This is a genomic window from Haloarcula amylolytica JCM 13557, from assembly GCF_000336615.1.
Taxonomy (GTDB): Archaea; Halobacteriota; Halobacteria; order Halobacteriales; family Haloarculaceae; genus Haloarcula; species Haloarcula amylolytica.
The window spans coordinates 165,980-220,533 of the sequence record NZ_AOLW01000047.1 but is presented as its reverse complement, the minus strand read 5'-3'; the positions used below and the strand labels follow the sequence as shown (position 1 = coordinate 220,533).

Here is a 54,554-nt window from a genome sequence, read left to right as displayed (position 1 = left end):
CCAGCGACTCTCCGACGTCGAGGAGCGACTGCAAGAGCAGGGCGACCAGATCCAGATGGTGAGAGTTGACGGTGGGGGTAGTCCCGACGATCCCGACAGCCGGGCCCAGCGGATCCGGCAGACACTGTACAACAAGGCGAAGCAGCACTCCGAAGGGATGGCCGAGATGGACCGGGACGACGTCGACTCCCGACTCGGCGGCGGCCTGCACCGTGACACCGTCCTCGGCGCGATGAAGCGGGCCGCGGATGGCTACGAAGCAGAGGACGACGAACGGTCCTACACCTCTATCAACGGGAGCAGTGACCTGCAGCCGGTCGACTCGATCACGTTCTCCGTCGGAGAAGGGCGCGGGAACGCTTCGAAGGTCGTGATGAATCTGTCCGATGCGACGGGTGCAGAGATTCGTCACAATCTGACGACGAAAGATACCGAGGAGGCCACCTGAAGATGTCCCCGACCACCAACTGGATTCCACCGCCGTTGCAGTCGCTGTAAGTTTAGTTGCGCTAGTCGCTGTAAGCATTGTATCGCTACTCGTGAGTAAACTCGCTCAAATCTCGCTCATCTCTCTAGAGCGAGTTTGGTCACAGTGCGACGGGCGATATCGTTCGTCGTCAGATTGTGACGCAAATCAGACCACCATCCGATGCACATCCATTCCGACGATTCCAACGAGGTTGACCCTGAACGTCGATACAACCGTGTCCTCACGACGATCTACCAGCAGACCAGTCCGATGCAGCGGCCGGGCGTCACTCCCGGGAAGATCTACCTCTCGCTCGTGGCGCACGGATCGTACGATCGGGCCGGCGTCAAAGCGTCACTGCAGGCGACCCTCGACAACGACGACGCGATCGCATATGAGGACGAAGACGGTCAGCTGCGATTCGCACTGCTCACCGAAGATAGCGTCAACCGACTTGTAGCTGAGTATCCAGAGGTAGCGGACCACGAAACCATTCGCGAGTTCCGGGGAGATACATGACGCACGTCTGGAGTGTGTCCGACGAGACGATCCTCAAGGCCGTCCAGATGGCACTCGACAATGACGACTGTCTCGCCTTCGGCGGCGGAGTCCGTCCCAAACACGTCGCGATGCACTGCGAGCTCCAACCGGGCTCGCTGCGGGACCGGCTGCTGACACTCACCGCTGACGGACACCTTGTCAAGGTCTGGGGCGTCGATGTCGATCAACCAGGCTACCCTGCACGGCGAGGATACCTGCCAGCAGGGCATCCTGAGGCAACCCCTCCGTACACTCTGTCTGTATGACCGGTGACCTCGAACCGTGGGGTCGGCAGAACGACGCGGTCGTGGATGCCCTCGATGCGATGTCGCGTACAGCCCCACGGGAGGACATCACTGGCCGTTTCACGACAACAGAGTTGCGTTTATATCGCTGGAGAATCGTATCAAAGATAGCGTATTTCACACCGGCGTCGGGGCGAGTTACCGCGGTGACCCTCGGCGACGAGCCACTAGTCCTGCGACTCTTCTAATCCATGCCTCAATCAATTGACACAGCAACAGCGACGGCAGCGCCACTTCCACGCAACCCGACCCGGTCTGGGGCCCACGCGTTGCGGTGGTTCGAGACGATGATCTGGCACGACCATGCCGTCTGCAGTGAGTGTTTCGCCCGACTCAAGCGGTCAGACATCGCCGAGCGCGACCACTGGGGCAACGAGGACTCCATGTCCTGGCGGACCGAGTCGGCCGTACTCGGTGAGGACCTCATCGAGCCGCCGGCGTCGGTCGCTAACTGTGCGCCCATGCCCGAGTCCAAAACCACCTGTGCCGAGTGTGGCTCGGTCCGAGGCCTATCCCAGTCAGAGACGCTGTCGACGAGCGAGGCCATCGACCGCGTGCCAGCCCTCGCCGCCCGCCTTCAGGAGGCCGGCTACCACGTCGACACGCGTCGCATCTACACCGCCGTCGAGCATCTCAAAGGGCTCGACGACTACACGGCCGACGACAAGCAGATTTTCGCGACGGCCGCAGCGCTGGGAGTCCAACGATGAGCGTCCGCCAATCGACGCCGGACCGCGTCGCAGTCGAGACGCTCCAGGGCGACATCCGTGCTGGGTCCGTCGTCGACGAGCTGGTCGAGGCCGACGTCCACGAGATCCAGCGCGTGTTCCGCGTCGAACTCGATGGCACCGTCATCCGTGTCCCGGAGGACGACGCCGGCATCCCCGATGACGCAGCGACTGCCACGCGGCAGTAGACGAGGGGATGCATCGTTCGTCAACCGGCCGGCACTTCTCCAACTCAAGCTTGTCCGGCATACGTCGGCCGCCCTGCCCGGTTCTGGTGCGCTTCCACAAGCGCGGGGTTCGACTCCCCGTCCGGGCCTACGATGAGTTCCAGTTGCATAGGAGGCGCGTGATGGTCTCACTTTCATTTCTCGTCGAAAATGCATCAGCAGCCGTTCTGGTGATCCTGTATCTCTTTTACGAGATACATCACGGCCGGCTTGAGCGCGTCGCCGACAAGGTCGATGAGGTCATCATCGCCGTGATCGCCCTCGCCCAAGAGAACGACGACATCGACGAGGACGAGGTTGCGGACCGACTGAATGGCTCGTCGCCGGACGATCTCCGTCTTGACAATGACTAAGCACAAGCGCAAGGCCCGGGATGCTATCGTCGGGCTCCTGATCGCACTCGCACCGTTTGCATACAAGCAGATCACGCTCGGGAACCGCGTTGTCGGTGGGACCACCATCATCGTAATGTGCTCGCTCATTCTCGTGTATCGCTACGCCGACGCACAGCTCATCGAAGCTGCTCGCGAGGTCGCCGACGCGGATGACGACGACGCTGTCGCGGACGACCTCAAACCAGTCCTTCGCAGAGTCGGCCGGTTCTTCCGCCGGCGTCTCAACTCCCGCAAACAGTGAGTCGTACCAACATTCCCGTTTCTGACGCCGTCTACGAGCGCCTCAGCGAGCACAAGGCCGAGGGCGACACTGTCGTCGACCTGTCGCTTCCGACGCCGTCGGACGGCGATGATGTTCCGTGGGACGATGCCCGCCGACGTGCGTTTATCACCGGCTACACACCCTCAAACAGGGCCCAGCGCGTCCTCACAGCACTGGGTCTGGCGGACTAGAAACAAACAACCCCATGGACCAGACTGAAGACGACCTCGTTGGACAGCCCATTGGCGACGTCCCGAAGCGCCAGCCAGACGACGAGTGCAACGCTCGACGGACCGATGACAGTCGATTCGTCGGCTACTGCAACCGGACGGCTGGCTGGGGGACCAACAGCAGTGACGGTCGTTGCTCAACGCATGGCGGGTCCGACGACGCTGGTGCTCCTGAAGGCAACAACAACGCCGAGGGCGATGGCGCTCCCGAAGGCAACACCAACGCTGTGACTCATGCGCTGTACGTAGAGCACAACCGGTTTTATCAACAGGTCATCGACGACGGTCTTCGAGATCTGTGCGACGACATCTTCGAGGGATACGTCAAGAAGTACCGCGAGGTCAACGGCGAGCCGGTCGCCGGCGAAAAGGTCCGTCTCTCGGAGATCGCCATCAACCAGATCAAGATCATCCACTCGGACAACTGGGCCGTCGACAAACCTGAGGACCTCGAGTCTGGGAATGCGTTCGTTGACAAGGAAACGCGAATCAAGACGACCGAACACGACGCTCGTGAAGAGCACCGGTACACCGAATCGGTCGTCGTGAAGACACAGCAGCGCCTCCGGAAAGAAGACCGGAAGTGGCTCAAGGACATGGGGCTGCTCGGGCCGGATATCGACGTCGCCGTCGACGGTGAGGTCGACCACAACCACGACCACGGCCTCGACGAGAACACGCAGGAGATCATCGAAGACCTCGCGGAGGACCTGCGAGCATGAATCCACTCGGCTATCACATCCTGGCACGCCTGATGTCGGCGGCGTCGCCGGACCAGAAAGCCGAGTTCGGCCGCTACGAGAACAAGGCGCCGGACTACGCCCGGTCGCAGTACATGCCGGACTTGGTCACGGAGAACCTGTCCGAAATCGTCCGTCGCGAATTCGCCCTTGACCCACCGGCAACACCAGACGACGTCGACCGGATCACCGGAGATGACTACCGGGCGTTCTGGCTGACCCACGTCGAGCACGAGCCGTGGGACATCTACACCATCGCAGAGGACATGGCTGAGCGGTTCGAGATCAATCGGGGCTGGGCGTTCAAGACTGCCCGCCAGCACCTGAACCAGCTCGTCCTGCAGGCCCGGATGCGTGGCTACCGTCAGGAACGGCTCGCCGGCCGGCGCTTCCGCTGGGGCGGGCCTGACGCTGACCATCCGGCCTGTCAGTGGATCCGGGCCCAGATCCCCGACGAGGGCACGCCGTATCATGAGCTGGTCGACCTGATGCAGACGGCCAAGCATCGCTTCGTCGAGGATCCACCGTCCAGTCCGCACGTCGTCCACGACTGGTGCCGTCACGAGATTCGGGAGGTGCAGTGAATGTCAACCGGTGCTACCGCTAACAGTTCGACTGACAGATGGACAGAGGTCCTGTCGGACCCGGCGGCGCGGAAGCAGTGGCTGCCGGCCTTCTCGATCGACCACCTTGGCACTGAGGGTATCCTCGCACCGCCAAAGCATCTCCAGGACTGGTACCAGTCAGTCCATGACGCCGTCACGGATGCGGAGACGCCGAAGAACCAGGCGCTGTTCGCGCCGCGCAACTATGGGAAGACCGTCTCGACGATCGAGGTCGTGCCGGCGTGGCTGGCGGTCAACTGGCCGGATATCCGGATGGCGATAGTCTCCCACAAGAAAAAGCACGCCAATAAGCGGGCGAAGACGGCGGTCGCGGCCATCGAGGAGGCGTGCGAACGTTACGATGTCCCGGTGTACGACGAGTCGAAGACGACGATCCAGCTCGAGGCCGGCCGGACCAACATCGAGCCGACGCTGGAGCCGCTGTCGATCCGGACCTCGGATACGGGATCACACTTCGACGTCATCATCTACGACGACATCGCGACGCTGACCAACCAGACGACGGCACTCCGTGAGACGATTTCGGAGAACTTCGAGGAGTTCGTCGACAACGTCGCCGCCAAGCGTGGTGCGACCTGCCTCCCACACAAGAGCGTCAACATCGTCATCGGGACGCGCAAGACACCCGAGGACGTCTACCGCGAGCAGATCCTCGCGACGAACACGCCCGAGTGGGACGGCCACATCGCCCGTGGTGTCTCGCAACCGGGCTGGTCGGCCCGTGTCTGGCGAGCCACGCCGGATTGGCACGTCATCGAGAACGAGGAGTACGTCGTTCACGGGACTGACGGCGCCGTCTACGACACGCTTCGGGACGTTCCCGATGATGTCGATATTATTGACGATGGCATTCGGCCGGCTGATGACACGCAGTTCCGGACACTCTGGCCCGACTTCGAGCGGCCCGAGACGCTCCTGACGAAGGTTGTCTCGAAGGCCGGCGATACGGGGCTGTGGCAGGCGGAGAACCAGCAGAACCCCGAGGCTGCCGTCGGGCGAGTGCTGGATCTGGACTGGCTGCGCTTCGTCGACCCGATCCCACGCAACGACTGGGATGCCTACGAGTGGTACGCCGGCCTCGACTTCGCGAACCCTGACAACCTTGCGGCGAGCGAGCGCGGTGAGTCGGACTACTGGGCGCTGGCAGTCTATGCGTACGACCGCGATCTCGATCAGGAGTACGCCGTCGATGTCTGGCGCGACCGGGGTTACATGTGGGAAGAGGCGGCGACGGAGTTCGTCGACGTCCACCTCGCGGACTACCCGGTCGGCGAGTTGCTAGTTGAGTCCAACTTCGACGGCAACGAGATCGCCGACGTCGTCGCTGACAACGTCGACATCCACGTAACGCCGACGGCTTCGGATGGCGACAAGGAGCAGCGGCTCAACGCACTGGCCAATCGCTTCCAGCAGGGTCAGGTCAAGGTCGCGAGCGAGGAGAACGAGCGCTGGGAGTCGTTCATCCGCGAGGAGTGGCTGCCGTTCCCCGACGCCAGTCACGATGACCGCTTCGACGCGCTCGAGATCGCGTCTCGGGGCCCAGATGGCTCGGTTGATCACGTCACTGACGACGAGTTCGAACATCTCGACTGGTAAGTACACATGGCTGATAGCACCCCACGCACGACGAAGCTCGGCGAGGACGAGGACGGAGAGTTGGTCGCGATCGACTGGCCCGACGGCAACATCGACCAGTCGCTTGCGGCCCAGATCGCATCGACGCCCCAGACCGATGAGTCACACTCTGGCGATCACGCCGGCGAGGCGGGTCCGATCCCGCGGGCAGCCTCACACGCTGGCGTGTTCGGGAGTATCGACCTGCGGAGCTTCTCGCTCAACTCAACGGAGCTGGCGACGACGATCAAGCGGTTCCGCGACGAGATGTACCGGAACCAGTTCCCGGTGCTGGTGCCATCGTTCACCGACCGCTGTCTCGAGTGCGGGACCGAATTCGATGAGGAGCGTGACACCTGCTCGGTCTGTGGCTACACGGAGTTCGAGGGCCCCTCACGCGAGCAAAAACACTGGCTGGCGTCGTTCGTCGAGTCAGTCAACGCCGAGGGTCAATCCCTCGCCAGCCTGCTGAAGTACGAAGAGGACTTCCAGAGCTATCGCGGCGTCTCGACGATTTTAGCCCGACTCAAGTACCAGCAGGTCACCAAGGACGTCGCCGTCGCCGGTCGGCCGATCCAGTCGATGACGTGCTGGGAGCCGACAGCGCTGAAAGAGCTCGTCCACGCCGATCCGACACGGATCCTCCCGGTCCTCGATGAACACAACCGTCACGGTGGCTGGTGGACGTGTCCCGCCCATCGCGAAGAGTACTGGGAAGCTGAGGATCTCACGTTTGAGGGCGACGCCGACAGGCCGACTGAGGTCTGCCCGCACTGTGGCTCCCAACTCGCCGAAGTCGGCTACGTCGAGACGAAGCCAGGGTCGACGCGGGACATCCGGACGCTGTACCTCACTCACGAGGTCATCGACTGGGCCCGACACTTCCCGATCCGCAACGGCCTCGACGGCCAGTCTCCGATACGGCCGCTAATCAAGCTACAGGCGATTCTCCAGTGGTCGCGCAACTACGACCTGCAGTACCTCTCGCCACAGAACGACCAGCAGCTGCCGGATAAATTCCTCGTCGCGTACGGCAAGAATGTCCGATCCAGCCTCCGGGCCTCCCTCAAGGAAGAGGAGAGCAACAACCCGTGGGAGCAGGGCCGGTTGATGTACGAGGGTAACCCGGACGACGTCGACATCGAACTGCTGGACCTCTCGGCGTCGTCGGGGCTGAACGGCCGCGAGCCGATGGTCGAGCGGCTCATGTCCCAGATCCGGGCGATGTTCGGGCTGACGGATGCCTTCGAGAACGAATTGTCGGACGCCGGCGGACTCAACGCCGAGGGCACACAGGTCGAGATAACCAACTCGGCGGTCGCCGCTGCCCATCAGGATACGAAGGACAAGGCGCTGGACAAGCTCTGTCGGATCGTTGCAATGGTTGACGGCCACTGCGACTGGGAATTGGCCTACGTTGATCCCAAGAGCGAGGACTCGGCACTCTCCCCGCTGGAAGTCCTGCAGGGTGTCGAACTGGCACACAAGACCGGCACGCGTGTAACTGTCGAGGACGGCCAACTCCAGATTCCGGATCAAGATATCGATCCAACCGAAGCCGGCGCCGCGACACCGGACAGCCCGGCGGCCGAACCCCCTCCCGATGGATGTCCTCCTGAACCGGCCAGCAACGAGCAAACGACCGACACTACAACCACACCCTCATCGCCCAACAGATGATCCAGCTACAGGGCCAGCAGTGCCCGTTCTGCATGGCGTGATTCACGATGTCTATTCAAGTACTCAACCAGCAAGTCAGTAGCCAGCCGACCGCCAACGTCGGCGACACAGTCGACGCCAGCGGCCCGATCAAAGACCGCCGACTCACTCGTGAGGATGTCCCCGAGGAGTGGGAAGAGCCGATCTTCGACGCTGAGAACTTCATCATCGAGGGGCCGGCGTCGGTCGAGATCGTCGACCGGACGGGGCAGCAGGTCCAGATGGAAGCCGTCGAGGACGCGCTCGGCCGGTACATGGAATCCGAACGCGAGCCGGGAATCATCTCCGACAAGCATGACGACGTCCCGATCGGCGTCCCACTGTGGGAGTGGGTGACCGACAACGGCACGATGTACGAGACTGCCGTCACCGGTGGTGAGTTCACCCTCGTTGCGAATCTCGGCAACGAGACCACGATGAGCAAGAAGGCTCGGGCGCGCTGTCTGACCGGTGACTATGGCGGCTACTCAGTGACGGTGTACTCCAACCGAGAGCATCAGAAACCCGACGGGACGCGTGTCACCGTCGACTGTGACCTCCATGCGGTGACGCTCGGCGACGAGGAGCTCGTGATGAACCCCGCGGCAGATTTCGACGTTGTCGACTTCAAGTACGGCGCGCATCTGGAGGCCGCGATCCAGCGGCGACTGCGCCGGCGCCGAAGCCTGGTCGGGCAGGTTGAGCAGAAGCTCGGTACTGGCGACGGCACTGGCGAGTCACTCCCAGACTCTGTGCTCGCAAAGCTGCAGACTGACTGAACAGCTCCCCGATGACGGGACGGTCGGCCACCGTCCGAGAGGGACCATGGCCAGGTTCACAATGGCGTTTTTCGGCTCGACTGACACGGTCGACCAGAAAGCCCAGACTGTGCTGGACGACCTTTCTGAGGATCCCTCTCCGTTTGAGATCCTTCAGACGGCCGACCAGCAGACGGGCGATGACGTCGACCCCGAGACGGTAGTAACGAGAATGCGCAATCTGGACGATGCGGTCGACGCCAAACTCGGCGCCGTCGAAGGCTCCGATGTCGACCAGAAGGCGATGCGAGATGCGGCCGGCGCGGTCGCGGATCGGACGCCACTACAGGAGGCTGATGCCCTGGATCTGCTTTCGGCGGCCGCCGATAGCGCCGAGCAGCAGGACCCATCGACGTTTCTTGAGGCGTTCAGCGATGTCGCCGGCGTCGACCAGAACGCGCTGACAGACACCCTTTCGACTGATATGACTGATCCAACTAACTCCGACAGTACCGACTCCGACGCCACGCCTGACGGCGGCGTCGACCAGAAACAAGACGGCGGCGATGACGACGCAATGGACCCGATCGACCTCGTCGAAGAGATCGGTGGCTCCGATGCTGCCGACACCGTCGAGAGCTACGCCGACTCCGTCGGCAAGGATATCCAGGAGGCCGCCGCCGAATGGGTCTCTGAGAACGTCCCTGGCGTCACCGTCGAAGGACACGGCGACAGCAGCGGAAGCCCGAACACCAGTGCGCCAGCACCGGCCCAGCCGGATATGAACGGCGACGACTACGACCGCGATCCCGAGCCCGACCAGATGCTCGACGACGCCAGCATCAACGAGCGTGTTGCTGACGCCGTCACCAGTGATGAAGTCCTAGATGAGATGGCGGGCGCGGTTGCTCAGAAGCTCGCGACCGATGACGACCTCGCAGACGAACTGGTCGGCACGGTCGAGCAGAAGGGCGACTTCGCGACGACGGATGAGACGGTCACAACTGCACCCGAGGGCAGTACGAAGACGGTCGGCGAAGCCGGCGCGGTCACCGGAGGTGGCAACGAATGAGTATGAGTGCCCACCCGATGCACTCCTACGCTGCTGGGAACAGTCCCGGCCGCTTCCTCGAATCGAACAAGCTCAATGACGTCCCGATGGACTGGGATGAGGGGCTGCTCCAGCGGGCGCAGTACGACTCCTCGACCGCAGCGCACGTCAACGCTATCTACACGGCGACGTTGTACGCGCAGTACAACCAAGAACACTCGTGGTACAACGCACTCTCGCAGGTCGACCGGTTCAGCGCCTCACTGGAAGGGCCGGTTACCGCGAAGGCGTTCCGTGCTGCGACGAACCCAGTCGACCTACAGACCCACAGTGAGGGTGGCAGCGTCTCCTCGGGGACAACGTTCGGCGTCGAAGAGGTTGAGTTCGATCCCAAGCGCTCGGAGACGGTCGCCGAGGTGTCGGACCTGCAGGAGATCTACGCTGCTATCGAGGACGCCGTCGGGTTCGAAGAGTTCTGGCAACTCCAGCAGGAGCAACTCGACCTCGCGATCGACCGCGACGGCATCGCCGACGCCGTCGTGCAGGGCGACACGGCCTACGACAGCACAGACACGATCACGTCACTGGACCGCGCGATCGCCTCAAGCGATGAAGAGGCCAACGCCACGGACCCAAACGGGAACGCCTACAACGCCGGTGATCTCGACTACGGCAGTGTCGAGCGAGCGACGGACACGTGGGCAGACTCGTTCGTCGATCATAACGGGGCGTCCGGGCCTCGCCAGCTCACCAACGACCTGTTCAGTTCGTTCCTGAACTCGATGAACGAGTTCGCCGATGTCGACGTCTACTCGGACGCGGCGATCCTCACGGGCCATGACACTGCTGGCATCCTCTCGGATCTGGCTGCGGAGCGCAACAACGTCCGGAACGTGATCTCGATGGACCAGAACCGGACCGAAAGCGTCGGCGATGCGTCGACGATCCGCGGCGTTTCCGGAACGGCTCGCCATCGCGACTACGACGGCATCCCGATCATCGGCAACCAGCACGCGATCAAGCACGGCGATATCTCGTCGATCTTCATCGTCCCGACGGACACGATCCGTGGCCAGCCGCGTCTCTCCATCGAGCAGTTCACCGAGCCCTACACCGAGACGGCCGGTCGCGGCCAGACGCAGGGTTACCTCGCAACTGGTGAATACCGCGAACAGGCGCTCATGCTGATGCACCACGAGGTCGTCAATCGCGACTTCGCCTCTGCCGGGCTGCTGCGCGATCTCGCAGAGTAACGCTCCATGACTGAGACTACTACCATCACTATCACTGTCGAAATCGGCGGCCGTGTGTTCGTGCGACAGGTCCAAGGCACCCACTGGGCCCGTGACGACGACGGCCGGCTGTACGTCTACGACGATGAGACAACCGTCCTCGATGTCGGCACCGACAGCGTCGTTGAGGTGCTTCGCGAGGACGACGTCGAGACCGTCGCGACAATCGACTCCGACACCATCACCGATACCACCACACCCACTGACTCATGCCAGTAATCACGCTCAACAGCGCTGAAGAGTTCGAAGAGAAAGGCCACGCCGATGTCGAGTTCGTCGGGTTCCGCTACACCGGCGACCGCTCGGTCAAGACCGACCAGGACCTCCGCCAGCGGGCCGGCTACGACGGCCCGCCAAAGTTCCAGCGGGGGCGGGTCTACTTCGCGATCCTGCCGACGAACCTCGACGAGGACTACGTCGAGAATGCCTCGATGGGCGTCCACGCTCTCGAAGCGCGGTCTGACTTCGAGGTCCTGTACGACGCCGAACGGCTATCTGAGGCACTGCTCGACCGAAACTACCTGCCGACAGATGTCTTCTACGAGGGGTTCGACCGTTGGAAGCGCGCCAAGGTCATGGAGAAACTCACCCTCGATGACGCCGGTCGCGTCTACGACACGGACGACGAAGCGCCGTATCGCGAGCAACTCCGTACCATCGCCGGCGTCGAGCCCGACGACGAGGCCTCGGTCTCCCAGCAGCGCACTGACGAGTATGTCGGCCGCTTCTCGCGGGCAGAGGCATCGGATGTCGTCAAGGTCGTCCGGCAGGACCCCGACGAGATCGACCTTCGGACGGCCGGGCTCACCGATATGGCAGCGTACCTGACGCGGTTCGCCCCCGACACCGTTGAGCAGGCCGTCGACGCCGCCCTCGGCGAGGCCGATCCCGAAGATGTGACGATCACCCGCGTCGACGATCCGGGAGCTGATGGCGACACCAGTGACAACGGCGAGGACTGATCCATGGCTGACGTCCGCTATGCGCCCACCGATGACGTTCTTCGGGCGCTGGACCTCGACCCGAATACGGTGCAGGATTCGCTCAAGACTCGGGCGAAGTCGCGTGTTGCGTCTGCCACGCAGAAGTGGATCAATCGGACCAACCGGCCGTTCCATCCTAAACGGGTCGGTGATCCGTCTGAGCCGCGAACGTGGGAAGTCTACGACGTCCAGGACGCGGTGTCGTGGCACCCGGCGACAATCAGCCTCGACAACGCCAACCCACTGCCAATTGACCCGGCGCAGGGCGACGTCATCGAGGTCCGTACCGGTCGCGACGAGTGGGAGAATATCACCGATCAAGAGGGTGAGGCCTTCACGCTGGACTATCGCCGCCGGCGGCTCCGTGTCTTCGAGCGCCGGTTCACGAACACGCCGTGGGACGATCCCAACACACGGTTCTGCCGACTCACGTACCGCCATGGCCCGCTTGGCGAGGACGTGACAGTCACCGACGACGGTCTTGTCGAGGGCGTGCCAGCAGACGTTGTTGAAGCCGTCGCTGCGAAGGCGGCGACGATGCTGGCTCTCGACGACGACCAGATGACGAGCGCTCCCGACAGTGGCCAGCTGACAAACCGGTCGACGAAAGAACAAGCACTCGAAGAAACCTGGCAAGACACGACCGCCAGCTACAGCGGCTTCTCGACGCTATGACATGGCTGTCAGCATACCTGTCCCGCTGGAGATTGCCGTCGAACTCCAGACTGATCCACTCGGTGGGAGTGTCACCGTGACTGTCGTGGATGCACCTGCCGACAGCGCTCGCGAAGCGCTGCTTGACGATATCGAACGGAAGTTGGTCGGTGAGCGGGACAACCTCGTGTTCAAGACGGTTAACCGAGCCCACCAGCAGCTGCGGAACTACGCGACCCGGAACGGCTACACCGAGGGCCCGCTCATCGACAGCTTCGCCGGCGTCGAGGCGTCGCGAAGCCGGCGCTCGATGCAGGCTGCGTGGTCGTGGGAGCACAAGGTGATGCAGTTCTGGGAGTTCGGCGTCGAACCGCATACGATATCCGGGAATCCGTTGCTGCACTTCTACTGGGACGCCGCTGACCAGTGGGTACAGACTGAGTCGGTCAATTGGGGCAGTGAGACTGGCGGTATTCCGCCGTCGCGATCGGTGCGTGACTCGCTCAACTGGCTCCGGAGGGAACTATCATGACACATCCTCCCGTCGAGTGGGCGCTGGAGCAAGTCACTACCGTCGTCGACAGCGTCGCCGCGGACTACTCGCAGGCTGACGGCAGCGATGTCGTTGTCCGGCGCGTCGACCGAACTAACAACCGTCTCTACGACGGCAGCGGAACGCTCGACATGTCGACGCCGATCCATCAGCGCGCCGGCGCCCTCGAACGCGGTGTCTACATCGGCGCCGCCTATGCCGACCGCAACAGCGAGCCGATCGGCACCGAATACGATCTCGACGTCGACGAAGTCGTCGGCGTGCAACTCGAAGGGCTGACGGCTCGCGATGGACACGGCGGCCACGTCGATCCCGACGGCGACTGGGGCATCCCGTGGAGTGAGTTCGTCCGCCGGGTGCGAACGGCAATCTACGACGGGCGGACGTACCCCGGCGCCGGCGGCCCCAACGTTTCGTTCACGCACCTGTCGATCACCAACGAAGCGCCGCGCTCAGACGATTTCTCGCAATACTACGTCCATAGCTTCGACGTCGTCTTCGACGGCTTCGAAGAGCTTGGCTAACGCCTGCAGGTAGCAATCATGAGTGATCCGTATCCAATCGATCCGAACACAGACAGTAGCATCGACCTTGCAACAGTAATCGAGGTGCTCGCCGACGATCCGAAGATAGTCGGCGACCGGAGTGACTACCACCCAACCCGTGGTCGGGTGGTGAAGGAGACGCCCAGCGGGGACCGCTGGCTAGGGAACGGGGACCAGTGGATCAGCCTAGAGAGTGATGTTGGCCTGTCGTCACCTTCGGTCAGTACAGAGAAGCTCTATACCGTTACGGGCGACACCCTCGCAGACATCAATCAGGCAATATCTGACCACCAGTACATCAAGCTCGACCCGACGAAAACCTACAGCGGGGACACGACGATTACTATCGACCCCAAAGGTCCGAGAGACATCCTCGTGATGGCCTACGGCGCTGAAATCGAATATACGGGCAGTGGTGTCGCCGTCGACATCCTGCCCAACGCAGGAGCGGGGTCTGACGACCGTGTCGAGTGGCGTGGCGGCTACATCCGCGGCCCTGGTCCGAGCACCACGGGTTCCCGTGGGATTCGGTTGATAGACGCCTTCCGCCATCAAATTACGCCCTCTGTTGTTGACGGGTTCGAATACGGCGTCTACCTCAAAAACGAGGACCTCTACACGGAGGACAACGACATTGTTATCAAACGGATTAAGGACTGCAAGAGCGGTATCCGTCTCGAAGGAGCCACGTTCACAGGCGGGGCTGGGACAGACTCGTTTAAATCCCTCAAGTTTCATTCGTCGATAGCCCAGTGCGAGATTGGGTTCGACATGCGCGATGCCTACATCATGGCCAACGCTCGGCTTGATTTCGTCACATTCGTCAACACGGGCAAGATTGGTTGGCGCGTCGACGGAAGCCTCCGAGGGGCCGAGGTCGTCGCCAACTTCGATAGTGCTGGTAGCGACGGTGGACTCGGTGTCGAACTCATCTCGCTGGATAAGCACGCAGGGCATACAATTTGTACGTTCGCAGGCGTCGACGCCAAATTCGAAGACCCCAACGACACGCCATTTATCCACAGCCGCGCCGAAGTCGGAGATGTTGTCTACGACCGCAATACCAAGCTCCACGAGCGGACTGCGGACTCCTACTATGGCACGCGGAAGATGCAGCGGGACCGCTATCGCATTGGGCTGGCCGACGAACGGACTGATTACCTCCAATTCCAAGACGCAGACGGGACGAACCGTGCCTTCTTTGCGAAAAACCAGTTTAACCACCCCGCACTGTTCATCTCAGAATCGGGGCGGCGATTTGAAGTCTGGAACGAGGCTGACAACGAGAACGCGAACATCCGTGGCGGGGACATCCAGGCCCGTGGCGGCAAAGTCGAGTTTGGCTCTAACGGCGCACACATCTATATCAACGGCAGTGGCGAACTGGTCGCTGTCGACGACGACGGAAACGAGACGACTATTTCGTAAGGAACGGACCCTAACATCCCCTGACAAAGACATGGTGATTCCGGGGCGATCGCGGTATTCGGGGCTTACGACTCTAATATCTAAATTAGCAGCAGTAGTAAACGTTAACTCACAAATAGGATTAATACAGTTGTGACTCGTCAACGCCATCAGATGCTGTCTGCGTTTTTGTTGCTTGGGGCTGCCGTTGGCTATCTTGCAGCGGTCGAACCAACTGGCAAGCCGTGGGAAAGCGTTTTTCAGTTGTTTTGGCCATTCTGGCTCCTGCTACTCGCCGCTGTCGGTGCATTTTGTCTCACAGTTGTCGAGTCCCCGGTTCGGGACGTGACGGCAGTCCTGTTTAGCTCAATCTCTGGGGTCGCAGCCACACTCGTTTCTCTTGAGTGGGGGACAATTTATGGCCCACATGACGGGTGGGTCGCGCTTGGCATTCTTAATACAGGTAACCTGTTGAGTGTCCCGTACCCAGGACTTCACCACGCAATCCCGGTTGTTACTCCAGTACTAGGGATTTCGAATCAAACAGCCGTACAATTTCTCCCGCTGCTTATAGCGGCAGGTGGGCCACTGCTTGCATATCCCGCAATTCGGATCGTTGTTTCGGCCCCCCAGAACCGCCAATTGGCGCTAGTGGCATTTTTCCCGGCGTTTTTTCTGCGGTTCGTTCCCCGACCGTTCTCACTTGCGATGGTATTTTTACCCCTTGTCTATTGGTTATCAGTTAGGCAGCGGCGGTTGGCTGTCAATGGACTCACCGTCGGAGCCGCGGCAGTGGTCACATTCATCCACCCGCTTGTGGCAATCTTCGCAGCTGTCATCTTCGGTGTGGCCCGTTACACAAATGATGACAAACCCTCACCCCTTATCCTCTTCCTCATAGGAGTCTTTATTATCGGCCAATTGTTCGTCTGGGGCGGGTTCGGACTATATGCAACACGTTCGACAGTAGTCGCGCTTTTGTTCGAAACCTCTGCGGGCGAGCAAAGCGCTGTCGGCGGCGGCAGTCTAATTGTGGAAGCACTCACCACATTTCAGGGATTCCGAGAATTTCTTGCGCGGACGAGTTTTGTCATCGCGATCGGCATTGCAGCGACAGTTGGTGCTATCACATACGCTCGCCGCAGCGGACCGTCGCTCACGGCTGTCTCCTATATTTCAAGCCTCCTGATTGGAGGATTCTTTATCGTAGTGGCGTTCGTCGTGCCCGTCGGAGTCGGCATCTACCGAGCGTTGCTTGTCGCGCCCATTGTCCTCCTCCCTGCTGCTGCACGCGCTCTATCGCTCACACGGCGGCAAGCAACAACTGTGTCCCTCGCGCTACTCATCGTGACAAGTGGTCTTGGTGTCGCATATCTCACGCCGGAATTCACTGGCGGGCGGGTCTATAGCGCGACACCACAACAAGCAGCCTCCGTTGAGTGGACACAGCAACATCGGGGAGAGTCTACTGTTCTTGGTGGGTATGTGACAGCATGGATGGTCGAAGGGATGTACGGCCAGGCAGCATCAGAGCAGTGGTCGCCGACGCCGCGACGCGCGTCGGTCGAGTATCTATCTCGTGAATATGGGCCGCCATGGCTTACAGAGCGGATGAGTCCGGCAGGGCTCGCGATTGTGAGTGAGTTGGATCTAACCCGCGAAGACTACTGCTATCCGGAGTTTGAGACGGGAGCGAATCGGGTCTATTCGAACGCCGAATCCAGTGTGTTCCAACCACGTTCGTTCCAGTGTGATGGGAGGATTTGGGGTAGCTCCAACTGATTTGAGTGATGTTGTTTAACCGTCTTTTCCACTAAACTTATCAGAACTGAATTATTTAAAAGATGTTATGGGCGAGTCGGGTCGGTTGTACATTCGAGTTGGGTGGCAAATGTTGTTTGCAGGTGCTGTCACTGCACTTATCGTTATAAGCCCAGTGTTTGGGCCAAGACACGCACCAAATTATCAATCAGCATTGTTTGAAGCTGCTGTATTCATCTTATTTTTCCTTATTTGGATGATGATAATTTTAATCCACAAGTCTGCTGCCGAAAGGCTGTCCAAGCAGTCTTGACTGCTCAATAGCACCCGTTCCATAGCTTGGGAACTGTAACAAAGGTCTGATGACGCGCCGGTGGCCGCGGCCGGCGCCGAGGATCCACGCGGCAGTTTTCGAGGACTCATTCATGATCATGAGAGACACGATTAGCGGAGGTATCGAGTAATGCCGGGCGCAGGCAGCGGCTCGCTGGCGTTCGGGAAAGAGCAGTCGTTCAAGGGCTCGCTGGAGACCGACGCCAACAGCGACCCGCAGTACTGGCAGTTCGGCCGCGACGAGACACTGACCGACCTCTCGCTGGACAACCAGCTCCAGCGCCTCGACGAGGCCGGCGCTGTCGAAAGCGTCGAATCGGTCAAACAGAACTTCGAGGGCGCGGTCGAGGTCGAGGCAGCCATTTCGTCGGACACGTTCAACGACGTCGAGGACCTCGTGTTCAACGACGGCGGCACCCAGTTCACGACCGGCCGACCGAACTCGGCGAAGATCTACGCCGGCGTCGACTACTTGGACGGCGTCGCCGAGCGCGAACTGGTCGGCTGCATCCCTGTGGACTTCACACCCGTCAGCTACGAGCAGGGCGGGATGACGACGTTCTCCATCTCGTTCCTGTACGCGACGGAGAATCTCGACACGTCGATCACGCCGTCGAACGTGACCGCTGTATCCACTGGAGCGTCGGCGCCGTCGCACGCGATCACCGTCGACATCGACGGCACGACGATCACGAAGCTGCAGTCGGCCGAAGTCTCGATCAGCAACATCGCTCGCTTCCAGTACGGCTCGGTATCGCCAGAGCCTATCGACGCAGTCATTGAGAAGCCAGAGACTGAGGTCACGACGGAGGCGATCTTCAGTGGTCCGTCGCGGCTAGAGTACGCCCTCGGCGCTGCCGACGCGACGTCGCCACAGGACCGGCTCGTCTCTGTGCCGGGGACCATCGACATCACTGTCGACGGCACCCAAGTCTCGACGTACAACTTCAGCGCGCTCAAGGTTGCGACGGAGGCCTGGAACAACGTCATCTCGAGTGACGACACGACGGAATCGATCAGCTGGAACGCCGACGGCGACCCGGGGGTGAGTATCACATGACGTTTAACGAGACATACATCAGCTTCGACGACTCAATCGAGGCGCTCGAGGAACAGATCGAAGAGATCGCCGAGCAGCTGGACGACCTGGACGACGACAACCCAGTCGTACCTGGCCTGCAGAGCCAGCGATCACAGCTCGCGACGCAACGAAAGGGTGCGATTTGGGCCCGAGACCGTGCACATGAGAGCGACGACTTTCCGATGTGGGACGAGGACGTCGACGGTGTCACTCTCAGCGGTGTTCGGGCCGGCACGTTCGCCGGCATCGAAAAGGAGTCCGCCCAACGCGATGGCGAGGGGACGGACCTCCTGCTCATCGCCGACGGCACGGTCGACGCACCGTACGTCGACGACGATGGCGACGACGACATGACCGCTGCGGCAGTCGGGCAACTGCATCCGTACTACCGCGACTGGGCCAGCTCGCGGATAGATGAGCTGATGGATCCCGAGGGAAACGTGATCGGCTCCAGCGACTCGCCCGAGGAGACCTGACTGACGATGAGCTGGACCAGCAGACTGTCTATCGGTACGCTCGTGCGGTCTACATCGACAGGGGCGGCGATCCGTCGGCGTTTGACAAGATGGACTGGACTGCGGTGCTGGACTGGCTCGCGATCCATGATATCCTCGACGTCCGCGGGACGCTGGGGTGGACAGGTGACTGACTTATGACCGGATTCGACGCGACAGGCACGCTCGTCATCGACAGTATCGAAGGCGCACAAGCCGAAATCGAGGATGCATTTGAAGTCAGTGCGTCCTCGGCGGCAAGCGGCTCGAGCCGCTCCGGCGGTCGAGCAGTCCAGCAGGCCGTCGACCACCTCGACCGCAATCTCGACCTCAACGAGACACGCAACGACCTCTTGCGTGAACTCTTGGACTCGTCTGAGTCACAGCGCTTCTCGAGGGCCCAAGGGAGCGGCCGGACACTGGGGCTACTCGGAGCCGGGTTCGGCACTGTCGGAGGGGCGATCGCCGGCCTCTCCGGCGCACTGACCGGCCTGCTCGACAACCTGCCTAGTAGTGGCCAAGAAGACGAGGGACCGCCTCCGCAAAGTCCGGGGGCGTCGCCATCACCGTCACCCTCGCCTTCCCCATCCCCGGCGCCACAGCCAGCACCGAATCCCGCAACGCTCACATCATCGGACGTCGTTGAGCAGCCGGCGACCATCACAGCGACCGATGTCATCACAGACCCTGCATCGATCCTGTCCGAGGACGTCGTCAACTCTCCGGCGAGCGTCTCTGCCTCAACGGTCGTTGCTCAGGCCGCCACACTGGGCCCGGCGGCTGTGATCGGCACTAAGGCCGCCATCGCTGCGAGCGACGTAATCGGCTCGCCAGCGTCACCGAGCATCGGCGATATCATTAATCCAGTGACGGATATCTCTGCCTCCGATGTTCTCAAGGCCCTCGGGCTTGGCGGTGTCGCTGCCAGCGGTGCGGCCGCCGCTCGGTCGATAGGCCTTGGAGGTGGCGGCGGGCTTCCATCTGGCGCTCCAGGTGGCATCATCCCGCCGACGAGCGTCCTCCCGCAGCTGCTGAAGACGGCCAACGACTTCACGAGTGACGACCTTCCCGGATTCGGGGCGGGTCGGCAGGATCGCCAGGCTGCACAGCGAGAGACCACCATCAACAGCGAGACCTCCGTCACGGTTAAGCAGGATACCAGTCTCGGCCGGCGAGAAAAGCAGGACATCATCGACCAGGCTGTCGAGGAGGTCCGTAACAACCTCGAAAGCACCATCTAACCCATGCCGGCTCAGCCATATCCGATTCTTGAGATCGACGCAACGATCGACGGGACCTTTCGCACTGGCCGGTTCGAGATGCGCAAAGCCAGCGTCGACGAAGCCATTCGGACAGGTCCACTCGTTGACAACGGCTTCAGTCAGGTGCTGTCCGCGATCTCTGAGATCGTCGACGACGTTGAACTCGATGGCATCACGGTCAACAACGGCGCCGGGCAGCGTATCTGGGATATCGACTTCGAAATCAACACCGGACCCAATGACGGCCAGTGGGGATACACGAGTGATGATACGGTCCTCAACGCCGCCAGTGCGACCGGTGGTGATCGATACCAGAAAACACAGGTCCTCCTCAACTACCTCGAAAAGGGACAACCGGACTCGATGACGCCAGCGCGCCTCATCTACGGCGGCTACGCGCCGGGTGGCATCTTCGAAGCAGATCACGCCGACGTCTACATCGAGGATCCAGGCGGGGAAGTGCGTCGCGATCAGAGCAGCAGCGTCCCTGGCAGTCTGACGTGTGTGCGGACGCTGGACCTGAGCCAACCAGTGAGTGCAACGGAGCGGACGGGGTAAGCCCATGACTAGGACACTCTACGCGCTGAGGGTACCAGACGCAGCGCTCGAACAACCCAGTTCGACACAGTCTCTGCAGGTCGCGAGCAATTCACCGCTCAACAGTGACTCGCCGGCGGTTGACTCACTGGCCGCCGAGCCGGGATCGCGCCCTCTCGCCGGCGTTGTGGCCGGTCAGTATGCTGACATCATCGCCTGTGAGTTCGAGGAACTGTTCTCGGCAACGGGCATCGAGGTCGTACCGTGGTTCGGTGATACCAACAACCAGCGAGACGCCTACGTCGCCCTCGAGGACGTCACCGTCGACCAAGCAACCGCTCAAGAGCCGCGGCTGCAACGCTTCGATGGGCAACTCTCACAAGCCGGGACGCAAGAGGATCACCAGCGAGCGCTGTACTGCAACCCGCAACCGGTCGACAACCCGTTTGGTTCGACCTCGACGGCGGAGGTAGGCCTCTCGGCACAGGCATCCAACGTCCAGTGGTGGGACCATGTTACCGGCGCCACGGCAGCGGCGACCGTCCAGCGGACGATGGCCGGAGAGCACGACGACGTAGAGATATACGACGCGACCGAGCCGGGGTTCGACAACCCGGTCCTGTTGCACGAAATCGCCTACGACGCCGAGTGGCCGACGGACGTCCGGGTCTGGGATGACTACAACCGGAGCAAGTCCGCCCAGACGACGGTCAACGGCGAGACGCGGACGGTCGACCCGACGTGGCAGCGGTGCTTCGTCACTAGCCACGAATTCGTCGGCACGCCCATTCTGGAGAGCGACAAGCTCCGCCTCGAGGCCGACACAGACAACCAGTTGCTCTCGGCGTCGCGATGGACCGGGTCGTCCTACGACGGCGTCTCACTGGGGGCCTCGGACTGGCGGCTCCGGACGCTGGATCTCTCGCGGATCGGCATCGAGCGCATTGACGCCCAGACCGTTTGGATCGACACCAGCAACGGAGGCACACACCGGTTGGACCTGACGCTCAAGCGCGGCCGGGAAGACGCGCTGTGGACAGTTCCCGACAACGGATCCACGCCGCCGCAGGGGCTCATCGACCGCCTATCGCCTATCGCCAGCCCGGCTGATCAGGCCGCCGGCGAGGTGCTGGATATCGTCGCGAAGTCGGAGGTGCGCGAGTGACGACGACAGTGCCCGGCCGTGGCTGGTACGTCGAGGTCGACCATCCCAACGGCACCGTCTGGCGCCCGGACGTCGTCGGCGAGCCCACGCCACAGCCGACGATCAATGGCCTGCCGCGGCTGTCGGTGCCTGTCCGGGCGAGTGACCGCTACGCCCGGGGCGACTTCGACGGCCAGCCGATGCGTGTCTGGTACAACGGCGTCCGGTTACCCGTCGATCAGGTCGACACGCCGCGGGCCACCGAGCGGGGCTGGGTCCTGGAGGGACGCGGGGCTGTCGAGCTCGACGAGCGCGTCCGGATGGAGGTCGACACCAGAGCTGCCCATCTTGTCGCCGATGATATCATCGGACAGACACCATACACGGCTGATGTCGACGCGCCACCCAGTGCCTCAACAGAGGAGCTCATCCAGTCAGCAAGCACACAGAGCGAGTGGGAGCAGCTACTGCCTGATATTCCGAGCACATCGCCGTTGCAGCTGGACAACGGCACGCTCGAAGTCGCGCAAACATCGTGGCTTCGAGAAGCTGAAGCAGAGACGTTCTTCGGCGGCGTCCGGTCTGATAGTAATGCAAGTGCTGGTGAGATGGTCGCGATGAGTAGTACAGTGCACGAACTGGAATACTCGTGGACGCCACAGTACGACATCCCGGCCGGCGAGCTTGGTGCCTCTATCAGGCTTCGAGCGCCGAGTGGTTCTGGGCCCGGATTCGAGGTGACGATCGACGGCAACAGTGTTTACTTGATCCCTGCCGGTGGATACGGCAGTGATCGGTTTACCTTCCTGCAAACGTACGGAGCCAATGACGCCCCGAGTGTTTCTGCAGGGAGTTCGGTTAGTGTCAAAATCGCCGTCACCGAAGAGAACGGCAACGTCATCGAGGTCGACACGCTCGGCCTGACTGACGCCAGATTCAGCTACACGTTTCCAGACAATGTCAACAGTGATGGCTACTTACCCGGCCCGGAATCCCATCCACAGCTGCTACTACAGGATACCGACGACGCCGTCACGTCGCTCTCGGCGGAAGGTGCTCGGGTCAACGCGGCGTTCGACAGCGTCTCGAACAACCAGCAACTACAGGTCTCGAACGATCAGGGCGGCAGTTACGTCCCGTCGGACGGGTCCGAACAGAACACTGAAACAGTCGACGTGACATTCGACCAGGCGTCGAGTGCAGTCCGTGCTCGGTTCGGCCTGAGCCGATACGGGAGTGGCCGACAGCAATCTCCCGCGAATGGGTACAACGCTCAGTCCGTCAGTTCGTACGAACTGTATGCAGACCTCAACGAGCAACCACTCGTCATCAACCAGACGTTCGATGACGACGCCGCGACGGTCCTGAACCGGATCGCGCCGCCGGGCACGGTCTGGCAAGCAGTCCGTGATGGGAACTCTTACAGCGTGATCTGGACGGAGGCCGGCCAGCGGACGACCGACGCCGAGGACGACGTCTCCAGCTGGGAGTACGAACGTCGCGTCGAGCAGGCCGTCGACAAGGTCGTGATCAAGGGCTCGGTGCTGCGGCGTCGCGATGAGCGCGTGACTGCCCAGCACGACACCGCTGTTCCGCTGGACGAGACCGATCTCGTGCATGGTCGTGAGACCGTTTACGACCCCGGCACGTCGACCGAGTACGTCGAGGGCCAGGACTACACCCTGAACGCCCAGCCCGGTGAACTGGTCGCGCTGTCATCGGGCAACATCAGCGACGGCCAGGAGGTGGCCATCGACTACGGCTATCGGCCCGTTGGCGAGTCCTCAACAACCGTGTCGGATCCGCATACCATCGTCCGATCGATCACTGGACTGACGACGGATCGTGAGTGCACGCTCGTCGCGAAGCAACTCGCCAGCACACTCGACACGCCGGTCACCGAAGGGACGGTAACACTCTCCGCCGATCGGACAGACTGGTCGCTCGTCGAGTCGCGGGCGTTCGAGGCGCTCCCGACGCCGGAGCAGGTCGACATCCACGACGCCCAGCCGTCGGCCTCCGGGACTGACCTGCGGATCGGCTCCCGCCAGCCCCTCGAGGAGATTATCGAGGACATCCGGAATCGTGTCTCGCAGAACGCCGAGCGGTCGTGACTGGCCCTCGACGGCTGCGAATTGGGCTTACTAGTGGTGGTGAATACGGCTTGCGAATCAATCAGTACGATGGCACAAATAACGGAACAGAACATATGTTCCGACTGCCGGAAGAATTGACACAGCAAGTCCAAGGGAGACGACAAACTGGGTATTAGAAGAAATTGAATACAAATCGACGGCGAAAGTTCCCCAGAGAAGACTTATACCGACCAGTACGGCGAGTGGGAGGGCGGTCTGTTCACGGCGAAGCCCTCTGATTCCAATTGTGATGAGGATACAAGACGAAAGGAGGAAACCCAGAAGAATGAACTCTACCAAGAGGCCAAGTTTATGACTAGGAGGATCCGAAATATACTGAGCGTACGAGAGAATCTCCCTAAGTCCAAGATAGAGTCCAATTAGGATGATAGCAACGGATGGAAATTGGTTTTTGCTAACTCTTATCATCAGAGATCAAGTTGTAATCTATAGAGAGTTAAGTGCCTTCTCTATACTGACCGCTGTCTTGGTGTCTGTCTGGCGAGCTATGGATCTGTATTTGCGATGTTGATCGCGGCATTCACGTCCGCATGGACCTCGTATCCACATTCCCAACACTCGAAGTCATCGCCATCCCGCATGGCTGGATTGGTTTCCCCACACTTGCGGCACGTAACACTCGTGTTGCGTGGGTCGATTACCTGGACTGGAATGCCAGCCTCGTGGGCCTTGTACGCGATCTTCTCTTGGATCTCGGCGAAGGGCCAGTCGTGAATTGGGTCCTCGGCAGTCTCGCGATAGTGGGTGAGATCTTCCAAATGGATTACTGCCGGAGCATGCTCTTCAGCGACGTCAACCACACGTTTGCTGGCGACGTTGGTGATGTGATCGGTGTAGCGCTTGTACTGGAGTCGAGCGTCCTTGATGGCTTTCAGGTCGTTGCGCTCCATCGCCTCGCTCCGGCGACGCTTCACCCGCTCGCGATGGTGGCGATACTCCGCACCCGACTCCAACTCGACAGCCACGACATCACCGTCGTCGACGACAGCTGCACAGACTAGTGGATCATCGTTGAGGTCAACGCCAACGACGGTACTTACCTCGGCGGGCTGGTAGACCTCAACTGGCCATGTGATCGTCTGGTGGAGGTACAGCGTCCCGTCGTCGTGGAGATGGAGTTCGGCAGACCCGGCGCTTGCCGGATCATCGTCATCAGTCACGCGTTCGAGAAACTGCCGCTGATAGTCTCCAGCGTGAATGTGGAACCACACTGGATTGTAGCTGATAAAGCTCGTCTTGACACCCCAGCCCTTGTCGTTCGCGTGAATCTCGCAGTCGTCATGCCGGAGGCTGAGGTAGTCAGCGTCACCGTACTGGCCACGAGGCAACGTCCCGTCTTCACCACGTTCGCGCCAGCTGGTGAACGACTCGACGACATCGTTCTTGGCCATCTGTGCGAGCGTGGTTTTATACCGCACATCATCATCTGGGAGCGCTCGCTTGGCCTGATGATACATCTGCGTGTTCTGGAGGTTCCACTCATATGCGGGGTAGGACGGCAGCACATCAGCCATGTGGCTGGCGACCTGCTGGTAGGCCTCGATCCCACGACGGACAGTCTCGTTTTTCTCGTTGCTGGTGGCGAGCTTACACCGGATCGTCCGGGTAATGTCGAGTTCGTCAGTGCCAGCAGTGAACTCACTGATGCTGGTCTGCATCTACCGCTGTGCTGACGGGCGTAATCGTTATCATACTTTGGCCGAAACGAGGATGTAACCAGACGGTGGCTATATGTCGCGTTCTGGGACGCGGGTGCTTCACCGCGTGCGCGTCGTCGACGATACGACGCGTTATGCCTGCCCGCCGGCACGCTCGGCACGAAGCGTGGAACCCTGTACAAAGGCCACGTATCGGCCGGGATAGCGGTCGCGCACCACACCGACCCCCGGGGAGAACACCAGCATTGAGAGCTGGGGCTGCACGGATAGTACGACACGAACAGCGGTTGGCCCTCCCGAGGATACGGGAACTTGTGGCCGGAAATCACATACCGCGAGGCCGCCTTGCGCGGACGGACGGAACCCCCGAGACGCACGAGCGGGTACCCCGCCGTATACAGAGGGTGGCTCTCCGGCCGCCCGTGAAAACGGAAAAAGAGACATCACACTCATTACGCATACTGTCGAATTGCAGCGACCTCGCATCACGCCTATTTCATCGACCCCCCGGGGGTTCAGGGGGTATTGCCGGTCGACGAAAGTACTGCTATGGAAGTGCCTGAGAGAGTGGCTGTACTGCCCAAACCCGACATGGTTTCAGACGAACCCTTGTGGGGTTGAAGCGTCGGCGACGCCGATGAGCTGTGGGCCAACAGCCCAGTTTCAGACGAACCCTTGTGGGGTTGAAGCACTTGGTTGTTTAGTCGCCACTGGAACCACCCGCCGGTTTCAGACGAACCCTTGTGGGGTTGAAGCCTCTGGTGGTCGCTATGAGCGAACTGCCGCTCCCCGTGTTTCAGACGAACCCTTGTGGGGTTGAAGCGGACCGAGGATATGTTCTACAACCAGGCCGTGATTGGAGTTTCAGACGAACCCTTGTGGGGTTGAAGCCCCGAGTCGGAGCTACCGGAGACGCTGGAGGTCTCATGTTTCAGACGAACCCTTGTGGGGTTGAAGCTCGAAACCGAGGAGGAGTATTGGCGAGAAATCGAATCAGTTTCAGACGAACCCTTGTGGGGTTGAAGCAAGAGTCAGGACTTGTGGTCGCTCGTTTTCGTCGCCGTTTCAGACGAACCCTTGTGGGGTTGAAGCCCAATGCTCCGCTCGCTCAAAATCCTCAAGTCGATCGTTTCAGACGAACCCTTGTGGGGTTGAAGCGGCCCAGTCCTTACTCGTCTGCAGCGGACTCGGCGGGTTTCAGACGAACCCTTGTGGGGTTGAAGCTGACAAACAAAGACGACTACACAGACTATAATCAAGTTTCAGACGAACCCTTGTGGGGTTGAAGCGTCCAACGCACTCATGCCTTTCCGCTATGCAATGCGGTTTCAGACGAACCCTTGTGGGGTTGAAGCGTCTAACCAGTCCTCTGACCGGAGCCGGTCAATCTGAGTTTCAGACGAACCCTTGTGGGGTTGAAGCTGCGGAGAGCGCAGTGCCGAAGGTACTTGAATCTCGTTTCAGACGAACCCTTGTGGGGTTGAAGCATCCATATGCAGCTCGCCTGGAGCGGGCTCGAAGGCGGTTTCAGACGAACCCTTGTGGGGTTGAAGCCCGGGTTCGTCGCGCTGACCGGCCCAACGGAGCTGTTTCAGACGAACCCTTGTGGGGTTGAAGCACGAGCAGAGGATGGGGCGTCAGGGTCTGCCGGAAGTTTCAGACGAACCCTTGTGGGGTTGAAGCTTCCATCAGCCGCACCCCGGCGTGTTCGATTTCGACGGTTTCAGACGAACCCTTGTGGGGTTGAAGCGAGGTCAAGCCCTCGGACGCGGATGGTCGGCGCTTGTTGTTTCAGACGAACCCTTGTGGGGTTGAAGCTTTGCCCGTGAGCGGCGGCGTTGGGGGCAGTATCCCGTTTCAGACGAGCCCTTGTGGGGTTGAAGCTGCTACATCCCGGTGATAGTCAGCATCTCGGTCTGGTTTCAGACGAACCCTTGTGGGGTTGAAGCACGGAGATTAGTGTTTGTGGCCCGCGAGTATGCAGTGTTTCAGACGAACCCTTGTGGGGTTGAAGCCTTCTCTGGGGGTAACACAGATGAGTGACGACGAGTTTCAGACGAACCCTTGTGGGGTTGAAGCATCGCGACGGATCCCCGATGACGCGGTGACTGCCACGAGTTTCAGACGAATCTTTTGTGGGGTTGAAGCTTGCACCACCCTGCGAGTGTTCCCCGATACCGTCTAAGTTTACTCCGGAAACGGTGGTGTGCTTGCCACAGCAGTCAGTGCTAAACAGAAATTGATAACTGATTTGTCGACATCTGCACTGTAGCCGTGCTCTAGCGGTTGGAGCCAACAGAAAGTTATTCACATCTGGATGTTCTATGTCAAATGTAACGATGGCTCCATACATCCAGAAGGAGGTGGCGCATCTAAGAGACGATGCTACCTCTGGAAGTACTGTGACGTTGGTTCTCGGCGTCGCAGATGGAGCTATGGCTGACGTGAAAGAACAAGTTCACGAGGCGGGGGCTACTTCCATTGAAGAACTCCCGTTCAACAGCCTTCAAGCCACACTCCCGGAGACAAGCGTTGATCGAGTGTGTGACATTCCGGGCATCGAGAGCGTAGAACTCGATAGTGGTATGGAAGTTCTCGCGGGAAACTGAATTATCCTGCACGGTTGCAGTCTGTAAGTCAGCTTAGAGAAGAAATCAGAAGAGTCCAAGCGACTGATATCAACTACTCCGAGAAGTTTGGCGCAGGCGAAACAATCACGATTGCAGTAGTTGATTCGATTTTAGATGTCAGCTTCCTAGATGATTCTGAACTTACAACCGGAAAACAGCAGAATTACATAGCTAGTGACGATCCATTCACGACCCCCCACGGAGCCAATGTTCTGGGAGCCATTAGCTGGTACGCCCCTGACGCAATTTATGACCTGCACCGAATCGTGATTGACTCCGGTGACATAAAGCCAAGCAATTGTCTCAAAGCGATGGCAGAAATCCGAGATGGTAGTGTTGATATTGCGAACATCTCCGCTGGGGTGCATCACGCCGACTGTCAACAGCAATGTCGTATGTGCCAAGCTGCTCAAGAGGTAGCCGATTCCGGGACTATCATCGTCGCAGGTGCTGGGAATGATCTTCATGGGCAAGAAAAAACAATGTACTGCCCAGCACTCTCGGACCATACTATCTCAGTTGGATCCTTTGAAGCGGTGTGTACATGCAGTGTATCTAATTCACGCAGCAGATACAGACAAACACCAGAAATCTTTCCACCCGGTGCGTATTGGATACGCGAGACTGCGAACGAACACCCTGGCGAACCCGTAAATCAGACTTTCTGTTCGCGGCGGAATTGTGCACCGGGGCACACTTGTGACACATACCGAAAAGAGCGTATATCTGACCAGAGTGTTGACTTTCGGTTAGGAGAGCCAGACGTGTTTGCACCAGATCATTTGGCCTACGAGCGACCGACTGGAGCGGCAGGAATAGAGAGAGGGTCAAGCTACGCTACGGCAATCGTCTCTGGGGCATTAGGCGGGATTCTATCAAAACTGTCTGAGGAGAGGGTGCTACCAACACCAGATGAAATAAACCACGCACTCAATCGTCTGAACGAGACTGTTGGTAACACTCCGTACCGACGATTTGATTCTGAATCGCTGTATCACGAATTGGTCTGAGGTGTCCAGTCCTATTGGTCGGGTGAATGGATAGTGCTAATCTACACCGACCAGTAATATCCCGTTGTGTTGATTAGACGCTCGCGACCGTGCTCCCAACCCAGACACCAAGCGCTGCGCAGGCGATCCCCAGTCCTAGCAGCGCGTAGTTCGCGAGTGGGTTCTTTGCCCTGACGACATCAAGCGAGTAGTGCGTGTCATCAACCGGACTCAGTGGTCGGACGCCAGCCGGTGTGAGTGCGTCGGCGGCGATATGCGATGCGATAGTCCCAGACCCGACGACGAACCCTGTCACAACCCCTACCAGGGAGGGTGCGACCGTCACGAGCGTCCCGACCGCAGCGAGCAGGAGACCAACAGCCAGCCCAAACCAGACCGTGTGAGTGGGGCCTCGGTGCGTGACACCCGGCACGCGCTGGTCGAGATCGGGTACCATCGCGAGGGCGACTGCCGTGACTCCGGCCATGAGGGCGAGCTCGACGAAGCCGGCGGCAATGAGGAGCGCGCCGATCGGGGCGACGAACAATAGCGCTGCGCCGTAGTGGCCGTTCTGGTACATCAGTCACGCAGCAGCGGCATCAGTATCGGCAGTATCGAGTGAGACTTCGATATCGATCTCATCGAATCGAACAACAGGGCGCTTCGACCGTCCCGACTGCTCGAACTCGATCACGTTCAGTGTCTCCAGCTCGGTCAGGTTTCGATGCACTTCCTTGAAATCTCGCCCAACGAGGGTAGCCGTTTCGCGCATGCTCTCGGGCTCGTGTTCTCGGATGGCTCGCAGCAGGGCGAGATTCGCTGGACTGAACAACCGCTGCAAATCGGACTCGTCTTCCAGCACGAGGACATGTCGGACCTCGATGTCCTCGCCGCGCTCCATCGCACGGATGCGTTCACACGTCTGTTCTTTGGTCGTCGTCCCGTCGCCCACACGGACGGTGAGAGTCGTGGTGTCTGTCATGGTTTTGTCTCCGCACTGGATGGCACCCAGTCACGGCCGGTCCGAGAAGTTTACGAAGCATTCGGTGTGTGTCATAGAAAGCCTCTCAAGAGAGGCTGCAAGGTGTGGAGGTTGTGTCCAGCAGTACCAGCACCCGCGTTCCTTGCGCCGTGTCTCCGACTCGTTATTGCAACCACCAACCACGAGCGAGGAGGCGAACCGGGCTGTGAGAGTGAGTAACGCCTTTTGATATTGAAGTTGAATATAGATTCGTTAGAGTGAAGCGGGCGCCCTTTGCTCCTCACTTTCTGCGATGATGAGCAGTGTCGTAAGTACGAGGATCGCTTTTTTGTTACTCGTTTGTCTCTGGTTCACTGTTGGAATCGGACGCGCCATTGAAGCGATGGCCGTCAATATAGAACACATCGGGGCCCGGATACGAGCCACCAGTTCGACAGGGCCGATATCCTATCGGCCGGTGTTCTGTAGCGAGACCTGCTGGGCGGCGTTGGTGATGGCCACCGAAGAGCCCGCTCAAGTAATCGAGTTGAGCTGACTACTGTATCGCGGGGTACGCCACTACCGGGAGTGACCGCTGCACGCCCACAGCAGAATTGTTGTGTTGAGCAAGGTGACTGCGCCACCGACACCGAGTAAAATTGCTTCGGCGGTACTAATAGCGAAACTCGTCTGTGTCGCCGCCAGCGGGTTACCAGCTGCAATTGTGATCGTCGAGAGCGACAAAAGTGTACTAAACAGGAGTATTGCGACCGCAGCGATCAATCCAGTCAGCGTGAGTGTAATGGTTCCGTTTGCTGCTGCATTATGAGGCATGCTCCCATATTCCTCAACCAAACATAAAATACCAAAGGCCGGTGCTATCCTGTCTCTGATCGCACTCTCAATCAGACTCTCGCAGTGGTCCCGATCAACGTATCGTGGGGCCGAACACCTTGTATTAGTGTGGGAAAATATCTTTATTCTGTAAAGAATAGCCGAATTATGAAAGAACTCACCGATGTCAGGCAGCGAGACCTCCAGGCCGTTCTCAAAATGATTGGCTGGGGTATCACGAGTATCGGCTGTTTGATGATTTCGTCATGGATGCCCTTGGGGATGGCAGTCATGTGGATTAGTGTTGGGATTATGTGGCAATTATCAGCCCGCCGGTTTGACCCAGACCGGATGGTCATCCGATACGATTTTGACGTCTTTTCTTGAGGGTTGCTCAGTACCGTCTGCAGACTGCTGTCCTATCAAATTCTACGGATACTGCCACCCACTTGATCTCACTTAGCCATCAGCTGACCACTCCGTTTTTGAGATATCGATGCCCTTCTCAGCGAGGTACTGCGTGCTTTCACGACCCCAGTCCTCCTCTCCAGAGCCGCGAGTCAGCAGGACGTACACCCGGGAATCGCCCATCGGCCGCATCGTCCGCCCGGCTCGCTGTCCGGTCTGGGACCGCGACGAACCCATCGTCGACGCAAGGATCGCGACCTCGGCGTCGGGGAGGTCGATGCCTTCGTCGCCAACGCGAGAGATGATGAGCGCCTCGAGGCCGCCGTCACGGAACTGCTGGTACAACTCGTCGCGACGGTCGTGGCTCGTCTCGCCGTAGATGAAGGGCAGATCCAGCGCCTCGGCTAGCTGCTGGCCCTGCTTGATCCAGTCGACGAAGATGATATTCTTCGCATCACCGTGGCGATCCAGCAGCGATCGGACGACATCCGTCTTGGCTGAGTTCCGCGCCGCTTCGATCAGCTGGCGGTTCCCTGACGTGCGCTGGTAGCTTTCGCGCTCGTCGTCTGACCCCCACGGGACCGTGATAATTTCGACGTCGGGCTTCTCGACCCAGCCGTCGGCGAACAACGAGCCCCAGTCAGTTCCGACAGGCGGCCCGATCAGGGTGTAGATCTCCTGGGCGTCGCCGCTCTCGCGGACCGGTGTTGCGGACAAGCCGAGTCGGGCGACAGACTGGATCTCGCGGAACCGCTTCCAGGTGTCGGCGACTGCATGGTGGCACTCGTCAGCGATAACAAGGCCCCACTCGCGCTCGTTGAACAGCTCTCGGTGACGGCTCATCGCCGCCGTGTCGTAGGTCGCTATCGTGACTGGTCGGATACGCTTCTCGCCACCGTGGTACTGGCCGATTTTGCTACGACGCAGATTCGTCTTCTCAAGCAATTCGTCCTCCCACTGACTGGCCAGCTCACGATTCGGGACGAGGATGAGCGTCTCGCCGCCGATGCCTTCCAGCGCTCCGATGGCGCCGATCGTCTTCCCAGACCCAGACGGGCCAACGAAGACACCGTTCTTTCTCGCCTCGAAGTGGTCAACCCAGTCCTGCTGGTAGTCCCGCAGTTCGATGTCGTCGACGAGCTGGACGTCCAGGGTCGCACCCTCGTCCAGGCGACGCTCGTCGATGACCGGATATCCCTCTTCGTAGAGACGCTGTTTGACATCGGCCTCGGCTCCCGCTTTGAGTCGCATCCCAGTGTCGCCGAAGTACTGGGTGTAGTGGTCGTTGTGTTCGAGCTTGCGCTTCGCGACGTTCTCGAAGACATCGACATCCGCGGCCTGGAGGACAGTGTAGCTGTCCTCGTGTGTGCGCAGACGGAACTGGTGGGCGCGGTCCCAGTCGTCCTGGAGCCGGCTCTCGAAGCCACCGTCCCACTCATCATCTCCGACAACAGACTTGAGGTCCTCGACCAGCGTCTCGAACTCGTCGTAGGGTGCGTTCCAGACATCAGCCTCGCTCACTTTGTGCAGGTAGCCATCGCCAGTTGAGTCGATAAGGTGCGACGTCTTCGACAAGATGCTACGGGTCGCTGCAGTAGGGTTATCGACGACGATCTCTCGGCGGCCGGGGAAGAACATGACACGCTCGTCGTCTGATTGCTCCGGCGCAGACTGGTCTTGTGCCGGCACAACGTCACCCGTGCTGTCTTGCGATTGTGCCGGCGCAACATCCGATTGTGCCGACGCAGACCGGTACTGTCGAACATCATCGAGTTCGTGGCTTGGTGGGAGGTACACAACGGCCCCGCCGCCGACGCGGTCGCGGTCGAGGTTGTCCTGTTCGTGCTGACTGACCAGGTACTGTCGGGCCCGCTCTCGCGAGCAACCGACACGGTCAGCCACACGCCGGGACGTGACGAGCTTCCCGGCAGCGATGACCTCCTCGATGGCGGCCTCGAAGTCTTCGTCGACGTAGTCTGGTTCCACAGTGATATCAGGCATCACCGTCCTCCCTGTTCGGAATCTCTTCTGGATTGATTGCGTACATGCCGTGACCCAGCGGTTCCACGATATCGTCTTGCTTGAGCCGGCCGAGCCGTTCTCGAACGTACTGGGCCGAGTATCCCGCCTGCTCAGCGATGAGCGGGGCGTTCGCTCGACCTTCGCGAAGTACTTCGAGGATGGCCCAATCTGCGTCACGCATGTCGTCTGCGTCCATGATTGGTTCAGCTGTACTCATCTCCGTTGTAAAAGTGGTAGGCTACCGCCATAAACCTATTGCCACTAACCTACAACCCATAGGTTTATAGTGGTGGCAGAATAACGTGTAGATATGAAGCGCGGGAGCTCGCCGGAGCAAATCGAGAATTCGGACGGTGCTTCAGACACCGCCCGCGCTTCGACCAACCGAAGCATGTCAATCAACACGCGCACCGGACAAAAGTCGTCCGGCACGGACCGAGTTTGGAAGTGGATCGATCAGTCAGACAACCCAGAGACCGTCCCGGAGACGTGGGCCGACAACGGCACTCGCGAAGACGCCGCCGCTGACGAAGAGCGGTACTTCGCCGTCGAGACGCGACCCGGCCTCCAGCTGGAGTTCGACACGAACGGTCGCGGGCAGGCAACCGGCGTCGCCAACCGCGAACGGCCGGCTATCCAGACGATGTATGTTACGGCCGACGGTGGCCGAGCTGTCGTGATCGAGTCACAGGCCGCCGGCAATGGTGACACGGTGCGGCCGCTCTCGGACTGGAAGGCTGTCATCTCGCGGCCGGAGGGCCACGGCAACACCGTCGACGCCGACGCTCGCGATGCGTACCGCGCCGTCATTCGAGACCTCTATCCCGAGGAGGCCGAGGCCTGATGAGCGAGCTTGTTGACGCGCTGGCCGACCGCGGCTTCGAAGAGATCGAGGACGCCGGCCTGCCCGGCGGCTGGGCGACCGACGGCGAGTGGACGGTCGCCATTCGCAGCCGGATGACGGGCGTCGGTGGTATCGACCACGAGGTCCGCGTCTACGACCGCGAAGCGGGCCTCATTTCCATCGGGACGACACCCGTCGGTCGTGGCTACGGGTCAGGTCATGCCCTCGCAGTGAGGGAAGCGCTCGAGGACGGCGGCTACATGGAGGGTGAGGACTGATGGCGGCAGCTGTCGACATCGACGCCCTCGCCCAGATGGACCAGCGCGATGTGGCGGCACTGACCGAGCACATGGACGTCTACCCAGACGACCCCGCCACCCGTGACGAGCAGGTCGCGGTCTACAATCGTGGCCAGCGCTACATCGTCACGCCTCACGTTCCCTGCTGTGACTGTCCGGACATGATCCACCGGCGACCCTCCGGTGGCTGCAAGCACATCCGACGCGTCGAGTTCGCACGCGGCGAGCGCGCAATCCCCGCCGGCGTTGATTACGACGCTATCGACGACGGCCTACACATCGATACCGGGGTGTCCCGATGAGTCCGGACCAGACCGACGCGGTCGTCGTGCGACGCGAGCCACTCCGGGGGCCAGCCCAGCGGGATCGCTACGAACCGCGTGACGAGGGCGGCTGGCGTCGCGTCGAGGAGCGCTGGAACGGTTGTCAGTGGGTCTACGTTGGATCGGAGATCGTCGATAGCATCGACATCGAAGGTGCGGAGGTCCTGGCATGACCGAGATGCAGTACGGGCAGGGCCGCATCAACTGGGCCCATGTCGAGCTGACGCCGCTTTCGTCGCTGCGGCTGGGCGTGTACGTGCCGCTCCCACGCGACCGACTCGCGTTGTTGGCGTACCGACGGTCGAGTGGCTTGGAGGTCGATCTCAAATGAAGTCCTTCGCTGACCCGTCAACGACGTTCAAACTCGTCTTCGAGGAGGCCTCGGTCGGGCAGGGCGGGCTGACCGCACGCCGGCCGACCGGCGAGATTCGATGTACCGAGTGTAGGGCTGTGGCGACGAACATCGACGACTTCCCACACGAGCAGTGGTGTCCACAGCGGTTCGTTCACTCGCAGTGGTACGCTGAGCAGCTGCTTGACTGATCCCACCGCTTCGGGTATTGGAGTAGACTTTTATCCGACCTATCGTCACAGTCGCGGATATGGTAGCCAACCGGGAGATATTTGATTCCAATTGTCCTTACAGGGGAGACACCATCTCGACGCCGAAGCCAACTGTGTGTACTCGCGCGCGAGGCAATTACTCCTGATACCAAGACGTAACATGGCTATCACATGGTCCAACCATTGGTACGCATAGACTTCAACGAGGAGTAAACCGAATATAACTAAAAGACAAGATTATCGTTTTCCGACCACCATATAAAGCTATTATCGAAGATAGTACCCACGGAGCAGGTTTTATATAATCGGGGCTGTTGGAATCATATGTACATGACAGAAATGACTGACCGTGGTGATGGACATCCCGACAACAAAGACGGGCCACCACTTGAGCATTTCAGGAAAAAACTTTCCGCCAGTGGTAGCGGCGGCGGCGTATCGCTCCACTTTGATGCACACTTTGCCTCTGAATACCAGCTCGATCCAGAGACAGAGGTTGATGTCCAAGTTGTGGAAGAGAACGGGGATGTCAAGCTTGAGATCAGAAATATCCCCGCAGGCTTCACGTACAACGACTTGGAGGAGTTCGCCGATGCACGAGGCTGGCTCAAGACAGATGAGTACGCCTCTGAAGACACGGATGAGTGGTACCTCACCTACCGAAGTGAGAGCGAAGCGGTCCGGATCGAAATCGACTCCGAGTCACAAATCAACGGGAGTGTGGTAAACAATGTGATCATCCAAAGCGATCCCATCGATGTCACCGGGGACAAAGAATTGTACAACCGGCTGTGTGCACAGGCAGTCCGAAAGGACCTCCGTGTCCAAGTAGATGATACCAAAGGACTCTGGAACCAACTCCGTGGGTCGCCAGATTACGAAACTGACGACGCCCCCAGTGAAGAGACGTTTGAACAGTTGAGCAACGCTGCAGAACAGGTCCGCGCGCAGTTGGTCTGTCAACGCACATCGCTGAAGACCACCGTTGACGATCTCGAAGAGATTGTCAGCGAAATGGAATCCGCATACAGCGAGTTGGCAGATAACTAATCCTCTGCCTCACATTCCTTGAGCAAATCCGTTACAAGCTGTTTGACTACGCGGCGCGTTGGGTCCTCCAGAGCATCGATCTGTCGCTGTTCAAACTCGGCTCTCTCGATACTTCGGAGTACTCCTTGACGCTCTTGTCGATCAAGCCAGCCAGCCCCAATATCATCTTCTAGTACTGTTGTTAGTTCTGCAAAAATATCTAAGCCGCATTCTTTCGCGGCTAGTTTCCAGTCTTCGACCATGTCCTCTTTTTCACGACTGGCAAGTACGATTACCGCGTCAGCTGGTTGAATGACTGTCTGCAGCTCGTCCGTTATTTTACCTGGTGCATCGGCCAAGACAAGTCGCTCGTCTCGCCCCTCAAACATAGCTTGCCGTTCCTCAGCACGCTCTTGAGACCACTCTACATCCCGCTTTTGTTCAACCTCGTCGTCGGTGTCGACAAGCGCCGCCAGTGAATTATCTGTGACATCCAATGGCATCCATGTGAATGAGATATTGTATGAGCGGTTTCGTTTACGTTCTCGGATAACCTGAATCATGCAGGCAGTGAATGTACTCTTGCCAGAATGAGGGGGCCCACAGACCACTACTTTCATACAACATAATCATGATATCCAAAGGTAATATCATTTGGGACGAACAAAAATACGTTTCCGGACATCACGCACCCATTTATATACCACGCTATCATCAGTCGCTGACATGATTGCGGACCGGTCGGTCTTTGACGACAAGTACGCCCCGCAACGCCTCCTCCATCGCGACGCTGCCGTCGATCGGCTTGCCACCGCGCTCGCACCCACAAAATGCGGTCAGCAAGGCGACGACCTCCTCATTGAAGGGTCGCCCGGCGTTGGGAAGACTGTCCTGGCGCAACACACACTCAGCCAGCTGTCCGAGCGCCACGATCTCGACTACACCCACGTCGAGTGTATGGGAGCGTCGACGGCGAGCATCATCCGAGAAGTACTGGCGGCGGTCGGGCCCAAACCCGCTACCAACACGCCGCTCGAAGACCTGTGTCTCTCCTTGCGCGAGCGAGTTGAGGACCCGCTGGTGGTTATCCTCGACGAGGCCTCTGACATCCACGACACCAAGGCGCTCGAACGGCTGGCTGATGTCACCGGCATCTCGCTGGTGATCATCTGCTACGACGCTACCGAGTGGCTGACCCACGCCCCCAGACGGATCACCCATCGGTTGCACGGACAGACGCTGGCGCTGGATCGCTACGGCACCGATGAGCTGGCCGACATTCTCGAACCCCGCGCGGAAAAGGGACTGGACCATGGCGTCGTCGCTCGACGCCAGCTCGAAATGATCGCCGACGAGGTCGCCGGCGTCGCCCGCTTCGGGATCTACTCGCTGCTGGCCGCGGCGACACTGGCACAGGATCGGGACCACCACACTGTTCGCGATGAAGACGTCGCCGGCGCATATCCATTGGCCCGGGAGTGGATGCGGCAGGCAGCGCTGGACTCGCTGTCGTTCCATCACCACCTGCTCTACGCTCTGGTACGGGACGCCGGGGAGATCGACGGTGAGACATTGCATGACCGCTACGACGCTGTCGCGGATCGAGCGTACGACGGCCGCTCGCGAACGCCGCTGGCGGAGCGGTCACAGCGCCGGAAGCTCCGAAAGCTCGATGAGTATGACCTTGTTGAGCGGCTGGGCTCAACGCGGGACCGGCGGTATGCGGTTATCGACCAGAGTGTCCGGCCCGGCTACGATATCGACCTGAGTAGAGCACTCCAATCTGGCCTGCAAGATTAATTGCTGTGCGGGGGTTTTCTCAGACCGCTGGGTGAGAGGAGTTCTTCGTAGTAGTCTTTGCCAGCGTGTTGTGGAAGCGGTCTGATGGTCGGGTCGGCTCGTGGGGCCAAGACGGTTGACCGTAGTCGAGAGTGAAATTAGTCGTCTTCGCCAGCGTCCGGAAATAGTTCTCGGATAATCCGGAGACGCTGAAGTTTCTTGAGTTCGTTCCAGATTCGAGGCCGTTTCTCGTCTGGAATATCGTATAGGTCTAACGCCGCACGCTCAATTTCCCAATCCAAGTCCTCGTCTATTTGTTCATCGTCACTGGTGGCATTTTTGACCAAGTTTACGAACTTGTCATAGGCTTCTCTCTCATCAGGGTCGTCAAAATCAACAACCGGGATAGGGAGCGACATAATATCTGTCTGCGTGTGGCGTGGATACGATTGCCACTCTACGATACCTTGAGTCTTCGAGTAGTAGTAGAGCATAGCCCGTGAGTTCAGGAAGCCAAGGAAGTATTCAATGTCGTAGTTACTGAACGGTTCCTCTCGGTCGTCCTTGGGCCGGAACGAGAAGACTGCCTGAAGACACCGAGCGTCAGAGTAATCGACGGTAGTGAAGAAGCCAACGCTCGCCTGCCGAATAAGCAGTTTCGGCGGCTCATATCGCCAATTATCTTTCAATCCTACACCATCAACACCTTCGTCGATATATGCGCGGTCACTCATCCGGTAGCGATTGACGTGTTCGCCAAAGTAGACTGGAGTATCACAGTCCTCTGTCGGCTCTTCTTGGATGATTTTTCGAGTGCTAATTGCTTCCTCAAACTCGTATTCTTCTCCGCAATGTGAACAGGTCTTGTCGTAGTAGCCACCCCCTTTGCTTTCTGCCCGTTTGCGTGGGAATGTATCCCACTCCATACAATAAGGACATTTCATGACATTCCCTTCTCGACCGATCTCGTCGCCCCGACCGTTGTCGATTACATCATCCCATGCAACGGTGTTCGCTTCCATTATATCCAGAATTTCATAGTCTTCTTCGCCTGCCCAGACAGCGATTTGATATTCGTCATCTTCCGCAAACCGCCGTTGCTTCGTGACATTCTTTCTATTTTCTAAAATACTTGAAAGAGCCTCACCACCGCTACCCATCATCCGTTGCCGGTCGGATTTTTGTATCAGCCCAACCCTCGCCTCGTGTTCATCTGTAGGGGATTCATTTGTGTACTGAACGATAGCAGTTCCAGCATAGACATTATCAAATATACCCTCACCAAGTTTGAAAACCTGATTTACTCGCTGGTTTTCAACCAACCACTGACGGAGAGGCAATGTATTCTTGTTTAGCAGGCTGTCAGGAACTATGAAACCGAGTGTCCCACCCTCTGCTAACACATCTTCTCCTAATTCTAAAAAGAGCTCATACGAGTCGTATTGGCCCTCAGCCAGTTCGTATCCCCTCTCACTTTCCAACCACGCGTCGTATCCGCCCATTTCTGCACCCCACGGCGGATTGCCGACAATCACGTCGAAGCCCCCTCGTTCCTCAAAGATGTGGTCGAACTCTTTTTCCCATTCAAACGCACCCATCTCTTCGGCTTCCTCTACGGTAATATCGAGAATATCCGCCACTTCCTCGGGCGACCCGTTCAGCAGGCTGTTTCCGGTGCGAATGTTGTCTTCGAGTATCGCTGGTAGTTTTTCGTTCTTTTCCAGTGCTTTCAATAACAGATTTACCGTGGCAATTTCGGTCGCCTGATAGTCCAAGTCCACTCCGAAAATATTGTTCCGAAGGATGTGTCGCTTGTAGTCGGACGGTACTGTTTGGGCGGCTGAATACTCATGTATGCCCATATCTCCGTTTACCGACCGAACCAGTGACCGGAACTCCTCGTAAGCGTCTACCAGTAGGTCGAATGACTTAATCAGGAAACTGCCACTCCCACATGACACGTCCAAGACAGTAATGCCCTCGATAGCGTTGAACTCGTCACGGGCGGCTTCAAAATCTGGCTCGTTGCCTTCCAACTCTCTTCGAACGTTTGCCATTATAGCGTCAAGTCGGTCGCCCAATACGCTCTCAACGATGTATTCAACCACCGGAACTGGCGTATAGTAGATGCCTTCTTCTTGACGTTCATCCGGATGTTCGACCAGTTCCAAGTCCTCGGATTTATCATCAATAGCGTGACCGAGATAGTCCTCGTAGATGTTCCCGAGTACGTCAGCATCTATATACGAGAAGTTGTAGTCGTACAGCGAGTCGATAGTATCTAACAGTACGTCGTTTGAGATTTCGTAATCTTCGCATGGGTGTTCCGCAAACAACTCGGAGTTGTAGACTGAATCGAAATCACGGAACGCGTTTTTCAGGTCACGAACCAGTGTCCGCACGTCTGGATTAATCGTGGTCTGTTCCCACGACTCGGCCATATTCAGTAACGTATCTGCGGGTATCACACCACGGTCTTCCGCGACACGCATGACTACTACCCGGTCTAAAATTCTCTGTACGCTGTCTCGAAGTTCGTCCATCGACAGGTCAGGGTGAGAGTTGTGTACGTCCTGTGTGAGGCGACGACGTGCTTCTGATAGGACGTTCAGAATCTCTTCGGTGACTGTATCACGCTCTCGTGTTCTTTCCAGTCGGTCAAGTGACCCGTCCGCAACAGCGGCTTTAGAGAGATTTGCCAGTCGTTCGAACCCGTCTTCAGATGTGTACTCATCCGCTGAAAGAGTGAATACCAGACCAGTTTCAAGGTTGTCCTTGCTGACGTGCGTAAAGTAGAGTCGGAGTTCATCGAAGTTGGTCAGGACAGCCCAATCACACCCTTGGTGCCATGCGTAGTCTATCGCTTGTTCGGCATAGGGCTGTGTTTCGTCACTGCTCACCCGACGACTCCCGTCGAGGTCTTCCGAGAACGACTTTGCCTCAATGAAGAACTGTTCACGTCCATTGAGACTCAATGCGTAGTCGGCTTCTCCGACAAGTGTCCGCTGTTCAGGTTTCACTTGGTCTGTCGTCGTATCCCATCCGAGCGCTCGAAGAAGGGGATTGATGAACTGCTGTCGGACGGTGGCTTCCTTCATTTGCTTCCGCTCGTGGGGAGAATGAGATTGGTAGCCGTCTACCAACTCCTGTATGGCGTCCTTGTCAATGTCTTCAGTTTCCTGAACGCTCATATACGAAGTTGCTTCAACTCTACCGTCTCGTCTTATCAAACCATCGTAAAAGAAGTAGGCTGGCTGAATTACGCAACCATTCTTATCGTGTGTCGTTCTACAGCATAGTATGGCTGGTCAGAAAGGGCCAATTGGATGGAGCCTGTCATAGAATCTGTCTCATAGCGTGAGTTTCTCACGGACCGGATTATCTCCCCGCGCGAAATTGTCGATTGCAACGACAATCCGGAGACACAGCGCAAGGAGCACGGCCCGGTTATTCTGCTGTGTTGAATAGCGGTGCTGGTTAGGACAGTAGAAATTTGAGTCGACTTGTCAGGGGCTAGTGCCAGCAATCTCAGAACCGGCGCTGCCTCACCGTGGCTTAGGAGGCGCTATTCAACACAACACAGCGTATCATAGAATACATCTCACACCCTCTACCTGCGATTATACAGTTTTCATTTCGCGCATAAGCCCGTATCTTCGTCAGTTATTAGTTTTATTCAATATTGGTGTCATGGATAATAACTGTTGAGAACTATTGTATGACACGCTCCAGCAGATTATTCGGACATCTAGCACCTTTTTAAGCAATATCCACCCCTCGGTGTAGCGTGTATGCCACAGAAAATGAGTATCCGGGACTACGCCGGCAACGAAGTTGAGGTGCGCCAGCAGGGCCGCAGCGAGGACGGCCACCGACTGAAGGTCACGCACCCCGATGGCCGGCGCTGGATCTGCCAAGTCAGTCTGTCCGGCGAGATGGACGTCGAGAGCACGTACCGCGATGGAGAACTCGCCGATATCGAGACGCCCGACTGGCTGGAAGATGAGCTATCGCTGATAGCACAGCCCGCGTGAGAATGTCAGGACTCGTCGACGGGGTCGAGCGTGCTGGCGTCGAGTTCCTCGTCAAGAAAGGCCCGACCGTCGTCGGTGAGTCGGTACAGGCCAGTTCCCAACCGCTCGACAAGTCCATACTTTGCCAGCTCCGAGAGCCGGTTACTGGCGTAGTTGGCGACAGTCACGTCGAATGTGTTTTCCAACGCATCAGGTGTCATGTTGCCCTCGTCACGCATCGTCTCCAAGATGTGTTCATCAACGGGGCGCATCCACTCTGCACGTTGTCTAACCACGTTGCACTGTCGCGCTGTGAAACTCATAGTGATTCCGGTAAGCACCTATACGGACACTGACTGTATAAATCTGTACCTAGTTATAGGTTATTTGCTGTGAGTCTCACAGCAAGAACTATTAATCGGGCAACTCAAGAGTTATTTGACCCGGGCCTTCCGGCCCACGAAAGGCCGGCGTACTGGTACTACGCCGGGCTCGGGTCGAACCTCAGCATGAGGTTTCCGAGCATGAACAAAGACGGACATCGGGCTCATAAAAGTGAGCCCAACGAGAGCGGCATAGTCGACCGTGCAGACGGTCGTGATACTCCAGAACACAGAAGCACTCAGAAAACGGACTCGCGCGAAGACGCGAGTCACCCGGAGAGGACTCAGATAGGGGCCTGTCCCTCCACTAGCACCGCTGGCCCACAGGCCGATAACACTGCCGACGACCACCTCGATAACGACACTACTGCGGACACCCGCATCGAGGCCGCCTCGAAACTCCGCACGCTCGCGGATGACCTCGAACGCGCGGCGCGACACTCGGCGGCCGACGGCGTCGACGTGTCCGTGCATGTGACCGTCGAGGAGACGTTCCGTGGCTCGTGGGGTGACGACTGATGTCGGAAGCCTCCGCGCGCGCCCAGCGCCGGGCCCGCGAACGCCAGCACACCCTGCCAGAGGAGATGGCCTGTATCGAGGACCCGACCGGTGTGCTGCTCGCGCCGACGGCCGACATCCAGCTCACTGCGTTCGCGAACGTCACGGTCGCGACGACTGAGTCCGAGGAATGGATCAAGAGCAACGTCGTGGTCGAGCGGGAGGCGTGGTGCTGATGGCCGGCGCAATCACCCGTGACGAACGACGCCATCGGATCGAGCAAGACGACGGCGACCTCGACGACACCGTCTACCGAGTCCGGACAAGTGGCCGCGGCGACATCTGCTATCACGACGACCCGGACTGTGCCGACCTCACGACCGATGATCCAGCGGACATGACCCGGCGGGAGTGTCACCGCCGGCTGTATCCGGCCTGCACGAAGTGTGTCCTCGACCAGCCACACGGCGGTCGTAGCGACCAGCGGCCCTCGCTGCGGCACAAACTCGATGAGGTCGACTACGAGTTCGAATGGGACCGCAAGCACGGCGAGGAGGTGGCGTAGATGGCGGCCACATCACGCCAGCCTGCGACGCGAAGCCACCCACCGAACGAGGACCTCTCGTGGGACCTGGACCAGCTCCCACTACCGGCCGACCAGTCTGCGACCGACGCCGCACTGGCCGCCCTCGACGAGGCCGACAACGGCCAACGCAAGACGGTCAAGCGTGTCCGGGCGGCACTGTGTGGCGAGATTCCCGCCGACGAACCGCGCCCGATTGACTGGCTGCGGGCCATCCAACACACCGGCGGCGACCTCGTCGTAGTGACCTGGTCAAGCGCTGGGTTCAACGAGATCGAGTACGTTCCTGATGAGGGGCGGTTTTTCATCGCTGGCTACTCGTCGCTGGACCGACTCCAAAACGAGGACCCCTACTTCCGGGAGGTCGCTACCCGGTCCGCTGCGAAGGACCTGCTCCATGGAGCGCCCCGGGCTGTGACCGCTGACGAAGCCACGCTGGTCGAGGGAGGTACGGACTGATGGCGGTTGCTGACTGTCAGGACTGCTCGTGGTCCGAGACCGCGCAGGATCTCGTGTCGGCGAGCGACGAAGCCGAGCGCCACGAACGCAAGGAACGGCATGATGTTGAGGTCAAGCGCGTTGCAACGGACGGTGGCGTGAGCCGTCGCGACGCCATCGCGACCACGGCCCAGCTGACCGGCGTCGGCGACCAAGACACTACCTGCCAACACGGCGTCGTTGGCTGTCCCGGACCAGAGGGCGACTGGCTCGACAGCTGTGTTGAGTGCTTTTTCGAGGGTGGTGACGACGATGTCTGAGGGCGACACCTACGACGTCGACGGCGAGGTTGGCGTCCTGGACGACGACGGCGAGGCCATCGAAAAGGCTGCGGCTCGGGTCCGCGGTGAACACGTCGCGACGGTCTATCTCATCGACACTGGTGAGGCAACCCACGTCTGGCCGGGCGGCTACCCGACCGGCGCGGAGGCCAACGACGACTGGACAGTCATGACCGCGTGGTGGCACGTCGACACCGTTCGGAGGCGGATATCATGACGCGACGGCCAGCTATCGAGAACCGGCCGGGTGGACCCGGGCTTAGCCCTAATCTCTGGGACATGCACCGGCGTCACGTCGCCGCTGCGAACCACATGCAGGCCGAAGGCTGCTACGTCTCGTATTGTTCCGTCCACAGCGGCTACGATCGCACGTTACACCCCTACATCCACGGTCGACGGCCAGCAGATATCGTCGCGGCAGTGCGGGAGGTGCTCAGTCTGTGAGCAACCCGCTGTTCGACGCCCTCGACGGTCACTTCCGGGGTGAACGAGTCCGTGTCGTCGGCAACGACGGCACCACCTACGAGGGCTGGGCCGAGCGCCTGCACCACCACGACCGCCATGTCCTGCTCCGTGACGCGGTCAACGTGGACCGCGACGATGATATCGGGACGGCCTACGTCGCCCACTGCGATAGCATCGAGATTCTAGAGGCCAAGAGTCACATCGAGACAGTCAGTCCCGACGCCATCGAGCCAGCGCCGTACGCCGTTCGCGAATTCGACCGTGAGGGGAACTGCGGCTACATCGATCGTGTCCGTAACGACGGCTGGACCGGCTCGTTCCCCGTCGTCCGCCCCGTCGACGGCACGGAAGATTTCGAGGTCGTTGAAGGACACAAACGCCTGTGGGTCGCCGAGCAAGCCGGCCTCACCACGCACCCGGTCGAGATCATCGACGTCGACGATTGGGAGCTCGCCCGACGTTTCGTCGTCGACCACCTACCCGATGAGGAGCAGGTCCACGACGACGGCACGGCCACGGGCTGTTACGATGACGCCCAGATCGAGATCGTTATCGACCGGCTCACCGACGAGTGGGGCGAGCGTGCGTTTTCCCTCCCGCGGGTCCAGTTCAATGCCGACCGGCTCGGGTTCGACGTCGACGGTGATGCCACCGAGCAAGAGGCGGGCTCCACTGACACGGCCGATGACACAGATGACGAGGCGGCCGATGCCGACGTCGAAGTCGCTGTTGACGACGACGAGTTGTCAGAGCTACCGCCAACAGGCGAGGAGGTACTCGCTGCCCTCGCCGAGCATGGTGAGCTCCCCAGTGCCGAGCTAAAACACATTACCCAGCGGAGCTTGCAGGCTATCTCAACGAATCTCAACGCCCTCGAAGAGATGGGGCGCGTCGAGTCGCGGGCAGATCCCGATGACGGCCGCCGACAGCTCTACTCACTTGTCGACGAAAGCAAGCGAGATGACCACCGCGTCGGTGACCCTATCGACAAGGACAGCGCCGGTGCACAAGAGGCCGAGGCCGACGGTGGCGTCACGACTGAGTCGGATGGAGATCTGCCGCCGGGTGTCACAGCACAGGATATCCGTGATGCCGTCGAGAGAGTTGAGGGACGCCAGCGTGAGGGACTCAGTTACCTCGGCGACGTCGCTGACGAGCTGAACGTTCGGGAAGCCAGAGCGCGCCTGTTCTGTCACACCGTCGGTGTGTACGACCAGGTAACCGACGCCAGCGGCTACCGGGGTGAGGCCTGATGCAGCCGGTTCATCATGGTCTTGTGATGCTGCTCTTGGGGCTCGCCTCGCTGGTCGTGACCGCCTTCATCGTGGGGGCGATACCATGACCACCACCCGGGGCAACGCTGACTGGGTCGACTGCATTCGCTGTGGTGGCACCGGTGAACACGTCGAATGCATCGACGATATCTGTCACGCGAAGGGCCACTGCATGCACGGCGACAATTGCTGTGCGCTGTGTGAGGGACTGGGCCGTATCACCACCGAACTCGCCACGCGATGGCGCCAGCGCGATTCCTTCGAGGGGGTAACCGCGCCGGCGCCGGACCTGCGAGCCCGAGGGAAACTTCACGCCGTCGCTCGCGACGTTCGCGAGGATCCCGAACAGTCACTGCAGGAGGCTGATTTCTGATGAGTAAAACTGCTGATACACAAATTGACGACCCTGACGACGACCGACTCGAAACGCTGTACAACGTCCACGAAGAGCTGCAGACCATCGCCGAGAGCGACGTTCCCTACGCCGAATATGCGGAAAACTGGCTTGCGTCTCTTCGGGAGGCTGGCTACGATGTCTGAGTCACTCGTCCAGTCCTTCGATACGGATGGAGACGTCGTCGCCGATTTCAGCTTCGACGGTCGCGATGGCTTCGGCAAGGTCGCTGTCGGCGGCGACCATGCTGTCCATCGCATCCTGTCGCTGGCGTTCGGCCTCTTCGGCCGCGGACTGGGAGAGGACTTGGCCACACCACACGCAGGCGTCTTTCTCCCGGGGCGTCTTCTGCTCACAGCGCGGGCAGACGATGGGGCCGACAGAGTCGGGTTCGTCAGCTTCGACATCGAGGCCGTGGGCGCGGGCGATCTCCCGCTCGCTGGCGTCGTCGAAGACGGCGATGTACCGGCTCGCGATGTCGGATCCACGCGTCCAGCCGTGGTGTTCTTCGAGGTGGGCCTGCGAGACGCCCTGCGAGGCGAGATAGCTGGCCGAGGACTTTCGGAAGTGCGTCGGCGTGACGGTCTTGTCGACGCCGGCGCGGTCGGCGACGTCTTTCAGTGCGTCACGGACACGGTTGTTCGAGATGCTCTCTGGCGACGAGAGCTTGCACCACAGCGGGTCGGTGTCGCCGCCGGGGTGATCGTCGAGCCATCGGCGGACATAGGGGACCGATGGGACGAGGACGGGCGACCGGCGACCGTTCTTCCCGTTGAGTGTGACCTGCAGGCCGTAGTCGTGGTCGACGATATCGCCGGGCGTGAGGTCGTAGAGCTCGCCGGGGCGGGGGCCCAGATCCCATGCGAGGGCGACCAGTGCCCGGTCGCGGGAGTTGAGGCAGGCGTCCAGCATCGGCTGGATGTCGTCGGCCCAGTCCAGCATGGTTGCGGGGTTTGGTGCCGGGTCGTAGTTGTCGGGATACCCGCCGGGGACCCACTCGACAGCGTCCGGATACTCGTCACCGTCGGTGACGATCTTCCCGATCGTGCGGAACGCGACGCGGTAGTCCTTGTTCGTCTCGGGACTGCCGGTCTGTTCGGTGTTGATCCACTGGACGATATCTTCCGCGGCTTCGCGGTCGTCGACGCCATCGGCGAGCCCGCCGACACGCTTCGCGATGATGAGCCCACGCCGCAGCAGGAACTCGTGGCGGTGGTCGGAGAACTCACTGGGGCCCAGCAGGCGAATCTGCCGGTCGAGGTCGAGGAGGAGGTCCCGGTCGGCGTCGCTGATGTCATAGTGACCGTCCTCAAGGCGGTCGACCATGGTGTCGACGGCGCTGGCGGGGTTGTCGGTCATGTAGACAGTGCCACGGGCGACGGGCATGTAAAGCTCGGGTATATTGCCCTCCCCGGGCATTTTCCAGATCACATCGGCCAGCAGCCAGCAGCATCACTGGCCCGTGCCGAACAAACGGTACGCGACTAGCCCGAGCAGGGCTGTTCCGAGCGATCAGACGGTATCCTCGCCGAGTCGCTCCCGAACGCTGTCGTGCTTGTCACGACTGTTTGGAGACGTAGATGGTAGTTTCGTGGGAAAAGAACCGCCAGCGGTCAGCCAGACGAGAGGCCGCCGCCGGGGAACTCCTGAAACACGGCCTCAAAGTCGTCAATCTCTGCGGCCGTGGAATCGGCTGTCTCGCGGAGTTCTTCGAGTCGCTCGCTGACAGTCCGGTACTCGTCGCTGGCTTCCAGTTGCGCGGTGTTCTTCTGCGTTTCCAGCGTCGCCTTCTTCGAGGCCACGGCGAAGTACTCCTGCACCTGATCGTCGTACGTGGTCCGGACGAGCATCTCCGAGACGGTGTCGAGGAGGTCCTCGCGGCTGACCGGCTTAGTCAGGTACTCGTCGAAGGGCATCTCGACGATGTCGAAGTCCGGGTCGACGGCCGTTACCATCACTACCGCCGGGTCGATACCCCGTTCCGCGATGGTATCGAGGACTTCGTCACCGCTCATATCGGGCATCTGCCGGTCCAGAAAGACGACGTCGACGGACGCGTCGACTAACTGGAGCGCTTCCGTACCGCTGTGTGCGGTCCGAACGTCGTGTGCGGTCAGCAGCCACGTCGAATACAGATCCGCGATATCTTGTTCATCGTCGACGACGAGCACCGTTGCCTCCTCCGTCTCACCACGCTTTTGCACTTGTTATCCCTCCTGTCGACTCACGTACTGCTCTCACGGTGACTTTCCCGAACAGCAAGATAAAGGTACCCAGCATATTATCGATTCTGAGAACACTGCAGTTGGTCTGTTGACTTTTTCATGGAGGCGTGCTGTCACAAGGCAGTGACTTATCCCAGAGATGTTAACATAGCGGCGACCGTACCCTGTGTGTATGGTGACCGTCTCCGGACCGTGGACGAGCGGGGAGATGGAACAGTTTCTCAGCGCCGAAACGGTTCCACTCCGTCTCGGGTGCCGAACTCCAGCAGACAGGCCCTGGATGCTCTCGCTCTGGTACCGATTCGTTGACGGTGTCTTCGAGTGTGCGACCGGGGCAGACGCAGCGGTTGTCGACTACCTCGACTATGACGACGACGTGTCATTCGAAGTCTCGACGAACGAGCCGCCGTACCGCGGCGTCAGAGGCAATGGCACAGCGACGATGACAACAGACGAGGACAAGACGGTGCTCACCGACCTGCTGCACCGCTACCTCGGCGGGACCGACTCACCACTGGCCGAACGACTGCTCGCACCCGACCGCCGCGAGATCCAGATCACGATCACGCCCGACCGTCTCCACACCTGGGACTATAGCAACCGGATGTAACTGCCTGAACCAATGGGACCCACAGACTCAGCCATGGACACTGACCCGACAGACATCAAATCAATCGCGATAAGCGCCACCGACCTCGTCGCAGCTATTGAAGCGACTGCAGACGAATCAGAGACCGTGTTGCGCGTCACACCACCGTTCAGCGGTCGAATGCGGGCGCGTCTCCACGTCGTCCAGCCTGACGACGATGACGACACGGTTCACATAGAGCCCGACTCACTGCTGACTACGGATGCACCGTCGTATCCGACGCCCGATGACACCGCCGACGAACTCCGGGCTCACGACGATGAGACGTACTCGGTGGAGCGCCATCGGACCTACCACGAGCAGCGACTCGCCGAGTGGCGGGAGTCGCTTCCGGACCACGTCGTCGATAGCACGACACTAAGCGACACAGCGCACGACGTAACTGTGTCACTACTCGGACCGTAATCGGTCGTACACGTCCACCGGAGGCGTTACCGGGACTGGGAGTGTTACAGTAGGTCATACCACAGCTACACCGCCAATAAAACGTCTAAGCGTCTTTTAGCCGGTAATAAAATGAACGGCTAGGGGCCGCTGTGCGTGAAACGAAGCGAAACGGGCGGAAACCTCTAGAGGTTATAAGCTATCTCCAGTAGAAGCCGTGGATAGGTCCCCCATATGTCAAGTTCGTCCGCATACGAATTACTCGCCCAGTTTGATGAGTCCGTACCGGAGTTCGACGAGTCGCTCGTCTCCGCCGTTCGAGGTATCGCGTTCTGGACGGCGATTGCGCTCCCGTTTTTATATCTCCCGCTACTGATTACCGGCCTGAACTCCGGGGCGACGCGGATCGCGTTCGTCGCGCTCGTCGTCTTCAACGCCGTGACGCTGCGTATCGGCCACGCACACGGTGGAGACGACTGACACGGAACCCTGTGATTCGACACGGAACCCTATGATACCAGGCATTACCGTAGATAGTGCGGCCCTCCTCCCCGCAGTGCCGCTGTGACCATACTTTCATCCACCCGGTAGTCGTTCGTGTGCATATGTCACGGACAGCAGTCATTGCAGGCGTCGGTCCGGGCCTCGGGGAGTCACTGGCCAGAACATTCATCGACGAAGGCTGTCAGGTCGGCCTGTTCGCCCGGTCGGCGTCGTATCTGGAGTCACTGTCGGCAGACCTCGGTGACAACGCGCTCGCAGTACAGACTGATATTACCAGCCCGGACCAGGTTGCGGCAGGCTTCGAGCAGGTCCGGGACGAGTTCGGCCCTGTCGACGTGCTCGTGAACCACGCCAGCGGCGGCGCGTGGAAAGGCATACAGGAGATCACACACGACGAGTTCCAGCACGCGCTCGCCGTCGGCCCGGCGGGCGGGCTGGCCTGTTCGCAGGAGGCCGTCGACGACATGCTGACGGGTGACGGCGGGACGATCATCTTCACCGGTGCGACATCCGCCGTCCGGGGCCGCGACGGCGCAGTCGGGTTCAGCGCCGCCAAGTTCGCCGTCCGCGGGCTGGCCGAATCGATGGCCCGGGAACTCGGTCCCGAAGGCATCCACGTCGCCCACGTCGTCATCGACGGTCAGATTCTCCCGCCGAGCGCCGCCGACGCAGCTGACCGCGACACACAGTCGTATCTTGACCCGGACGAAATCGCTCAGTCGTACTGGCATCTCGTCGAACAGGACCGCTCGGCGTGGACGCTGGAACTCGACCTCCGCCCCCACGTCGAAGCGTTCTGAGCGTCTCACCTCCGTTCCGGCTACTCTTCGAGGAGGTCGACCCACTCTCTGAGCGGCCCCCGAATACCGTCGACTGAGATCGTCATGTCGCCGTCGAACCGCCACGTCGCCTGCGGGGAGTCCGAGCCGAATCGCATCGGAATAGAGACCGACAGATCATCGGCCGTGACGTGGAGCGCCTCGTCGCGATCAACCGTCTCGTCGAGCAGCCGTTCGACGGCCAGGCGGAGCTGTTCCGGGTCCGGGTCCGGGAGGTCCGTGGATTGACTCATACCTGTGGCTTAGAGCCGAGGCTACCTCCGTGTTGCGTCGGAGCAGTCAGTTTGTCCCCGTCATTTAGGGGTGTGTAGTCCTCAGACTGTGCCGATGGAGTTGGACACGCCGTACGCCCTCGGGGGGACCTACTACGTCGAGACGGTATCCGTCGGAAAACGGACGGACGACGAGACGGTGCGCGATTGCGTGGTCTGTGGCGGCCATGTCTACGCTGACGACTGGCATCTCGTCGTCGGAGTCCTGGATACAGCCTGCGGACGACAGCGCCACCACCACTGTAGCGACGACTGCCTGACCGACTGGCTCAAACTCATGACAGCTGCCTGAGCGTCAGTGAGTCCGCGGAGTCTTGACGGTGGAACCCGTCGGGCAGATATGGACGAGCGTACGGGCGTATTCAGGGTCTACCGCGTCGTCGAAGCGGTCCCGCACATCAATTTATTTGACACCGACGCGACGCGGCTCTACACGGTGTATCAGTCCGGCTACGGCGAACGCCAGCCAGCAGTCGACGACCTCCGGACGGGTGACCGCGTCGAGGCGACGCTCGGCGGTGATCCCGACGATTCGGACGAGGCCTGGTCGCTACTTTCCTTCGAGCGGCTCGACCGCGTCGCGATGGACTTTGCTGTGGATGCTGAAGTCCCAGCAGTGGCGGCCGACCTCTGGGAACCGGGCCTCGAACGCCCGGCAAGCGCCGTGCTCGAAGAGGACGGCGAGCCGGTCGCGGAGTGTTTCGTGCAGCCGCGCGCGCCGCTGCCCGGCGGCACGTTCGTCCCGAGCGTGCTCACCGGCCTCGTGCCGATGGAATCACTGCTGACCGACCTCCCCGGTATCGGCGAACCGCCGACAGACGCTATCTTCATCGACCCCGACCCGCCCGATGCCGACTCGTACGCCCGCCCCTACGGCGTCGCCGTGCTGTTCACCGCCGCCGCTGATGACCTACTCGCTGAGTTCCGGGACCGATATGATCTCTCTGCCGACACGGACAACAGACCCGAGTACGACCCGTACGGGCTGTAAGGGGTCGGTGGGGCAGTCCACAGGAGCCTACATCGTGATGACGAGCGGCACCGGAACGAAACAGAGCATGCCCAGAACGAACGTGACCAGGCCGATAGCCCAGCGGCCCGGCCCCAGCGGCGTCTCGTCCAGCGGCGTCGCCGACCCGAGCCGACCGAACACCAGCGCCAGGAGCCCCCAGAACGCCCACAGTCCGGCTGCGCGACCCCCCTCAAAGGCGACGAGGTAGCCCGCGAGCCCGAACAGGGCAACGGGGACGGCTAGCTGGACCAGCGACAGGCGGTCGCCGAACAGCGAGCGGGCGACGTGTGCGCCGTCGAGTTGACCGACCGGCAGAAGGTTCAGGAAGGTCACGAACGCCCCCACCCAGCCGCCGATGACGACCGGGTTCGGGNACAGGCGGTCGCCGAACAGCGAGCGGGCGACGTGTGCGCCGTCGAGTTGACCGACCGGCAGAAGGTTCAGGAAGGTCACGAACGCCCCCCCCCAGCCGCCGATGACGACCGGGTTCGGGAGGAGCTGCGGGTTCGCGTACTCCAGTTGTTCACCCATCACCGCCGCGATGCCCTGCAACAGCAGCGGGTAGCCGAGTTCGATGTTCGTGACGATGCCGCGGGTTACCTCCACCGGCGGGAGCGTCACGCCGATGGCGGTCACGACGACTGTCGCGGCGAGGCCCGCCAGCGGACCGGCGACGCCGATGTCGAACAGGGCCTTCCGGTCGGGGATGTGGTCGTTCATGCTGATGACCGCGCCCAGCGTCCCGAGCACGTTCGGGAACGGCAGGAAGTACGGCAGGCTCGCCTCGACCTCGTGGTAGCGGCTCATGACGTAGTGGCCGAACTCGTGAATCGCAAGGATTCCCAGTGCAGCGGCGGCGAAGGGCCACGCCTCGAGCATGGCTGTCGGCTCGTCGAGCACAGACAGCCCGTACCAGCGGGTCCCGGCGTACAGCGTCGACAACAGCGTCAGGACGGCGAGCCCGACGTTCAGCCACGGGATGCCGTCGACGCCGAGCGACCGCTCCCGCGCGATCAGGACCCACTCGCCCATCTCCCGCTTGAGCGCGACGCGATACCCGCGCTGACGGAACGCCGGTGCGATGCGGTGGATGACCTGTTCGGACTCGGTCATCGGCTCGCCGTAATACCGGACGCCGTCCTCGGCGGTCCTGTCGACCTCGTAGACGTAGAACGAGTCTGCGAGCGCTTCCGGGTCCGGTAACTCCGGCGGCGAGGACTGGGTCGCCATTACTCGCGTTTGGGGTTCGACCCGTTTGAACCTGTTTGCTGGCCCCGCTGTGCGCACGGAGAGCCGTCGCCGCAACTGAACCAGTCAGTCCGCGACAGCCTCGTCCGACCCGGTCGCAGCGCTGGGGTCCTGAATCCAGAGGTCGCCGAAAAGGTCGTCCTGCTGGAGGCGGACCTGGCCGCGGTGGGCAAGAAAGAGGAGGCCGAGGAACGTCTCGACGCGGGTCCCGCCGGCGGTGTCGACCTCGCGGTACAGCACCTCCTCGCGGCCCTGGTCGTACTGCTCGCGGACGGCGTCGTGCACGTCGGCGATGATGTCGTCGATGTTCTCGGCGTGGGCCGTCCCGGTCACGTCCGCCGCTGACGGCTCCTCGTCCAGCCGCATGTCGTCGGCCCCGCGGTAGTCCAGTTCCTGCGTCCCGCGGTCGTACCCGCTCGGGGAGTCGCTGGTGTCGTACTCGCGGGACTCCTTCCACCACGATTCGCGCTCGGCGTCGCGGAGGTCCCGAACGAGTTCGTCGAGCGTCTGTGGCATCCCACGGGCACGCCGGCGTTCGAGCCGGCGGTCCATCTCCGATTCCAGCGCGGCGAAGGGATCCGGGTCCTCGATGGGTGCGTCCTCGTGCATCGCCTGCTCCCACGGCTCGGCCGGCTCCTCCTCGTCGTCGCCCTCGCCCAGCATCGCGTCGCTTTTCATCCGGATGAGGACGCTCGCGTAGAACAGCGCCCGGCCCGACGTGCGCAGGTCCGCGTCGTCGATGCGCTGGAGGAACTTGTCAGTGACCCGTACCACGTCGATGTCCCACGGGTCGATTTCGCCGTCGTCCGCGAGCTGGACCAGTACCTCGACCGGTTCGACGTCCTCG

68 protein-coding genes and 1 CRISPR repeat array (2 of these 69 running past the window's edge) are annotated in these 54,554 nt (G+C 60.2%); of the genes, 55 read left to right on the top strand and 13 right to left on the bottom strand.

All coding sequences use genetic code 11. The features are described from left to right. The 28 genes from C442_RS17705 to C442_RS17560 all read left to right on the top strand — a co-directional run. Positions 1-448 carry the final stretch of a hypothetical protein gene (locus tag C442_RS17705; RefSeq protein WP_008312867.1) on the top strand. It extends 644 nt beyond the left edge of the window, so only the last 448 of its 1,092 coding nucleotides appear in the window; its start codon lies beyond the left edge, outside the window; the stop codon is at positions 446-448. 201 nt (positions 449-649) lie between these two features. Beyond that, entirely contained in the window at positions 650-988 is a 339-nt protein-coding gene (locus C442_RS17700) for a hypothetical protein (RefSeq protein WP_008312866.1), read from the top strand. Beyond that, a complete protein-coding gene (locus C442_RS17695) occupies positions 985-1,275 on the top strand; it encodes a hypothetical protein (protein WP_008312863.1) in 291 nt (96 codons plus the stop codon). Before C442_RS17700 ends, C442_RS17695 begins: the two co-directional genes overlap by 4 nt. 230 nt (positions 1,276-1,505) lie before the next feature. Next, on the top strand, positions 1,506-2,024 hold the full coding sequence (locus C442_RS17685; RefSeq protein WP_152418483.1) for a hypothetical protein: 519 nt from the start codon (positions 1,506-1,508) through the stop codon (positions 2,022-2,024). Then, positions 2,021-2,230, top strand: a complete 210-nt coding sequence (locus C442_RS17680; RefSeq protein WP_008312858.1) for a hypothetical protein — start codon at positions 2,021-2,023, stop codon at positions 2,228-2,230. Before C442_RS17685 ends, C442_RS17680 begins: the two co-directional genes overlap by 4 nt. A gap of 161 nt (positions 2,231-2,391) precedes the next feature. After that, positions 2,392-2,622, top strand: a complete 231-nt coding sequence (locus tag C442_RS17675) for a hypothetical protein (RefSeq protein ID WP_008312856.1) — start codon at positions 2,392-2,394, stop codon at positions 2,620-2,622. Further along, positions 2,615-2,905, top strand: coding sequence for a hypothetical protein (locus C442_RS17670; RefSeq protein WP_008312854.1), 291 nt, complete (start codon positions 2,615-2,617; stop codon positions 2,903-2,905). The genes C442_RS17675 and C442_RS17670 overlap by 8 nt, the downstream gene beginning before the upstream one ends. Beyond that, positions 2,902-3,117: a hypothetical protein gene (locus C442_RS17665; protein ID WP_008312852.1), complete on the top strand. Its 216-nt coding sequence runs from the start codon at positions 2,902-2,904 to the stop codon at positions 3,115-3,117. Before C442_RS17670 ends, C442_RS17665 begins: the two co-directional genes overlap by 4 nt. A gap of 14 nt (positions 3,118-3,131) precedes the next feature. Then, positions 3,132-3,878, top strand: a complete 747-nt coding sequence (locus tag C442_RS17660; protein WP_008312850.1) for a hypothetical protein — start codon at positions 3,132-3,134, stop codon at positions 3,876-3,878. Further along, complete coding sequence (locus C442_RS17655; RefSeq protein WP_008312848.1) at positions 3,875-4,480, top strand: hypothetical protein; 606 nt, start codon at positions 3,875-3,877, stop codon at positions 4,478-4,480. The genes C442_RS17660 and C442_RS17655 overlap by 4 nt, the downstream gene beginning before the upstream one ends. Beyond that, a complete protein-coding gene (locus C442_RS17650; RefSeq protein WP_008312847.1) occupies positions 4,481-6,118 on the top strand; it encodes a phage terminase large subunit family protein in 1,638 nt (545 codons plus the stop codon). A 6-nt stretch (positions 6,119-6,124) separates the two neighbouring features. Continuing rightward, entirely contained in the window at positions 6,125-7,816 is a 1,692-nt protein-coding gene (locus C442_RS17645) for a hypothetical protein (RefSeq protein WP_008312844.1), read from the top strand. A 47-nt stretch (positions 7,817-7,863) separates the two neighbouring features. Next, entirely contained in the window at positions 7,864-8,613 is a 750-nt protein-coding gene (locus C442_RS17640) for a hypothetical protein (protein ID WP_008312842.1), read from the top strand. Positions 8,614-8,659: 46 nt separating this feature from the next. Then, complete coding sequence (locus tag C442_RS17635) at positions 8,660-9,664, top strand: hypothetical protein (RefSeq protein WP_204366256.1); 1,005 nt, start codon at positions 8,660-8,662, stop codon at positions 9,662-9,664. Then, positions 9,661-10,896: a hypothetical protein gene (locus C442_RS17630; RefSeq protein ID WP_204366255.1), complete on the top strand. Its 1,236-nt coding sequence runs from the start codon at positions 9,661-9,663 to the stop codon at positions 10,894-10,896. The genes C442_RS17635 and C442_RS17630 overlap by 4 nt, the downstream gene beginning before the upstream one ends. Positions 10,897-10,902: 6 nt before the next feature. Continuing rightward, positions 10,903-11,154: a hypothetical protein gene (locus tag C442_RS17625; RefSeq protein WP_008312835.1), complete on the top strand. Its 252-nt coding sequence runs from the start codon at positions 10,903-10,905 to the stop codon at positions 11,152-11,154. Then, complete coding sequence (locus C442_RS17620; protein WP_008312833.1) at positions 11,145-11,897, top strand: hypothetical protein; 753 nt, start codon at positions 11,145-11,147, stop codon at positions 11,895-11,897. The genes C442_RS17625 and C442_RS17620 overlap by 10 nt, the downstream gene beginning before the upstream one ends. A 3-nt stretch (positions 11,898-11,900) precedes the next feature. Next, positions 11,901-12,593 (top strand): hypothetical protein, encoded by a 693-nt coding sequence (locus tag C442_RS17615; protein WP_008312830.1) that lies wholly within the window; start codon positions 11,901-11,903, stop codon positions 12,591-12,593. Between the two features lies 1 nt (position 12,594). Further along, the gene (locus C442_RS17610) at positions 12,595-13,104 is read left to right on the top strand and encodes a hypothetical protein (protein ID WP_008312829.1); all 510 of its coding nucleotides are present in this window, start codon (positions 12,595-12,597) and stop codon (positions 13,102-13,104) included. Continuing rightward, the gene (locus C442_RS17605; RefSeq protein WP_008312827.1) at positions 13,101-13,649 is read left to right on the top strand and encodes a hypothetical protein; all 549 of its coding nucleotides are present in this window, start codon (positions 13,101-13,103) and stop codon (positions 13,647-13,649) included. The genes C442_RS17610 and C442_RS17605 overlap by 4 nt, the downstream gene beginning before the upstream one ends. Before the next feature lie 18 nt (positions 13,650-13,667). Beyond that, positions 13,668-15,098: a hypothetical protein gene (locus C442_RS17600; protein ID WP_008312826.1), complete on the top strand. Its 1,431-nt coding sequence runs from the start codon at positions 13,668-13,670 to the stop codon at positions 15,096-15,098. A gap of 771 nt (positions 15,099-15,869) precedes the next feature. Continuing rightward, positions 15,870-16,859, top strand: a complete 990-nt coding sequence (locus C442_RS21585) for a hypothetical protein (protein ID WP_152418482.1) — start codon at positions 15,870-15,872, stop codon at positions 16,857-16,859. A gap of 442 nt (positions 16,860-17,301) precedes the next feature. Then, on the top strand, positions 17,302-18,231 hold the full coding sequence (locus C442_RS17585) for a phage tail tube protein (RefSeq protein WP_008312822.1): 930 nt from the start codon (positions 17,302-17,304) through the stop codon (positions 18,229-18,231). Continuing rightward, positions 18,228-18,728, top strand: coding sequence for a hypothetical protein (locus C442_RS17580; RefSeq protein WP_008312821.1), 501 nt, complete (start codon positions 18,228-18,230; stop codon positions 18,726-18,728). Before C442_RS17585 ends, C442_RS17580 begins: the two co-directional genes overlap by 4 nt. 176 nt (positions 18,729-18,904) lie before the next feature. Then, a complete protein-coding gene (locus tag C442_RS17575; protein ID WP_008312818.1) occupies positions 18,905-19,987 on the top strand; it encodes a hypothetical protein in 1,083 nt (360 codons plus the stop codon). Between the two features lie 3 nt (positions 19,988-19,990). Further along, positions 19,991-20,566 (top strand): hypothetical protein, encoded by a 576-nt coding sequence (locus C442_RS17570; protein ID WP_008312817.1) that lies wholly within the window; start codon positions 19,991-19,993, stop codon positions 20,564-20,566. Between the two features lie 4 nt (positions 20,567-20,570). Further along, complete coding sequence (locus C442_RS17565) at positions 20,571-21,710, top strand: hypothetical protein (protein WP_008312816.1); 1,140 nt, start codon at positions 20,571-20,573, stop codon at positions 21,708-21,710. Beyond that, positions 21,707-23,803: a hypothetical protein gene (locus tag C442_RS17560; protein WP_008312815.1), complete on the top strand. Its 2,097-nt coding sequence runs from the start codon at positions 21,707-21,709 to the stop codon at positions 23,801-23,803. The genes C442_RS17565 and C442_RS17560 overlap by 4 nt, the downstream gene beginning before the upstream one ends. Positions 23,804-24,330: 527 nt before the next feature. On the opposite strand, the gene C442_RS17555 is transcribed toward C442_RS17560, so the two are convergent. Next, positions 24,331-25,503 (bottom strand): RNA-guided endonuclease InsQ/TnpB family protein, encoded by a 1,173-nt coding sequence (locus tag C442_RS17555; RefSeq protein WP_008312814.1) that lies wholly within the window; start codon positions 25,501-25,503, stop codon positions 24,331-24,333. A 594-nt stretch (positions 25,504-26,097) separates the two neighbouring features. Further along, positions 26,098-27,582: a CRISPR direct-repeat array (repeat unit 30 nt; unit sequence GTTTCAGACGAACCCTTGTGGGGTTGAAGC). 260 nt (positions 27,583-27,842) lie between these two features. Between C442_RS17555 and C442_RS17550 the strand changes: the two genes are divergently transcribed. Both C442_RS17550 and C442_RS23115 read left to right on the top strand, forming a co-directional pair. Then, positions 27,843-28,112, top strand: coding sequence for a hypothetical protein (locus tag C442_RS17550; RefSeq protein WP_008312813.1), 270 nt, complete (start codon positions 27,843-27,845; stop codon positions 28,110-28,112). Between the two features lie 14 nt (positions 28,113-28,126). Then, positions 28,127-29,143 (top strand): S8 family serine peptidase, encoded by a 1,017-nt coding sequence (locus C442_RS23115; RefSeq protein ID WP_080504332.1) that lies wholly within the window; start codon positions 28,127-28,129, stop codon positions 29,141-29,143. Positions 29,144-29,216: 73 nt separating this feature from the next. Here C442_RS23115 and C442_RS17540 read toward each other — a convergent pair whose 3' ends face one another. From C442_RS17540 to C442_RS17515, 4 genes are all read right to left on the bottom strand, one after another. Next, positions 29,217-29,702: a metal-dependent hydrolase gene (locus tag C442_RS17540; protein WP_008312811.1), complete on the bottom strand. Its 486-nt coding sequence runs from the start codon at positions 29,700-29,702 to the stop codon at positions 29,217-29,219. A gap of 3 nt (positions 29,703-29,705) precedes the next feature. Further along, the gene (locus C442_RS17535) at positions 29,706-30,104 is read right to left on the bottom strand and encodes an HVO_A0114 family putative DNA-binding protein (protein ID WP_008312809.1); all 399 of its coding nucleotides are present in this window, start codon (positions 30,102-30,104) and stop codon (positions 29,706-29,708) included. Between the two features lie 1,272 nt (positions 30,105-31,376). Beyond that, positions 31,377-33,326, bottom strand: coding sequence for a DEAD/DEAH box helicase (locus C442_RS17520; protein ID WP_008312805.1), 1,950 nt, complete (start codon positions 33,324-33,326; stop codon positions 31,377-31,379). Then, positions 33,319-33,564, bottom strand: a complete 246-nt coding sequence (locus C442_RS17515; protein WP_008312803.1) for a winged helix-turn-helix transcriptional regulator — start codon at positions 33,562-33,564, stop codon at positions 33,319-33,321. Before C442_RS17515 ends, C442_RS17520 begins: the two co-directional genes overlap by 8 nt. 93 nt (positions 33,565-33,657) lie before the next feature. Between C442_RS17515 and C442_RS17510 the strand changes: the two genes are divergently transcribed. The 7 genes from C442_RS17510 (at position 33,658) to C442_RS17485 (ending at position 36,427) form a co-directional block, all read left to right on the top strand. Then, the gene (locus C442_RS17510; protein WP_008312801.1) at positions 33,658-34,191 is read left to right on the top strand and encodes a hypothetical protein; all 534 of its coding nucleotides are present in this window, start codon (positions 33,658-33,660) and stop codon (positions 34,189-34,191) included. Next, entirely contained in the window at positions 34,191-34,469 is a 279-nt protein-coding gene (locus C442_RS17505; protein WP_008312799.1) for a hypothetical protein, read from the top strand. Before C442_RS17510 ends, C442_RS17505 begins: the two co-directional genes overlap by 1 nt. After that, positions 34,469-34,792: a hypothetical protein gene (locus tag C442_RS17500; RefSeq protein WP_008312797.1), complete on the top strand. Its 324-nt coding sequence runs from the start codon at positions 34,469-34,471 to the stop codon at positions 34,790-34,792. Before C442_RS17505 ends, C442_RS17500 begins: the two co-directional genes overlap by 1 nt. Further along, positions 34,789-34,986: a hypothetical protein gene (locus tag C442_RS17495; RefSeq protein ID WP_008312796.1), complete on the top strand. Its 198-nt coding sequence runs from the start codon at positions 34,789-34,791 to the stop codon at positions 34,984-34,986. Before C442_RS17500 ends, C442_RS17495 begins: the two co-directional genes overlap by 4 nt. Next, a complete protein-coding gene (locus C442_RS21855; protein WP_161606632.1) occupies positions 34,983-35,144 on the top strand; it encodes a hypothetical protein in 162 nt (53 codons plus the stop codon). Before C442_RS17495 ends, C442_RS21855 begins: the two co-directional genes overlap by 4 nt. Then, entirely contained in the window at positions 35,141-35,356 is a 216-nt protein-coding gene (locus C442_RS17490) for a hypothetical protein (RefSeq protein ID WP_008312794.1), read from the top strand. The genes C442_RS21855 and C442_RS17490 overlap by 4 nt, the downstream gene beginning before the upstream one ends. A gap of 345 nt (positions 35,357-35,701) precedes the next feature. Continuing rightward, the gene (locus tag C442_RS17485; RefSeq protein ID WP_049943075.1) at positions 35,702-36,427 is read left to right on the top strand and encodes a hypothetical protein; all 726 of its coding nucleotides are present in this window, start codon (positions 35,702-35,704) and stop codon (positions 36,425-36,427) included. Here the strand turns inward: C442_RS17485 and C442_RS17480 are convergent. Further along, positions 36,424-37,026, bottom strand: a complete 603-nt coding sequence (locus C442_RS17480; protein ID WP_152418480.1) for a hypothetical protein — start codon at positions 37,024-37,026, stop codon at positions 36,424-36,426. The two genes, C442_RS17485 and C442_RS17480, sit on opposite strands and share 4 nt — an antisense overlap. Before the next feature lie 106 nt (positions 37,027-37,132). Between C442_RS17480 and C442_RS17475 the strand changes: the two genes are divergently transcribed. Then, positions 37,133-38,206 carry a Cdc6/Cdc18 family protein gene (locus C442_RS17475; protein ID WP_008312789.1) on the top strand — a complete coding sequence of 358 codons (1,074 nt, stop codon included), beginning with the start codon at positions 37,133-37,135 and terminating at the stop codon, positions 38,204-38,206. 137 nt (positions 38,207-38,343) lie between these two features. Here the strand turns inward: C442_RS17475 and C442_RS17470 are convergent, their stop codons facing one another. Continuing rightward, a complete protein-coding gene (locus C442_RS17470) occupies positions 38,344-41,376 on the bottom strand; it encodes an Eco57I restriction-modification methylase domain-containing protein (RefSeq protein WP_008312788.1) in 3,033 nt (1,010 codons plus the stop codon). Positions 41,377-41,976: 600 nt separating this feature from the next. On the opposite strand from C442_RS17470, the gene C442_RS17465 reads away from it, so the two are divergent. Then, the gene (locus C442_RS17465) at positions 41,977-42,219 is read left to right on the top strand and encodes a hypothetical protein (RefSeq protein WP_230458844.1); all 243 of its coding nucleotides are present in this window, start codon (positions 41,977-41,979) and stop codon (positions 42,217-42,219) included. A 5-nt stretch (positions 42,220-42,224) separates the two neighbouring features. Here the strand turns inward: C442_RS17465 and C442_RS17460 are convergent, their stop codons facing one another. Next, positions 42,225-42,470: a PhiH1 repressor-like protein gene (locus C442_RS17460; protein WP_008312784.1), complete on the bottom strand. Its 246-nt coding sequence runs from the start codon at positions 42,468-42,470 to the stop codon at positions 42,225-42,227. 252 nt (positions 42,471-42,722) lie between these two features. Here C442_RS17460 and C442_RS17455 point away from each other — a divergent pair, with 252 nt between their 5' ends. The 10 genes from C442_RS17455 (at position 42,723) to C442_RS21850 (ending at position 46,720) form a co-directional block, all read left to right on the top strand. After that, the gene (locus C442_RS17455) at positions 42,723-43,100 is read left to right on the top strand and encodes a hypothetical protein (RefSeq protein WP_008312782.1); all 378 of its coding nucleotides are present in this window, start codon (positions 42,723-42,725) and stop codon (positions 43,098-43,100) included. Continuing rightward, positions 43,100-43,315, top strand: coding sequence for a hypothetical protein (locus C442_RS17450; RefSeq protein WP_008312780.1), 216 nt, complete (start codon positions 43,100-43,102; stop codon positions 43,313-43,315). The genes C442_RS17455 and C442_RS17450 overlap by 1 nt, the downstream gene beginning before the upstream one ends. Beyond that, positions 43,315-43,644 carry a hypothetical protein gene (locus tag C442_RS17445; protein ID WP_008312778.1) on the top strand — a complete coding sequence of 110 codons (330 nt, stop codon included), beginning with the start codon at positions 43,315-43,317 and terminating at the stop codon, positions 43,642-43,644. Before C442_RS17450 ends, C442_RS17445 begins: the two co-directional genes overlap by 1 nt. Further along, a complete protein-coding gene (locus C442_RS17440; protein WP_008312777.1) occupies positions 43,645-44,121 on the top strand; it encodes a hypothetical protein in 477 nt (158 codons plus the stop codon). Next, positions 44,121-44,420, top strand: a complete 300-nt coding sequence (locus C442_RS17435) for a hypothetical protein (protein ID WP_008312776.1) — start codon at positions 44,121-44,123, stop codon at positions 44,418-44,420. The genes C442_RS17440 and C442_RS17435 overlap by 1 nt, the downstream gene beginning before the upstream one ends. Beyond that, positions 44,413-44,658, top strand: coding sequence for a hypothetical protein (locus C442_RS17430; protein WP_008312775.1), 246 nt, complete (start codon positions 44,413-44,415; stop codon positions 44,656-44,658). Before C442_RS17435 ends, C442_RS17430 begins: the two co-directional genes overlap by 8 nt. Beyond that, positions 44,655-44,885 carry a hypothetical protein gene (locus C442_RS21580; protein WP_152418479.1) on the top strand — a complete coding sequence of 77 codons (231 nt, stop codon included), beginning with the start codon at positions 44,655-44,657 and terminating at the stop codon, positions 44,883-44,885. The genes C442_RS17430 and C442_RS21580 overlap by 4 nt, the downstream gene beginning before the upstream one ends. Continuing rightward, entirely contained in the window at positions 44,882-46,159 is a 1,278-nt protein-coding gene (locus C442_RS17425; RefSeq protein ID WP_008312774.1) for a MarR family transcriptional regulator, read from the top strand. Before C442_RS21580 ends, C442_RS17425 begins: the two co-directional genes overlap by 4 nt. Before the next feature lie 85 nt (positions 46,160-46,244). Next, on the top strand, positions 46,245-46,553 hold the full coding sequence (locus C442_RS17420) for a hypothetical protein (RefSeq protein WP_008312773.1): 309 nt from the start codon (positions 46,245-46,247) through the stop codon (positions 46,551-46,553). Then, positions 46,553-46,720, top strand: a complete 168-nt coding sequence (locus tag C442_RS21850; RefSeq protein ID WP_155120729.1) for a hypothetical protein — start codon at positions 46,553-46,555, stop codon at positions 46,718-46,720. The genes C442_RS17420 and C442_RS21850 overlap by 1 nt, the downstream gene beginning before the upstream one ends. 1 nt (position 46,721) lies before the next feature. On the opposite strand, the gene C442_RS17415 is transcribed toward C442_RS21850, so the two are convergent. Beyond that, positions 46,722-47,933 (bottom strand): tyrosine-type recombinase/integrase, encoded by a 1,212-nt coding sequence (locus tag C442_RS17415; protein WP_049943085.1) that lies wholly within the window; start codon positions 47,931-47,933, stop codon positions 46,722-46,724. A 254-nt stretch (positions 47,934-48,187) separates the two neighbouring features. Then, positions 48,188-48,778 carry a HalX domain-containing protein gene (locus C442_RS17410; RefSeq protein ID WP_008312771.1) on the bottom strand — a complete coding sequence of 197 codons (591 nt, stop codon included), beginning with the start codon at positions 48,776-48,778 and terminating at the stop codon, positions 48,188-48,190. Between the two features lie 193 nt (positions 48,779-48,971). Here C442_RS17410 and C442_RS17405 point away from each other — a divergent pair, with 193 nt between their 5' ends. The 4 genes from C442_RS17405 to C442_RS17390 all read left to right on the top strand — a co-directional run bounded on the left by C442_RS17405 (position 48,972) and on the right by C442_RS17390 (position 51,136). Next, positions 48,972-49,409 (top strand): hypothetical protein, encoded by a 438-nt coding sequence (locus C442_RS17405; protein ID WP_008312770.1) that lies wholly within the window; start codon positions 48,972-48,974, stop codon positions 49,407-49,409. A gap of 12 nt (positions 49,410-49,421) precedes the next feature. Then, complete coding sequence (locus C442_RS17400) at positions 49,422-49,853, top strand: hypothetical protein (protein ID WP_193363419.1); 432 nt, start codon at positions 49,422-49,424, stop codon at positions 49,851-49,853. Positions 49,854-50,066: 213 nt separating this feature from the next. Continuing rightward, the gene (locus C442_RS17395; protein ID WP_008312767.1) at positions 50,067-50,312 is read left to right on the top strand and encodes a hypothetical protein; all 246 of its coding nucleotides are present in this window, start codon (positions 50,067-50,069) and stop codon (positions 50,310-50,312) included. Between the two features lie 125 nt (positions 50,313-50,437). Then, on the top strand, positions 50,438-51,136 hold the full coding sequence (locus C442_RS17390) for an SDR family NAD(P)-dependent oxidoreductase (RefSeq protein ID WP_008312765.1): 699 nt from the start codon (positions 50,438-50,440) through the stop codon (positions 51,134-51,136). Positions 51,137-51,156: 20 nt separating this feature from the next. On the opposite strand, the gene C442_RS17385 is transcribed toward C442_RS17390, so the two are convergent. Beyond that, positions 51,157-51,408 carry a hypothetical protein gene (locus C442_RS17385; protein WP_008312763.1) on the bottom strand — a complete coding sequence of 84 codons (252 nt, stop codon included), beginning with the start codon at positions 51,406-51,408 and terminating at the stop codon, positions 51,157-51,159. A gap of 94 nt (positions 51,409-51,502) precedes the next feature. On the opposite strand from C442_RS17385, the gene C442_RS17380 reads away from it, so the two are divergent. Both C442_RS17380 and C442_RS17375 read left to right on the top strand, forming a co-directional pair. Beyond that, the gene (locus C442_RS17380) at positions 51,503-51,739 is read left to right on the top strand and encodes a DUF7576 family protein (RefSeq protein ID WP_008312761.1); all 237 of its coding nucleotides are present in this window, start codon (positions 51,503-51,505) and stop codon (positions 51,737-51,739) included. A 48-nt stretch (positions 51,740-51,787) separates the two neighbouring features. Then, the gene (locus C442_RS17375; RefSeq protein WP_008312759.1) at positions 51,788-52,438 is read left to right on the top strand and encodes a hypothetical protein; all 651 of its coding nucleotides are present in this window, start codon (positions 51,788-51,790) and stop codon (positions 52,436-52,438) included. Positions 52,439-52,465: 27 nt separating this feature from the next. On the opposite strand, the gene C442_RS17370 is transcribed toward C442_RS17375, so the two are convergent. Both C442_RS17370 and C442_RS17365 read right to left on the bottom strand, forming a co-directional pair. Beyond that, positions 52,466-53,689 carry a site-2 protease family protein gene (locus C442_RS17370; RefSeq protein ID WP_008312758.1) on the bottom strand — a complete coding sequence of 408 codons (1,224 nt, stop codon included), beginning with the start codon at positions 53,687-53,689 and terminating at the stop codon, positions 52,466-52,468. Between the two features lie 84 nt (positions 53,690-53,773). Continuing rightward, positions 53,774-54,554, bottom strand: partial view of a segregation and condensation protein A gene (locus tag C442_RS17365; protein ID WP_008312755.1) — the 3' portion only. 224 nt of this gene lie beyond the right edge of the window; only the last 781 of its 1,005 coding nucleotides appear in the window; its start codon lies off the right edge, out of view; the stop codon is at positions 53,774-53,776.

Bases quoted from the DNA above. Each gene is read 5' to 3' on its own strand.
- C442_RS17465 (WP_230458844.1), top strand. From the start codon at position 41,977: ATGCCACAGAAAATGAGTATCCGGGACTACGCCGGCAACGAAGTTGAG.
- C442_RS17440 (WP_008312777.1), top strand. From the start codon at position 43,645: ATGGCGGCCACATCACGCCAGCCTGCGACGCGAAGCCACCCACCGAAC.
- C442_RS17580 (WP_008312821.1), top strand. From the start codon at position 18,228: ATGACGTTTAACGAGACATACATCAGCTTCGACGACTCAATCGAGGCG.
- C442_RS17625 (WP_008312835.1), top strand. From the start codon at position 10,903: ATGACTGAGACTACTACCATCACTATCACTGTCGAAATCGGCGGCCGT.
- C442_RS17515 (WP_008312803.1), bottom strand. From the start codon at position 33,564: ATGAGTACAGCTGAACCAATCATGGACGCAGACGACATGCGTGACGCA.
- C442_RS17460 (WP_008312784.1), bottom strand. From the start codon at position 42,470: ATGCGCCCCGTTGATGAACACATCTTGGAGACGATGCGTGACGAGGGC.
- C442_RS17550 (WP_008312813.1), top strand. From the start codon at position 27,843: ATGGCTCCATACATCCAGAAGGAGGTGGCGCATCTAAGAGACGATGCT.
- C442_RS17675 (WP_008312856.1), top strand. From the start codon at position 2,392: ATGGTCTCACTTTCATTTCTCGTCGAAAATGCATCAGCAGCCGTTCTG.
- C442_RS17475 (WP_008312789.1), top strand. From the start codon at position 37,133: ATGATTGCGGACCGGTCGGTCTTTGACGACAAGTACGCCCCGCAACGC.
- C442_RS17500 (WP_008312797.1), top strand. From the start codon at position 34,469: ATGGCGGCAGCTGTCGACATCGACGCCCTCGCCCAGATGGACCAGCGC.
- C442_RS17615 (WP_008312830.1), top strand. From the start codon at position 11,901: ATGGCTGACGTCCGCTATGCGCCCACCGATGACGTTCTTCGGGCGCTG.
- C442_RS17600 (WP_008312826.1), top strand. From the start codon at position 13,668: ATGAGTGATCCGTATCCAATCGATCCGAACACAGACAGTAGCATCGAC.
- C442_RS17655 (WP_008312848.1), top strand. From the start codon at position 3,875: ATGAATCCACTCGGCTATCACATCCTGGCACGCCTGATGTCGGCGGCG.
- C442_RS17630 (WP_204366255.1), top strand. From the start codon at position 9,661: ATGAGTATGAGTGCCCACCCGATGCACTCCTACGCTGCTGGGAACAGT.
- C442_RS21850 (WP_155120729.1), top strand. From the start codon at position 46,553: ATGAGTAAAACTGCTGATACACAAATTGACGACCCTGACGACGACCGA.
- C442_RS17620 (WP_008312833.1), top strand. From the start codon at position 11,145: ATGCCAGTAATCACGCTCAACAGCGCTGAAGAGTTCGAAGAGAAAGGC.
- C442_RS17605 (WP_008312827.1), top strand. From the start codon at position 13,101: ATGACACATCCTCCCGTCGAGTGGGCGCTGGAGCAAGTCACTACCGTC.
- C442_RS17505 (WP_008312799.1), top strand. From the start codon at position 34,191: ATGAGCGAGCTTGTTGACGCGCTGGCCGACCGCGGCTTCGAAGAGATC.
- C442_RS17660 (WP_008312850.1), top strand. From the start codon at position 3,132: ATGGACCAGACTGAAGACGACCTCGTTGGACAGCCCATTGGCGACGTC.
- C442_RS17480 (WP_152418480.1), bottom strand. From the start codon at position 37,026: ATGAAAGTAGTGGTCTGTGGGCCCCCTCATTCTGGCAAGAGTACATTC.
- C442_RS17700 (WP_008312866.1), top strand. From the start codon at position 650: ATGCACATCCATTCCGACGATTCCAACGAGGTTGACCCTGAACGTCGA.
- C442_RS17470 (WP_008312788.1), bottom strand. From the start codon at position 41,376: ATGAGCGTTCAGGAAACTGAAGACATTGACAAGGACGCCATACAGGAG.
- C442_RS17695 (WP_008312863.1), top strand. From the start codon at position 985: ATGACGCACGTCTGGAGTGTGTCCGACGAGACGATCCTCAAGGCCGTC.
- C442_RS17430 (WP_008312775.1), top strand. From the start codon at position 44,413: ATGTCTGAGGGCGACACCTACGACGTCGACGGCGAGGTTGGCGTCCTG.
- C442_RS17415 (WP_049943085.1), bottom strand. From the start codon at position 47,933: ATGACCGACAACCCCGCCAGCGCCGTCGACACCATGGTCGACCGCCTT.
- C442_RS17640 (WP_008312842.1), top strand. From the start codon at position 7,864: ATGTCTATTCAAGTACTCAACCAGCAAGTCAGTAGCCAGCCGACCGCC.
- C442_RS17405 (WP_008312770.1), top strand. From the start codon at position 48,972: ATGGTGACCGTCTCCGGACCGTGGACGAGCGGGGAGATGGAACAGTTT.
- C442_RS17385 (WP_008312763.1), bottom strand. From the start codon at position 51,408: ATGAGTCAATCCACGGACCTCCCGGACCCGGACCCGGAACAGCTCCGC.
- C442_RS17420 (WP_008312773.1), top strand. From the start codon at position 46,245: ATGACCACCACCCGGGGCAACGCTGACTGGGTCGACTGCATTCGCTGT.
- C442_RS17650 (WP_008312847.1), top strand. From the start codon at position 4,481: ATGTCAACCGGTGCTACCGCTAACAGTTCGACTGACAGATGGACAGAG.
- C442_RS17670 (WP_008312854.1), top strand. From the start codon at position 2,615: ATGACTAAGCACAAGCGCAAGGCCCGGGATGCTATCGTCGGGCTCCTG.
- C442_RS21855 (WP_161606632.1), top strand. From the start codon at position 34,983: ATGACCGAGATGCAGTACGGGCAGGGCCGCATCAACTGGGCCCATGTC.
- C442_RS17485 (WP_049943075.1), top strand. From the start codon at position 35,702: ATGTACATGACAGAAATGACTGACCGTGGTGATGGACATCCCGACAAC.
- C442_RS17375 (WP_008312759.1), top strand. From the start codon at position 51,788: ATGGACGAGCGTACGGGCGTATTCAGGGTCTACCGCGTCGTCGAAGCG.
- C442_RS17685 (WP_152418483.1), top strand. From the start codon at position 1,506: ATGCCTCAATCAATTGACACAGCAACAGCGACGGCAGCGCCACTTCCA.
- C442_RS17510 (WP_008312801.1), top strand. From the start codon at position 33,658: ATGAAGCGCGGGAGCTCGCCGGAGCAAATCGAGAATTCGGACGGTGCT.
- C442_RS21580 (WP_152418479.1), top strand. From the start codon at position 44,655: ATGACGCGACGGCCAGCTATCGAGAACCGGCCGGGTGGACCCGGGCTT.
- C442_RS17680 (WP_008312858.1), top strand. From the start codon at position 2,021: ATGAGCGTCCGCCAATCGACGCCGGACCGCGTCGCAGTCGAGACGCTC.
- C442_RS17450 (WP_008312780.1), top strand. From the start codon at position 43,100: ATGTCGGAAGCCTCCGCGCGCGCCCAGCGCCGGGCCCGCGAACGCCAG.
- C442_RS17400 (WP_193363419.1), top strand. From the start codon at position 49,422: ATGGGACCCACAGACTCAGCCATGGACACTGACCCGACAGACATCAAA.
- C442_RS17390 (WP_008312765.1), top strand. From the start codon at position 50,438: ATGTCACGGACAGCAGTCATTGCAGGCGTCGGTCCGGGCCTCGGGGAG.
- C442_RS17575 (WP_008312818.1), top strand. From the start codon at position 18,905: ATGACCGGATTCGACGCGACAGGCACGCTCGTCATCGACAGTATCGAA.
- C442_RS17455 (WP_008312782.1), top strand. From the start codon at position 42,723: ATGAACAAAGACGGACATCGGGCTCATAAAAGTGAGCCCAACGAGAGC.
- C442_RS17570 (WP_008312817.1), top strand. From the start codon at position 19,991: ATGCCGGCTCAGCCATATCCGATTCTTGAGATCGACGCAACGATCGAC.
- C442_RS17555 (WP_008312814.1), bottom strand. From the start codon at position 25,503: ATGCAGACCAGCATCAGTGAGTTCACTGCTGGCACTGACGAACTCGAC.
- C442_RS17495 (WP_008312796.1), top strand. From the start codon at position 34,789: ATGAGTCCGGACCAGACCGACGCGGTCGTCGTGCGACGCGAGCCACTC.
- C442_RS17540 (WP_008312811.1), bottom strand. From the start codon at position 29,702: ATGTACCAGAACGGCCACTACGGCGCAGCGCTATTGTTCGTCGCCCCG.
- C442_RS17435 (WP_008312776.1), top strand. From the start codon at position 44,121: ATGGCGGTTGCTGACTGTCAGGACTGCTCGTGGTCCGAGACCGCGCAG.
- C442_RS17635 (WP_204366256.1), top strand. From the start codon at position 8,660: ATGGCCAGGTTCACAATGGCGTTTTTCGGCTCGACTGACACGGTCGAC.
- C442_RS17535 (WP_008312809.1), bottom strand. From the start codon at position 30,104: ATGACAGACACCACGACTCTCACCGTCCGTGTGGGCGACGGGACGACG.
- C442_RS17645 (WP_008312844.1), top strand. From the start codon at position 6,125: ATGGCTGATAGCACCCCACGCACGACGAAGCTCGGCGAGGACGAGGAC.
- C442_RS17520 (WP_008312805.1), bottom strand. From the start codon at position 33,326: ATGCCTGATATCACTGTGGAACCAGACTACGTCGACGAAGACTTCGAG.
- C442_RS17490 (WP_008312794.1), top strand. From the start codon at position 35,141: ATGAAGTCCTTCGCTGACCCGTCAACGACGTTCAAACTCGTCTTCGAG.
- C442_RS17610 (WP_008312829.1), top strand. From the start codon at position 12,595: ATGGCTGTCAGCATACCTGTCCCGCTGGAGATTGCCGTCGAACTCCAG.
- C442_RS17395 (WP_008312767.1), top strand. From the start codon at position 50,067: ATGTCAAGTTCGTCCGCATACGAATTACTCGCCCAGTTTGATGAGTCC.
- C442_RS17380 (WP_008312761.1), top strand. From the start codon at position 51,503: ATGGAGTTGGACACGCCGTACGCCCTCGGGGGGACCTACTACGTCGAG.
- C442_RS17565 (WP_008312816.1), top strand. From the start codon at position 20,571: ATGACTAGGACACTCTACGCGCTGAGGGTACCAGACGCAGCGCTCGAA.
- C442_RS17445 (WP_008312778.1), top strand. From the start codon at position 43,315: ATGGCCGGCGCAATCACCCGTGACGAACGACGCCATCGGATCGAGCAA.
- C442_RS17585 (WP_008312822.1), top strand. From the start codon at position 17,302: ATGCCGGGCGCAGGCAGCGGCTCGCTGGCGTTCGGGAAAGAGCAGTCG.